Origin of the sequence: Octadecabacter sp. R77987 (assembly GCF_042466115.1) — a bacterium.
Taxonomy (GTDB): Bacteria; Pseudomonadota; Alphaproteobacteria; order Rhodobacterales; family Rhodobacteraceae; genus SW4.
Map to the genome: position 1 here is coordinate 282371 of NZ_JAXHBQ010000001.1, position 56463 is coordinate 338833.

A 56463-nucleotide genomic window follows, 5' to 3' on the forward strand; every position below is an offset into this window, starting at 1 on the left:
AGCGCAAGATCACAGGCTGGCACAGGTCGCTCTGGCGCTTAAGGCGCAGGCGGCGGATGTGCCCGATCGCGTCAAGGCATTGCTGGATGAACGCAAGGCACTGGCGAACGAGGTGGCGCAACTGCGCCGCGAACTGGCCATGGGCGGCGGGGCCGGCGAAAGTGCTGCGCAGGTCGAAATCAACGGCATCTGCTTTATGGGTCAGGTGATGACGGGCGTGTCGGGCAAGGATTTGCCCGCGCTTGTTGACCAGTTCAAGGACAAGGTCGGGTCCGGCGTGGTTGTGTTGATCGCCGATACAGGCGGGCGTGCGGCCGTGGCGGCCGGTGTCACCGGTGATCTTACGGACCGGATTTCGGCGGTTGATATCCTGCGCGCCGTGACCCCCGAACTGGGTGGCAAGGGCGGCGGCGGGCGGCCCGATATGGCCCAAGGGGGCGGTGCCTCGGTTGAAAACGCAGATGCGGCCCTCGCCGCGGCCAAGCAAGTATTGGAGACCCTATGAGCGCGCTTTGGATTGCCCATGTCACCGTGACGGACCCTGACGCCTATGGCAAATACGCCGAACTGGCCGGTCCGGCGATTGCGGCCCATGGCGGTGCCTTCATCGCCCGTGGTGGCCGTTTCGTGCAGCTGGAAGGCAAGGAACGGGCGCGCAATGTTGTCGCGCGCTTTCCCAGCCTTGAGGCGGCCGAGGCCTGCTATCACTCGCCGGAATACCAAGCGGCGCTGGAACATGCGCGCGATGCCTCCGAGCGCGAGTTGATGATCGTCGAAGTCACAGACTGAAAAAGCCCGCGAAAATCGGGGGCTTGATCGGCATTCTTAAACCATCACATTAAGCGCTACGCGACTGGCGCTTGCGCTCGTGCGGATCAAGGTAGCGCTTGCGCAGACGGATCGCGTTGGGCGTCACTTCGACCAGTTCATCGTCGTCGATATAGGCAATCGCCTGTTCCAGCGTCAGGGTGATCGGCGTGGTCAGGCGCACGGCCTCGTCGGTGCCCGAGGCCCGCACGTTGGTCAGCTTCTTGCCCTTCAAGGGGTTCACCTCCAGGTCGTTATCACGGCTGTGTTCGCCGATGATCATGCCCTGATACACGGCTTCCTGCGCGCCGATAAAGAACTTGCCACGATCTTCGAGGTTCCAGATCGCATAGGCGACCGAGGTGCCGTTTTCCATGGAAATCAGCACGCCCGCACGGCGACCGGGAATCGCGCCCTTGTGCGGTGCCCAGTCGTGAAAGACGCGGTTCATCACGCCTGTGCCGCGCGTATCGGTCAGGAATTCGCCGTGATAACCGATCAACCCGCGCGAGGGAACATTGGCGATGATCCGCGTCTTGCCGCCGTTCTGTTTCATCTCGGTCAGGTCGCCCTTGCGCACGCCGGTCAGTTTTTCGATCACCGCGCCAGAGTATTCATCATCTACGTCAATGGTGACTTCCTCGACCGGTTCATGGCGCACGCCGTCAATGTCGCGAAACAGCACCTGCGGGCGCGAGATTGACAGCTCGAACCCTTCGCGGCGCATGTTTTCGATCAGCACGCCCATTTGGAGTTCGCCGCGTCCGGCAACCTCGAAGGCTTCACCGCCCGGCGTGTCGGAAATCTTGATCGCGACGTTGGATTCAGCCTCTTTCATCAGGCGGTCACGAATGACGCGCGACTGCACCTTTTTGCCATCGCGGCCCGCCAGCGGGCTGTCGTTGATGCCGAATGTGACGGTTATTGTGGGTGGATCAATCGGTTGGGCGGGCAGGGCCTCGCTCACGGATGTGGCGACGATGGAATCCGCCACGGTCGCCTTGGTCATGCCGGCCAGCGTGACGATGTCGCCCGCTTCGGCCAGATCAATCGGCTGTTGGCCCAGACCGCGGAACGCCGAAAATCTTGGTGACGCGAAAATTTTCGATCAGCTTGCCATCGCGGGCCAGCGCCTTGACGCTTTCGCCTGCTTTCAAGGTGCCGCTTTCCACGCGGCCCGTCAGGATGCGGCCAATAAACGGATCGCTGCCCAGCGTGGTCGCCAGCATACGGAAAGGTTCGTCGCGTGCGGCAATCTGTTTGGGGGCAGGCACATGTTTCACGATCAGATCGAACAGCGCGGTCAGGTTTTCACGCGGGCCATCCAGTTCGGCGTCACACCAGCCCGACCGGCCGGATGCATAAAGATGCGGGAAATCAAGCTGGTCGTCGTCGGCTTCAAGCGAGGCAAACAGATCAAACACTTCGTCCAACGCGCGATCTGGTTCGGCGTCGGGCTTGTCGACCTTGTTCAGAACAACAATCGGGCGCAGCCCCAGCGCAAGCGCCTTGGAGGTCACGAATTTCGTCTGCGGCATCGGCCCCTCGGCGGCATCGACCAGCAGCACAACACCGTCGACCATCGACAGGATGCGCTCAACCTCGCCACCGAAATCGGCGTGGCCGGGCGTGTCGACGATATTGATGCGCATGCCTTTCCATTCCACGGATGTGGCCTTGGCCAGGATCGTGATGCCGCGCTCGCGTTCCAGATCGTTGCTGTCCATGGCCCGTTCGGTGGTGGCCTGATTGTCGCGGTAGGTGCCCGATTGCTTCAGCAGCTCGTCCACAAGGGTGGTCTTGCCGTGGTCAACGTGGGCAATGATTGCGATGTTGCGAATTTCCATAACGTCCGTCCTGTCTGGGGTTGCGCGCGCGATACCGTGCAACCGCAGCGAACGCCAGCCCTAATGCGTGGCGGTGGTGGAAAAGACCTGAATGACGACAATTCCGCCGATGATCATCGCCAGCCCGATGACGGCGGGCAGATCAAGGCGCTGTTGGAACACAAGCCAGCCGATGATTGCGATCAGCACGATCCCAAGGCCCGACCACATCGCATACATGATCCCCACGGGCATGTAGCGCAGGGTGAGCGAGAGCAGATAGAACGACACCGCATAGGCAACCACAACCAGCACCGAGGGCCAAAGCCGCGTGAACTGCGCGCTGGCTTGCAACGCGGAAGTGCCGATGGTTTCGGCCAGAACGGCCATGAAAAGGTAGAGGTAATGCATGGGCTATCCTGTAAACTCGCCCATCGGGCAAAGTGCGCGCAGTTTCTCCATCAATTGCGTTGATTTTCCGGGTGCGCAGCGTAGGCGATAGGTGCCATGTTCGGTTTCCAGATCGACTGTTTTGAACACAAACATCATCCGCCCGAACCCGAAGGTGCGCACGCTATCCAGCGCGATCACCACGGGCGCGCTGTCTTTCTGAAAGGCGGCGTTCATCCGGTTGGTGGTGAATGTCAGCGCGCCTTGCGTCAGCGAAAACCGCCCGCCAACCCAGTTGCCCACCAGTGCGACGGCAGCGGTGGCCAGCGGGCGGGCGTTTCTGACGTTGCCAAGGTCCATGCGCATATTGGCAAGGCCTTCGAGGACCACAACATCTGACATTTCGCCTCCTTAGGTCGCCACATACCAGTCGCGGCGGTGGTTGAACGTGATGATCAAATTGACCACAAGCGCGCCCAGCATGGAATAGAAAACCGCGCCCGCAGGGATCACGAAAAACGCCGCCGCGAAAATGCAGGCGTCAAACAGCAGCTGCGTGAAACCGGCGCGAAACCCGGTCTTTTCCTGTAGATAGAGGGCCAGAATGCCAACGCCGCCAAGGCTCGACCCGTGCCGGAACAACGCCAGCAGCCCCGCGCCGGTCACAGCGCCGAACAGGACCGCCCCGAAAATCGGGTTGAGACTGTCAAACGTCATAAGTTGCGGAAAATAAAGCGACATCAGCGACAGCATGGCCACTGAAATGAACGTCTTGATCGTGAACCGCAGCCCGATCCGGCGAAACCCCAGCCAGTAAAACGGCAGGTTCACGACAAAAAACACCAGCCCGAAACTGTAACCCGTGACATAGGACAAAAGCAGCGCCAGCCCCGCCGTCTGCCCCGTGACCAGCCCCAGATGGGTCAGGATCACAAGGCCCGTGGCGGCCATGCCGGTGCCGAACACCAGCCCCTGCACGTCTTCGATCAGGGTGTGGCGGCGGGGGCGGTCTTTGGGCGGGATTTGCGTCATGGGGCAGGGGTATTGCGCGGGTGGTGGCGTGTCAAACTCTAGCGTTCCAGCGCCCCTTTACCCGCGATGATCTTGTCGCGGAACCTGGCGATACGGGTCACGCGGGTCGCGGATTGTTTGGCGCCGTTCAGGTTGATCACATAGCTGCGCTGCCGCCCCGGTGTGAGGGCCTCAAACGCCTCGGCCAGTTCGGGGTCGTCGTCCAGCGCGGCGATCAGTTCATCGGGCAGAACAATGTCGATCTGCGTCTTTTCCGCCTTGATGCCGGCCTTGGCATAGCCCATGGCCTCGCTAAGGTAGTCACGAATAACATCTTCCATTTCAGCAGGTTGTGCGTTGCTGTTAAAGCTGATCATATCGGCGGTCTGGGTGTTCGCACCCTTTTTCTGCAAGATGCCTTCGGGGTCTTTCATCAGGCCGGCGTTGAAGAATGACAGGCGGTAATCATCGCGAAAGGCCCCGATGATCACCAGATTGCGCCCAGCATGCATATACACGGGATGGCCCCATTTGGCGGTTTTCATTAGCCCCAAATCGGCGCAGATCGCGCGCAGACGGGTCAGCCCCGCGTTCCAGCGCATCGTCGAACAGTCAGGCGTGTCAAACCTGTCGCACCGGCCACAGCCCTTGGCAAAATAGACATCCGGGTCGGTGATCATCGCGCGGGCCATCTAGGGCACCTTGGTCATTTCGTTGATCTGGACATGGGCCACCATGCCTTCGCTTGCAGCGCCATGGGCGGTGATATGGGGTGATTTCATATGCGCTTGCCACAACTCGCGGGTTTCCCAAAGCTCGTAGAACACAAAGAAACCGGGCGTTTCGTTGTCGGTATGCAAGTCGTATTGAATGCAGCCGTCTTCGGCCAGGGTGGGCGCGATCAGGGAATGTAACGCGTCGCGCAGGCTGTCCTCGTGGCCGGGGGTGGCGGTGATCTGGGCAAGAATGGTCAGGGTCATGGGTGCGCTCCTTTTTGTGGACAGTATTGCCGTGCAGGGGCTCGCAAGCAAATGCAAAAAAGGGCCGCCCCATTGGACGGCCCCCCTTAGGCAAACCGGATCAAAACCCGGATTACGCATTTTATAACAATGCTTTACATGGCTTTATTCATGTTCTCGTCGACTTTTTCAAGGAATCCTTCGGTGGTCAGCCATTTCTGGTTGGGGCCAACCAGCAGGGCCAGATCCTTGGTCATGTCGCCGCTTTCCACGGTGTCCACGACAACCTTTTCCAGTGTCTCGGCGAACTTCAGCAGTTGCGCGTTGTCGTCCAGTTTCGCGCGGTGCTTGAGCCCGCCGGTCCAGGCATAGATCGACGCGATGGAGTTGGTGCTGGTCGCCTCGCCCTTCTGGTGCTGGCGGTAGTGGCGGGTGACGGTGCCGTGCGCCGCTTCGGCCTCGACGGTCTGGCCATCCGGCGTCATCAGCACCGATGTCATGAGGCCCAGCGAGCCAAAGCCCTGCGCCACGGTATCGGACTGCACATCGCCGTCATAGTTCTTGCAGGCCCAGACATAGCCGCCGTTCCACTTCATCGCGCAGGCGACCATATCGTCGATCAGGCGGTGTTCGTAGGTGATGCCGGCCTTTTCGAACTTGTCTTTGAATTCAGTGTCATAGATGTGCTGGAACAGTTCAAGGAAACGCCCGTCATACTGTTTCAGGATCGTGTTCTTGGTGGACAAATACACCGGCCAGCCCTTGTCCAGACCATAGTTCATTGACGCGCGGGCAAAGTCGATGATCGACTTGTCGAGGTTATACATCGCCATGACAACGCCGGAATCCGGTGCGTCGAACACTTCGCGTTCGATCTCGGTGCCATCCTCGCCAACGAACTTGATGGTCAGCTTGCCCTTGCCGGGGAATTTAAAATCGGTGGCGCGGTATTGATCACCAAAGGCGTGACGGCCGACAACGATGGGCTTGGTCCAGCCGGGCACAAGGCGTGGCACGTTGGAACAGATGATCGGCTGGCGGAAAATCACGCCGCCCAGAATGTTGCGGATCGTGCCGTTGGGGCTGCGCCACATTTCCTTCAGGCCGAATTCCTCGACGCGAGCCTCGTCGGGGGTGATCGTCGCACATTTGACGCCAACACCATATTTCTGGATCGCATGGGCGGCGTCCACGGTGATCTGGTCGTTGGTATCGTCGCGCGCCTGAATGCCAAGGTCATAGTATTTCAGGTCAATATCAAGGTAGGGCAGGATCAGCTTTTTCTTGATAAAGTCCCAGATGATGCGGGTCATCTCGTCGCCGTCAAGTTCGACGACAGGGTTTGCTACCTTGATCTTGGTCATGGGGGTGTCCCTTTGGCTGGATTGCGTTTGGTGGCGGCATAGCGCATTCCGGCGTCGGGGGAAAGGGCTGTATGCAATGGTATACGGTTTTGTCGCAGGCTAGCGGTTTTCCGCAAACCACGTATCAATCCGGGTCTTGATCGCCGCCCAGATCGCGGGGGCACCGCGCTGCACCTTGGTGCCGACACGGGTTTCGACCTGATCGCGGGTCACGTCATAGTCGATCCAGCTGCGCCCGCCGCTTTCCAGATTGGCAATCAACGGCTGCACACGATCCAGCGACTTGGCAAAGACGGCATCATCGGTTTGCGCGGCCTCGAATTCTTCCCAAAGCGCGCGCAACTCGCGCCCCTGATCATCGGGCAGCATCCCGAACAGCCGGTCCGCGGCGGCCTGTTCCACGGCTGCCATTTCGACCGGGTCATGATTGCCATGGATCGGGTTGTCGCCCGCATCAATTTCCACAAGGTCGTGGATCAGCAACATTTTGATGACGCGGTCGATGTTCACGGGCGTCACGGCGTGTTCGGCCATCACCAGTGCATAAAGCGCGATATGCCAGCTATGTTCGCCAGAATTTTCAAAGCGCGCGTCATGGCACAGGGTCGTGGCGCGCAGCACCGATTTCAGTTTGTCGGCCTCGGTCAGAAAGGCCAGCTGGCGTGCGATCCTGTCCGTCATTTGGCCATTGTCGCGCGCGGAGGGCGGTCAACGCCCGCCGCCAGCATCGCGTCAAAAAACGCAGGGTCCGGAAAGCCATCCCAGGGAAACAACCCGTGGCAGGCATTCAGGAATGCCTCGATGATGGGCGCATCAATCGGTGTTACGTCATGTCGCAGGGCGATCTGATCGGGGTCAGCCGCCACGGGCGGCAGTTGTTCAAACCCGATGACGGGCCAGATGTCTGTGCCGATCACGCCCGCGTCGATGAACTGCCGGCTGATGATGTCGCGCTGGCTGACGGGCACGGTGGCGGCCGACCGGGTCACATGGCGGGCGGTCAACAGACAAAATGCGGCGCCCGCTGGCCAATAGGGGGTGTCACGGCGATCGTCAGGGGCAATGATCACCTGCCCAAGGCCGAATGCACCGTCCAGCAACGGCACCAGAAAAATATCGGCCTGTTGGCAGGCGGTCACGTGTCGTCGGGCGGGGTCAATTTGCCCGCTGTCGCCCTTTTCGCCGCCTGTGCACGGCGTTCCAGCAAAGCGCGCGCGCGTGCCTCGGCGCGGCGCACCCGCACGGCCGTCAGATAGGCCTCTTGCAGGGTCTGCGAGGACGACCCAAGGATCTCGCCGATCTCGTCGACAACCTTTTCCTCGCCTGAACGTTCCTGATCAGCCAGCGCCAGCTGGGCCAGTTCGTCAGCAGTGTCTTCCAACTGTCCCATGGATCAGCGCGTGTTCTCGGTCAGGCGGCGTTTCACATAGCCCGACACGGTGTCGATCATGGTGTCCATATGCGGATCCTCAAAGAAATGCCCCGCGCCCTCGATTTCGTCATGGGTGACGGTAATGCCTTTTTGTTCGTGCAGTTTGTTCACAAGGCTGACGGTGTCCTGGGGCGGGGCCACGCGATCAGCCGTGCCGTTGATCACCAGACCCGACGAAGGGCAGGGTGCAAGAAAGCTGAAGTCATACATGTTCGCGGGGGGGCTGACGCTGATAAAGCCGGTGATTTCGGGGCGGCGCATCAGCAGTTGCATCCCGATCCACGCACCAAAGCTAAAGCCCGCGACCCAGCAGTGTTTGGAGTTGTTGTTCATGGATTGCAGGTAATCGAGCGCTGACGCGGCATCGGACAGTTCGCCGATCCCCTGATCATATTCGCCCTGCGATCTGCCGACACCGCGAAAGTTGAACCGCAGCACCGTGAACCCCATGTTATAAAACGCGTAATGCAGGTTATAGACCACGCGGTTGTTCATCGTCCCGCCAAATTGCGGGTGCGGATGCAGCACGATGGCAATCGGTGCGTCACGTTCTTTCTGGGGGTGGTAACGGCCTTCAAGCCGGCCTTCGGGGCCGGGGAAAATCACTTCGGGCATAGGCATCCCTGCTTTGGTGTTGAAGGCGCGCGACGCATTCTTGACGAAAACAATCAGGCACCTTAGAAAGGTTCTAAATGCCGCTTGCACACCCATAGGGGTGCACTCCGGCCTGACCGAGTTAATGGCGCGGCTGTCGCGCGTCAATGCAATAGCGCCCCGATACGGGCGCGATCAGGGGTAAATCGCCATGAAACTGAGCACAAAGGGACGCTATGCGATGGTCGCGCTGGCCGATCTGGCGTTGCAACCGGATGGCGCCTTGGTGTCGCTGGGGGAAATCTCGGCGCGGCAGGATATTTCCTTGCCCTATCTGGAGCAGCTGTTCGTGAAATTGCGCCGTGCCGGGCTGGTCGAAAGCGTGCGCGGGCCGGGGGGTGGCTATCGCCTTGCATTGCCGCCCGCCGATATTCGCGTGGTCGATATTCTGGCCGCCGTGGATGAAACTGTCAGCGCCATGCACAAGGGCGCAGGTGCATCGGGCGGTGCATCGGGCAGTCGCGCGCAATCCCTGTCCAACCGGCTGTGGGAGGGACTGAGCGCCAATGTTTACGTATTCCTGCACCAGACCCGCCTGTCGGATGTGGTGAAAAACGATCTGGCCCCATGCCCTGCCGTGCCCAACCTGTTCGAGGTGGTGGACGAGTGAAACCGCGCATCTACCTTGATCACAACGCGACCACGCCGCTGCGCCCCTGCGCACGCGATGCGATGATCGCGGCGTTTGATTGCATCGGCAATCCGTCGTCCGTGCATGCCGAGGGGCGCGCGGCCAAAGGTATCGTTGAACGTGCCCGCGCGCAGGTGGCGGCGGCTGTCGGTGCATCGGGTGCGGATGTGGTGTTCACATCCGGCGCGACCGAGGCTGCGGCTTTGGCGCTGGCGGGTCGTGGGTTGCACGGGGGCGACATCGAACATGACGCGGTGCTGGGCTGGATCAACGCCGACCTGCCCGTTGATGCGCAGGGGCAGGTGGCCGTAACCGACCCCGCGCACACGGCGCTGCAACTGGCCAATTCGGAAACCGGCGTCATTCAGGACCTGCCGCAAGGCATCGCCGTCAGCGATGTGACGCAGGCCATCGGGCGCATCCCCTTTGCCTATAGCTGGTCGGGCGCGGGCATGATATTCCTGTCGGCCCACAAACTTGGCGGCCCCAAAGGGATCGGCGCGCTGGTCTTTGCCCAAGGCACGGACATCACCGCGCAAATCAAGGGCGGCGGGCAGGAAATGGGCCGTCGTTCGGGCACGGAGAACGTGGCCGCAATCGCCGGTTTCGGCGCAGCCGCAGAGGCCGCCGGCAAAGAATTGGCCGATGGCGTGTGGGATCGGGTTGCCAAACTTAGAAATATTCTAGAAGAGGCTCTTGCTGCCAGCGCAAAGGATACTATTTTTGTCGGGAATGGGATGCAACGCCTGCCCAACACCAGTTGTTTCATCACGCCGGGCTGGAAAGGCGAAACGCAGGTCATGGCAATGGACCTTGCCGGATACGCGATCAGCGCCGGGTCGGCCTGTTCCAGCGGCAAGGTGCGCGCCAGCCGCGTGTTGCGCGCGATGGGATACGGCGACGATCTGGCCGCGAGCGCTGTGCGCGTCTCGTTGGGGCCGGACACGACTGAAGAACAGGTCTTGCGGTTCGCGCAGGACTGGAACGACACGTTAAAGCGGCACCGCGCGCGCGCTGCCTGAAAGGGGTTAGAACATGACCGCACTGGACAAAGTGGACGTCAAGGAAGGCGTTGATCAGGATACAGTCGAGGCCGTGCAGGCCCTTTCGGGCACCTACAAGCACGGCTGGGATACGGATATCGAAATGGATTACGCCCCCAAGGGGCTGACCCATGACATCGTGCGCCTGATCTCGAAAAACAACGACGAACCGGAATGGATGCTGGAATGGCGACTGGCCGCTTATGAACGCTGGTTGCAGATGAAAGAACCGAACTGGGCGATGGTCGATTACCCCGATATCGACTTTCAGGACCAGTATTACTATGCCCGCCCCAAATCCATGGTCGAAAAACCCAAGTCATTGGATGATGTGGACCCCAAGCTGCTGGCAACATACGAAAAACTGGGTATCCCGCTAAAGGAACAGATGATCCTGGCCGGTGTCGAAGGGGCCGAGGATGTGCCCGCCGAGGGGCGCAAGGTGGCCGTGGATGCGGTGTTTGATTCCGTGTCAGTCGGCACCACCTTTCAGGCCGAATTGAAAAAGGCCGGCGTGATCTTCTGTTCGATCAGCGAGGCGATCAAGGAACACCCTGAACTGGTGCGCAAATACCTTGGGTCCGTGGTGCCGGTGTCGGACAATTTCTATGCCACGCTCAACAGTGCGGTGTTTTCCGACGGGTCGTTCGTTTACATCCCGCCGGGCACCAAATGCCCGATGGAACTGTCCACCTATTTCCGCATCAACGCCGAAAATACCGGCCAGTTCGAGCGCACGCTGATCATCTGCGACAAGGGCGCTTATGTGTCCTACCTTGAGGGCTGCACAGCCCCCAAGCGTGACATTGCGCAACTGCACGCCGCCGTGGTCGAGATCGTGATCATGGAGGACGCCGAGGTGAAATATTCCACCGTGCAAAACTGGTATCCCGGTGATGAAAACGGCAAGGGCGGCATCTATAACTTTGTCACCAAACGCGCCGATTGCCGTGGCGACCGCGCCAAGGTGATGTGGACCCAAGTGGAAACCGGCAGCGCTGTGACGTGGAAATACCCGTCCTGCATCCTGCGTGGTGATGATTCACAAGGCGAGTTCTATTCCATCGCCATCGCCAACAACTATCAGCAGGCCGACACCGGCACGAAAATGGTCCATCTGGGCAAGCGCACCAAATCGCGGATTGTGTCCAAGGGGATTTCGGCGGGGCGCGCGCAGAACACCTATCGCGGGCTGGTGTCCATGCACCCGCGCGCCAAGGATTCGCGCAACTACACCCAATGCGACAGCCTGCTGATCGGCGATAAATGCGGCGCGCACACAGTGCCCTATATCGAGGTGAAGAATAACAGTAGCCGCGTTGAACACGAGGCGACGACCAGCAAGATCGACGACGACCAGATGTTCTATTGCCGCTCGCGCGGGATGGACGAGGAAGAAGCCGTCGCGCTGATCGTTAACGGTTTCGCCAAGGAAGTGCTGCAAGCCCTGCCAATGGAATTCGCGATGGAAGCGCAGGCACTGGTTGCGATTTCGCTCGAAGGATCAGTGGGTTAAAGGCCGCAGTTGATGTCTGACGTGATCACGCGCCCCCATCTGACCCTGCCCGAGGCCGAGGCCGACTGGCTGCGCGCGGCCTATACGGACGCGTCGGTGATCCTTGAATACGGGTCGGGTGGGTCCACGGTGATGGGCGCGGAAATGATTGGTAAAACGATCTTTTCCGTGGAAAGCGACAAGGGCTGGCTGGACGGGATGCAGGCGTGGTTTGATGCCAATCCCCCCGCAAGCCCCGTGCATCTGCACCACGCCGATGTGGGGCCGACGGGCAAATGGGGCATGCCGCTGCATGAAAAGCGCTGGCGCAAATGGCACCGCTATCCGCTCGGCATTTGGGAAAGCGAGGGTTTCATCGCCCCCGACGTGGTGCTGATCGACGGGCGGTTTCGCGCAGGGTGCTATCTGGCGACCCTGTTCAGCACCGCCAAACCCGTGACGGTCTATTTTGACGACTACCTTGAACGTGATCCCTATCACGCGATCGAACGCTACGGAAAACCAACCGAAATTCGCGGGCGCATGGCCCGTTTCGATATTGAACCCATGGCCATTCCGCCTGCCGATCTGGGCTGGATCATGGCCACGATGACCAAGAAACAATGACGGCGCAACTTGCGCAACGAGGAGAGTATTATGCTTGAGATCAAAGGCTTGAAGGTCAAACTTGAAGAAGAGGACAAGCAGATCCTCAAAGGTGTGGACCTGACGCTTGAGGCCGGCAAGGTGCATGCGATCATGGGGCCGAACGGGTCTGGCAAATCGACGCTGTCGTATGTGCTTTCGGGCAAGGACGGCTACGAAGTGACGGGCGGCAGCGCCACGCTTGACGGCGCCGACCTTCTGGACATGGACCCCGAAGACCGCGCCGCCGCCGGCCTGTTTCTAGCCTTCCAATACCCCGTCGAAATTCCCGGTGTGGGCAATATGACATTCCTGCGCACTGCCGTGAACGCACAGCGCAAGGCACGCGGACAGGATGAAATGTCGGCCGGTGAGTTTCTGAAGGTCGTGCGCGAAAAGGCCAAGACCCTGAAAATTGACGCGGAGATGCTGAAGCGCCCCGTGAATGTCGGCTTTTCGGGTGGCGAAAAGAAACGCAACGAAATCCTGCAAATGGCGATGCTGGAACCGAAAATGTGCGTGCTGGATGAAACGGACTCCGGTCTGGACGTGGATGCCATGAAACTGGTGTCCGAAGGTGTGAACGCCCTGCGCGACGCGGGCCGCTCGTTCCTTGTTATCACGCATTATCAACGGCTTCTGGACCACATCAAACCTGATGTCGTGCATATCATGGCCGATGGCCGGATCGTGAAATCGGGCGGGCCGGAACTGGCACTTGAAGTCGAAACCAACGGTTACGGCGACATTCTGTCGGAGGTGGCCTGATGGCACTTCCCCAGATGAAAACAGACATCACCGAGGCGCGTTTGGCCGCACACGCACTGCCCGATGGGGCGGCATGGGCAACTGATTTGCGCCGCGCGGCCATCGCCCGTGTCACGGCGATGGGCCTGCCATCCAAACGCGATGAATACTGGAAATACACCGATCCAACCAGCCTCACGGCGGTCGATGCGGTGCCTGCGAAAACGGTTCAGTTGATCGACGAGCCGCCATTGTTTGGCGAGATCGACCGCGTCGAGATCGTCTTTGTCGATGGCGTGTTTGATGCCGACCTGTCAGGCGATCTGTCGCTTGCCGGTGTCGAAATCGACCGTCTTGCCGATGCCACGGCGCGCGATATCCACTGGGTCAAAGACCTGTATGGCACGCTGGAAACCGCCGGTCAGACCCCTGTGCACCGCCCGCTTGCCGCGCTCAACACGGCCTTTGCCACGGACGGTGTGGTGATCCGCGCAACCGCCCAAGCGGCCAAACCCGTGTGCCTGACATATATCCACCGCGCAGAAGCGTCGGATGCGATCCTGCACCACGTCATCAAGGTCGAAAAAGGCGCGTCCCTGACCCTGCTCGAGGTTGGTCCGGCGGCCGCGCGTTTCAACAAGGTGATGGAAGTCGACATCGCCGATGGCGGCGAATTTCACCATGTCCGCAGTCAGGGGCGTGTGCACGACCGCCGCGCCGTGACCCATTCATTTGCCCGTTTGGGGCAGGACAGCGTGTTGAAATCGTTCACGTTAACCGCGAATGGCGCGCTGACCCGCAATGACTTTGTGATCGAAATCAATGGTGATGACACGGTGGCCCATGTGGCCGGCGCCGCCCTTGGGGACGGTGCGGACTTTCACCACGACGACACCGTTTTCATCACCCACGGCGCGCTGAACGGCGAAAGCCGGCAGGTGTTCAAAAAGGTGCTGCGCAACGGTGCAACGGGCGTGTTTCAGGGCAAGATTCTGGTCAAGGAAGGCGCGCAAAAGACCGATGGCTACCAGATCAGTCAGGCGCTTTTGCTGGATGATGACAGCCAGTTTCTGGCCAAGCCGGAACTGGAAATCTACGCCGATGATGTGGCCTGCTCGCACGGGTCCACCACCGGCGCGATTGATGAGGACGCGTTGTTCTACCTGCGCTCGCGCGGGGTGCCCCATGGCAAGGCAACCGACATGCTGGTGCTGTCGTTTCTGGCCGAGGCGCTGGAGGAAATCGAGGATGCAGCACTGGCCGATGAAATCCTGACCCGGCTTACGGGCTGGCTGGCGCGCCGGAACCACTGATGCCCGTCACGACCGATATCATGCGCACCTATCGCGGGCCGCGCCGCGTGGTGCGTGACCTGTTGGCGATGGGCCCGCGCGAGGATCGCGCGATCATGTGGCTGATGTTTGGCTGCCTGATCGTGTTCCTGTCGCGTTTACCCGCGCTGCAAAGGGCCGCCGTCATGGGGCAGGGCGATTTCACCCAGGATGCGGCCTATGCCTTTCTGGGGTTGATGATGATCGCGCCCTTGCTGTTTTACGGGTTGGCCGCGCTGGGGCAGGGCATCGCGCGTCTGCTTGGCGGCCGCCCCACGGGGTTTGGCGCGCGGCTTGCGCTGTTCTGGGCCTGGCTTGCGGCGACACCTGTGATCCTGCTTTACGGGTTGCTTGTCGGCCTGAACGGTGCCGCGGAGAAAGGCACGCAGTTGGTCGGGTTGATCTGGGTTGTCGTGTTTGTGCTGTTCTGGGTGCAGGGCCTGCGCGAGGCGAGTGCGCCCCATGACGCCTGACAGCTTTTTCCAACTGGTCCGGGAGACAATCCTGAACCCTGCCGCCGCCGCGCACCAGGTTATGGCGGTCACGATCTCGCGCGAGAATCTTTGGCTGGCCGTGCTGTTGGCCACGGTTTTGTCCGCGATCGTCGGCGGCATTTCGCAAGCGATCGTTCCGGTCGAACCGATGGTCGTTGAAACCGTTGAAGGACCGGTAAGCCTGAATCTGTCGCCCTCGTCACCGATGATGCAGGGCGTTTTCGTCGGCGCATCCCTCGTCTTGATGGTTTTTGCGCTTTATTTCACAGGGCTTGCCTTGGGTGGACATGGCACATTTCCCGCCACATTGGCGCTGATGGCCTGGCTGCAGGTCGTGATGGTCGTTTTGCAAGTGGCAACGCTGGTGGTGATGCTTGCAGTGCCGGTGCTGGGCGCATTTCTGGTGATGGTATCCTTTGTGGTTTTCCTGCGCGGCATGTGTGTTTTCGTCAAGGAACTGCATGGTTTCGCAGGTTTGGGCCGCGCGGTCCTGACGGTGGTGCTGGCCTTTCTTGGCGTGGCGTTCGGGTTGGCGATCATCCTTCTTATAATTGGCATCGGCGCAGGCGGAGCAGATATAAATGTTTGATATCAACAAAGTGCGGGCTGATTTTCCGATCTTGTCACGGCAGGTCAACGACAAGCCGCTTGTCTATCTTGACAACGGGGCCTCGGCGCAAAAACCGCAGGTGGTGATTGATGCTGTCACCCGTGGCTACGCCGAAGAATACGCCAATGTGCACCGCGGTCTGCACTATCTGTCCAACCTTGCGACCGAAAAATACGAAGGCACCCGCGCCATCATCGCCCGTTTCCTGAACGCGCCAAACGAGGATGACATCATTCTCAATTCCGGCACCACCGAAGGCATCAACATGGTGGCCTATGGCTGGGCCATGCCAAGGATGCAGGCAGGCGACGAAATCGTGCTGTCGGTGATGGAACATCACGCCAATATCGTGCCATGGCATTTTCTGCGCGAACGTCAGGGTGTCGTGATCAAATGGGTTGATACGGACGCCGATGGCAACCTTGATCCGCAGGCCGTGATTGATGCGATCACCCCGCGCACCAAACTGGTCGCGGTGACACATGTGTCCAACGTGTTGGGCACCGTGGTTGACGTAAAGGCAATCACCAAGGGCGCCCATGCGCAGGGCGTTCCGGTCTTGGTTGATGGGTCGCAAGCGGCCGTGCACATGCCGGTGGATGTGGCCGACATCGGCTGTGATTTTTACGCGATTACGGGGCATAAACTCTATGGCCCGTCCGGGTCGGGCGCGATCTATGTGCACCCCGACCGGATGGCGGAAATGCAGCCCTTTATGGGGGGCGGTGACATGATCCGCGAGGTGTCCAAGGACAGCGTGACCTATAATGACCCGCCCATGCGGTTCGAGGCGGGCACGCCGGGCATCGTGCAGACCATCGGTTTTGGTGTGGCGCTGGAGTATATGATGGAGATCGGCATGGCCGGGATTGCCGCCCACGAGGCCTCGATCTGCGATTATGCGCGCACCCGTCTGGCAGGGCTTAACTGGCTGAACGTGCAGGGAAATCCTGCCCACAAGGCAGCGATTTTCAGCTTTACCCTTGATGGTGCGGCCCATGCCCACGACATTTCCACGGTGTTGGACAAACGCGGCGTGGCCGTGCGCGCTGGCACCCATTGCGCCATGCCCTTGATGGAACATATGGGGCTGGGGGCGACGTGTCGCGCATCGTTCGGGATGTATAACACCACCGGCGAAGTGGACGTGCTGATCGACGCGCTGGAACTGTGCCACGATCTGTTTGCATAACTTGCCCTTGCGAGGGCGCGGCCTTTCGATTATCCGCACCCCCAGGCACCCATAGCTCAGCTGGATAGAGCGCTGCCCTCCGAAGGCAGAGGCCAGAGGTTCGAAATCCTCTTGGGTGCACCACTTTTCCGCGCACGCAACAAGTCACGCAATCGGCCCGTCGCTGCCCTATTCTCGCCCTGCGCGACTGGCACTCTGCACCCGTATTGATCGGAGTGCTTATGTTCAGCCGAGTGCAAAAAACCTATCTCCTGACGCTTGGCGTCGTTATGCTGCTGTCGGCGATCTTTTTGATCCCGGGTGCCGGTTTGATCTTTATCATCGTGACGATCGGGCTGGGGCTGATCATCCTGATCCCGCTGCCTTATGTGTTGTTCGCGCTGCTGGCGGCGCTGCCTGCGGTGGTGCTGTGGCGTTTCGCCATTCTGCGCTTGCCTATGCTGGCTTTAGGGGCGGCGGCGCTTGTGCTTTATTTGGGCTTGCCGATCCGTCATGCAGACGAGGCCTTTGCTGCCGATCTAGCCGCGCAGGGTGATTTCCTGCCCGCAAGTGCGGCCTTCGACACACCCGTAGGTGTTGAAATCCGCCGCCGCGAGGACACGGCACATCTTGGTCCTGCGGGGCCGATGGCCGCCTATTACCAGCGTCAAGTCTGCGGTGAACTGTGCGAGCGGTTGTTGACCGGCGGTGACGTGGCCTGGGTGCGCGTTGTCCTGAAGAATGACGAATATCAAGGCGACCGGATCGCGGTGCATGCCCTGTTCGTGGCCGCAACCCCGACCGAATGTCAGGCCGTGACAGCCGATTTCGCACCGGGTCAGGATTGTGTGCTGATTGCACCGGATCACGGGCGCGCGGCCGATCTGACGGTCGATATCACCGATGACCTGCGCCAGTATCGTGGTGATGCGGGCGCAATTTATCAACCCTCAGGATCGCGCCGTATCACAGGCTACCTCGGGGGTGACACATCCGCCCCGCGCGCGTTCCAGCAGACGCAACTGTTTCACCAACGCCCGACCCCGCTGCACAGCTTTGATTATGTCTCGCAAGACCGAAGCAGCGACGAAAGCGGGATCATGATCATGCGCAATCGCACGGGTAGCGCGCCTGTCGATCCGGTTGCATTGGTCGCAACGATTGGTCTGCGGTTCGGGCCGGTGCGTGCCTTTCCCATTCGCGTTGTGACCCGCGACACAAACCCCTTCGCCTCCCGTCCGGCAGGCGCGCAGGATGCAGCCTATGCCGCAACACTGGTCGCGGCGGGCCCCGAAGGGCAGGACCAGTTTTCCCGCAGCTTTGCGATGATCCTGAACAACTGGCACGACAAACTGCGCCAGCAGGACAGTATCAGCTCCAGCGAACGGGCGATCTTTTGTGATACGTTGGCATCAGAGGCTCTCGCGCGGCCGTTCTGGGCTGATCAAGTCATTCGCAAACACGATGTGACCTGCCCCTCTACCGCAGCACCTGCGCCTCGCGCACTGTGATCCCCATGCGCGCGCTTGATCCGTAACCGGCAGGGTTGGCGGCCAGTTCGGGGAACAGCGCCAGCACCTCGGCGCGGGTCGCCTGTTCCATTGCGGATAGCGCCTGTTCACCGGGTTGAAAACTTTCCGATGGGATGCCTTCAGCCATGACGATCTGGTGGGTGTCAAACATCAGGTGGATATAGGTCACGGTGTCGGCGGGGGCAGGGCGGATCGTTGCGTCATTGACCAGCCCCTTGGCGGGGGCCAGAACCTCGCCTGTGCCGCAATGCAGTTCAACCCGCCAGCCATCCAGCAGCATCCGGTGTTGCGGTGATACGGTCAGGTCGCGGCTGTTGCCAAGCGCACCTGCCGCGATGCAGATCGGCGCAAAGGGGCCATGGGCGGGCACAGTCACGCGCCCGATCCAGCGCACCGGTTGCAGCCCTGCGTCCAGTGTCCAGACGGGATCGCCCACCGACAGCGTTTCGATTGCGCGCATCCCACCAGCCGCGATGATCCGCGTGCCGGGGGTGAAACAAGTAACCATTTCGATATTGCGAAACGCGGTGGTTTCGCCGGTTTCACTGCCATCCTCGTTCAGATAGATGATGGTGCCTTTGCCGCCGTCGGGGCCATCGGCGCCCCAATCCACGCGGAACCGCCCGCCGGTGATGTTCAGCGTATCATGCCCCGCACCGCCGTTTATTTTGTCGACGTTTGCACCGGCCTGCACATTGATCGTGTCGTCACCGCCGCCCAGGCGCACCGCATCGCCAACGGTCGTGCCCGCCGCGATGTTAACCGTATCATCCCCGCCGCCGGTGCGAATGTCGTCGCCCACGGTTGCACGCCCATCAAGTGTGACCGTGTCAGCGCCCGCGCCGGTGATGATGTCCTCGCCGACACTTGCCATATCGGACAGCGTCACGATGTCATCGCCACCATCCGTGCGCACGTCGCCACCCACACGGGCCGTGCCCGACAGCGTCACCTGATCGTCGCCGTCAGCTGTGCGGATGTCGTCATGAATATCGCCGCTGCTGGCGGTGACGGTATCGCTGCCCTGACCGGTGATCACATCGCCATGCACCTGCGTGCCGCCCGACAGGTTGATCGTATCGTCGCCCTGATGGCTGCGAATGCTGGCGTTGATATCCTGCGCGACCAGATCCATCTGGTCATCGCCCCATGTGCCTTCGGGGGCTTGCGCCGCGTTCAGATCACGGGGCGCAGCGACAAAGGGATCGTCCTGCACCATGTCCACGTCGGTCGTGCGTTCAATGATATCGGCCAATCCGCCCGCCATGACCTGGGCAATAATCTCGGCCCCCAGGGCGGGATCAAGCTGCCCGAATGTTTCGTCAGCCGCGCGGGTGCGGATGAACTGTTCGGCAACGATATAGCTGAAAAGCGGGCCAAGCTGGGTGCCCTCGATTGCATCTTCGGCCAGCCCGCCAACCCAAAGCGGCACATCGTGGACGCTGTCAAACACATCGGCAAACTGTGCCTGCAAGTCCGTATCAGCGGTGATCACGCTGAAATCACTTGGGTCCAGCGTGTCAGGGTCGATATCACCCAAAAGCGCCGCGCGGGTATCCACATAGCTTTGCAACCCGTGATCCTGCCCGCGCAGCAGGTTTAACGCCACAAGGGAAAAGCCGCTGACGCCAGTGGGTGTTTCAAGGAAAAAGTTCAGATCATCAACGACTTGGGTGTCAAGTTCCTGCGCCGTGTTGCCCAGCATCCCGCGGATCAGCGCGTCAATGCCGCCATCCTCGACGACCTCGTGATTGAAAAACGCCGCCATCAGGTCGGGCGATCCGCCTGTCGCTTGCGTGCCGTCATCATCCAGCCGGTCCAGCACTGACGAAATCATCGTATGGCCAAAGCGGAAGGCGGCGGTCGAAAACTCGACGCTGATCTGCCCGTTGGCATCGGGGTCAAACTCATAGTCGTCGGGAACAGCATCGCCAACCAGATGCGGCAACCACTGGTCATAGGTTACCTTCTGGATTTCGAATTCGACGATACTGCGGGCACCCTCGAACAGCTGGCCATCGTCCCAGTCGGGGTGGGTCTGCGCCAGTTGATCGGCCCAGTAGTTGTGCTCGCGCGCCATCATGGTTTGCAGCGACAAAAGGTTGGGGTTTTCGTTGGCGCGCAGATCGCCCGCCAGATAAACCGGATTGTCCGAGGTAACATCGCCGGCCATCGCCGTGTCGGGCGTGGCCTTGGGAAGCAAGCCGTTGTCAGAGGAATTATCGAACGACAGCTTGAGCTTGCCACCCTCGAAACTGCGCACATCGTCCATCCGGTCCGCCGAGGAGCCGTAAATCTGGCTGCCGTCCAGCTGCCATGTGATCGCGTTGAAAGGCACGCGCGGATCATCGGTGCCGCCGTCAAAAGCCGAGCGCGGCACGGGCGCGACCAGCCCGTCGGCAGTCATCATTTCGTCGTGGCTTTCTGGGGTGAGTGTCAGATCATGGTCAATGAACTGGCCCCAGATCGTGAACATGTTCGACAAACCGGCCGCATTGGCCATATCGCCGTCCTGATCGAACAGAAGCTGCGAAATCGCGACCGGATCCAGATCGCCGGCAAGCGTGCCGATACCGTCGCCGTAATTGGCCTCGGTCAGACGAATTTGCACTTCCGCGTCAGTTAGAACCGGCATACCCAAAACCCAACGATCACACCCCTGTGATAGGAATGCGCCCGCACCTGTGAAAGGTCAAATTCTTTTCAAAAATAGGGGGTTACTGAACACGAAACCCGCACAGTTGGCTGCGCGGGTTCAGATTGTTCACGGTGTTGGGATAGTTAGCTGCCCCAGCTGCGCACCTGACCACAGTCCATATGCACAAAGTTGGACCCGGAATAGCGGCCCACACCACCAGCACGGCACGAGGCGGCGGCGCGGGCGATTTGGCCAACAGACCGGCTGGACAGGCGCAGATCGGCGGCCTGACCCTGCAGGTGCAGTGAATTGCGCGCAACGCCGGATGACTGCGACCGCAGCATCGCGTTGGTTTGCGGCGACCGGTAGCCGGAAATCAGCATGTAGGGTTCGTTTGTGTCCACCAGATTGTGGGATGCGGCCATGATGTCGATCGTGCGGGTGTCGATATTGTGGCGCTGGCCATTGCGCCAGTCGCGCATGAAGATGTTAATTTCCTCGACGGCTTCGCGGATGTATTGCCCTTCGATCCAATAGATCGTGTCGATGCGTTCGCCGGTGCGGCCCGAATACATGCGCAAACGGCGCACATCGCCGCCACCGCGCAAGAACCCAGCTGCATTGGAATATGTCGGTGCGGCCACAAGGGTGGTTGCCGCAAATGCGCCCAAAAGTGCGCGCCGGGTCATGCCCGTAGAGCGTTCATTCATCATCGTAGCGCCTGTCCCGTCGCTTGCCTCGGGCCCATATATTAACGGACCATTGTGTCATCTCATCCCCAGATGCCTGATCTCTATGCCACAAGTCGAATCGCAGACCAAGCTCGTTTTAGGACTTGCGTATTAAGGAAGGGGAAATCGGCGAAATTTTGCGCAAAATGTGCGGATTTGCAGATTTGTGGCCAAAATGCACATGCGCAGCCGCAACACCCCCGCGGGCATTGGCGACCTGTCGTAATTGTGAATAGACTAGGACCCATTGCTGCCTGACACCTTGATGTGTGTCAAAAACCAAAAAACCGGGGGACCTTTAACCATGATGACGCCTGTCGCTCGCGCGCCAATGTTTCGCGTATTTACCCTTATTGCACTGGCCTTTGCGCTGGTCCTGCCTGCCAAGGAGGTCACTGCCCAGGTGACGGCCTTCCGTCAGGCGGTTGCAGAATCGGCGGCCCGCGACGAGGTGCTGGCCGAGTTCTACCGCGCGCGCGACTTCCAAGGCATCTGGACAGGGTCGACCGGACGTGACCGCACACGCCGCAACGCACTGATGGCCGCGTTCAGCGAAGCGGGCGATCACGGGCTGCCCACCGGGCGCTACAACCCCGACACGATCATGGCGCAACTGCGTGCCGCCACGACCCCCGCCGATCAGGGCCGGATGGAAGTGGAGCTAAGCCGCCTGTTCCTGCAATACGCCCGCGACATCCAGACAGGTGTGCTGGTGCCCGGCCGCGTTGTTTCACACATCGAACGCGAGGTGCCTTACCGCTCGCGCCTTGGCACGCTGACAGCCTTTGAACAATCCTCGCCCGCCGCATTCCTGCGCGCGCTGGCCCCTTCGGCCCCCGAATACACCCGCCTGATGCGCGAAAAGCTGCGCCTTGAACGGCTGATGGCACAGGGCGGCTATGGCCCGACTGTTTCGGCGGGATCGCTGGCGCCCGGTGCGTCCGGTCAATCGGTCGTAAACCTGCGTAACCGCCTGATCCTGATGGGTTTCATGGCGCGCAGCGCGACCCAGACATATGACGCCAGCATTCAGGCCGGTGTGCAGCGGTTCCAACAGGCCCACGGCCTTGTGGCCGACGGCGTGGCCGGTGCTGGCACCATGCGCGAACTCAACGTGCCGCTGGGCAACCGTCTGCAACAGGTGATCGTCGCGATGGAGCGGGAACGCTGGATCAACCGCCCGCGCGGCACCCGCCACGTCTGGGTGAACCTGACAGATTTCACCGCCCGTATCGTTGATAATGATCGCGTGACCTTTGAAACCCGTTCCGTCATCGGCGCCACGCAGGGCGACCGTCAAAGCCCGGAATTTTCCGATGTCATGGAATTCATGGTGATCAATCCCAGCTGGTATGTGCCCCGTTCCATCGTCGTGGGTGAATACCTGCCGATGTTGCAGCGCAATTCCGGCGCGGTCAGCCACATCGAAATCACCGATCGCAATGGCCGCCGGATCAATCGGGGTGCTGTGAACTTCTCGCGGTTCAATGCGTCCAACTTCCCCTATTCCATGCGTCAGCCTCCCAGCCGTGGCAACGCCCTGGGCCAGGTCAAGTTCATGTTCCCGAACCAGTATAACATCTATCTGCACGATACCCCCTCGCAAAGCCTGTTCGCGCGCGAAGTGCGTGCCTTCAGCCACGGGTGTATCCGCCTGAACGATCCCTTTGATTTCGCCTATGCCCTGCTGGCCAAGCAAACGGCAAACCCCGAGGAGTTCTTTCAGTCGCGCTTGCGCACAGGTGCGGAAACCCGTGTTGATTTGACCGATCCGGTGCCGGTGCATATCGTTTACCGCACTGCCTTTACCAATGTGACGGGCGAACTGAACTTCCGCCGCGATGTCTATAGCCGCGACAGCCGTATCTGGAACGCCCTGGCCGCCGAAGGCGTTGCCGTGCGCGCGATTGGGGGCTAAGCCTTCCCAAGCGGAGGGTGCGCCATGAGCTATACAATTGAACAAATCGCAGCGTCGCTGGGGGCCCAAGCCTTTGGCGACGTTTCCATTTCCATCACGGGTGCGGCCGAACCTGCGATGGCGGGGCCGGATGATCTGGCGCTGGCGCTGTCGCCCGCATTTGTTGCCGATCTGGCAACGGGTCATGCCCGCGCCGCCGTGATCCTGCCCGATACCGACTGGCAGGCGGCGGGGCTGCAGGCCGCGATCATCGCGCCGCGCGGACGGCTTGCGATGGCGGGATTGACGCAAATGATCGACGCGCAGCCCGCGTTTTCGGCGGTGGGCGATATTCACCCCAGTTCCGTCACGGACGGCGCATGGATCGGCGCACATTGCAGCATCGGCCCCTTTACCCATATTGCCGCAGGCGCGCGGATCGAGGCCGGTGCGCGGATCGGCAGCCATGTCAGCATCGGTGCAGGCACGTTGATCGGCGATAATGCAACCATCCATTCGGGCGCACGGATCGGACCGCGCGTGACCATCGGGCAGGGTGTGGTGATCCAGTCGGGCGCGGTGATTGGTGCTGATGGGTTTTCCTTTGTCACTGAGGGCGTGTCCGGGCCGGAACAGGCCAAGGCCACGGGCGGGTGCAAAAAGCTGACGCCGCCTGAAAAAGGCGAATGGCACAAGATCCATTCGCTTGGTGGCGTTGAAATTGGCGACGATGTGGAAATCGGCGCCAACAGCACGATTGACGCAGGCACCATTCGCGCCACCCGCATCGGGCGCGGCACGAAAATCGACAACCTTGTGCATATCGGTCACAACGTCACGGTGGGCGAGGATTGCCTGCTTTGTGGCCAGACCGGCATCGCCGGATCGGTCGTGATCGGCAATCGCGTTGTGCTGGCGGGGCAAACCGGCGTTGGCGATCATCACACCATTGGCGATGATGTGGTGACGGGCGCGGGCACGATGATCCTGTCCAATGTGCCTGCTGGCAAGGTCTTGCTGGGGTATCCGGCCCAACGCATGGATCAAAGCATTGCCAGTTACAAGGCGCTGCGCCGCCTGACGCGCAAACCACAAACCGACAAATAGCTGTTTCATTGAACGGGCAGAGTGACTACATCACCTGCAACTTGTTTTTGGGGTGTCTGGATGACCATTGCAGAAAATGTGACGCGCATTCTGGCCGCGCAGGCCTTGATCGAACCAAGTGACGTGAAACCCGATCATACGCTTGACGATTTGGGGATCGACAGCCTTGGGCTGGTCGAAAGCATTTTCGCGATTGAAGAAGCCTTTGATATCAACGTCCCCTTCAACGCCAATGACCCAAGCGACAGCGCGTTCGATATCTCGTCCGTGGCTGCGATCATTGCGGCCGTGGAAACCCTTGTGAAGGATCAATCCTAGGCAATGGCGCAGCGGGTTGTCATCACCGGTGCCGGCACGATCAATGCGCTGGGGCATGACGTGGCCAGCACGATGGCCGCCATGGCCGAAGGGCGCTGTGGCATCGGCCCGCTCGATATTCGTGATGTGGACAGGCTGGCCGTGAAAATTGGCGGGCAGGTGCGTGACTACCATGAAGATGCGCATTTCAATCGCCAGCAGATCGCCCTTTATGACCGGTTTACCCAGTTCACCCTGCTGGCCACGCAGCAGGCGCTGGGGCAGGCGGGGCTGACCTTTACGGGGCAGTTGGCCGATCGCTCGGGCGTGATCCTTGGCAATTCCGGCGGCGGGCTGAACACGCAGGATGAAAACTATCGTGCCGTTTACGAAGAAGGCAAAAACCGCGTGCACCCCTTCATCGTGCCCAAACTGATGAACAATGCCGCCGTCAGCCATGTGGCGATGCAATACAACCTGCGCGGCCCGTCGTTCACGGTGTCAACCGCCTGCGCCTCAAGCAATCATGCGATGGGGCAGGCGTTTCAGATGATCCGCTCGGGCATGGCCACGGCGATGATCACCGGCGGGTCCGAAGCGATGCTGTGCTTTGGCGGGGTCAAGGCATGGGAAGGCCTGCGCGTGATGTCCAAGGATGCTTGCCGCCCGTTTTGCGCCACCCGCAACGGCATGGTGCAGGGCGAAGGCGCGGGCGTGTTCGTGTTCGAGGACCGCGATCATGCCATTGCACGCGGTGCCGAGATTTTGGCCGAGGTCGTCGGCTTTGCCATGACCTCGGACGCCGCCGACATCGTGATGCCCAGCAAACAGGGCGCGGCACGCGCGATTGCGGGGGCGTTGCGCGATGGCGGCCTGAATCGCGACGAGGTCGGCTATATCAATGCCCATGGCACCGGCACGGCGGCCAATGACAAGACCGAAAGCGCGGCGGTGGCGGATGTGTTCGGCCCGCATGCGGATAAGCTGATGATATCAAGCACGAAATCCATGCACGGTCACCTGATCGGCGGCACGGGGGCGGTGGAATTGCTGGCCTGTATCATGGCGCTGCGCGACGGGGTGATCGCGCCGACAATCGGCTACATGGAACCCGACCCCGAATGCGCGCTGGACGTTGTTCCAAACGTCGCGCGGGACGCATCTGTAGAAGTGGTGCTGTCCAACGCCTTTGCTTTTGGCGGGCTGAACGCGGTGCTTGCCCTGCGCGCGGCTTGAAACGCAAAACGCCGCCCCGAAAGGCGGCGTTCCGGTGTGATCTGGCGGGGTCGCCTATTCAGGGATACCGTTTGTCGCGGCGTCCATCGCAGCCGTAAAGCCCGTCAGCGAAACTGTCAGTTCGACGCGCTGATCGGGGGCCACCGCAGGCACAATCGTCAGTTTCGCGGCATTGCCTGCCTTGAACTGGGTGATGTCGGCGGCGGTAAAGCCGATCCGCGAAATGCAGCCAGACGACAGCATCGGCGACGCGGGGCGTTCCGAACAATAGGTGAAGGGATACATGCGCGCCTGACCGCCATCAATCGACATGCGCAGGTTGGCTGTCAGCAGGGTTTCCATTGGCGCAACGATCGTGGCACCGGCGGCTGCTTCGCCACCATCGGGCAGGGGAATAAGGCCGATTTCCGCAACCGAATTGCCGTCCTGATCCATCAGCAATTGATACAGTGTGCACAGATCGGCGCCGTCGGGGTTGTTCACGCAGCGCAGCGACCAGTCGCCAAACACCGCCGCCACAAAGGGCTGTCCCGGCTCAAGGTCCTCGGCGGGGATCGGTGTGCCCATGTCAAACGCTTCTGGATCGGCAGGGGCCTCCTCGGCGGGGGCGTCGGTTGCCGGTTCTTCGGTTGCAGGCGCGTCTTCGGTTGTTTCCTGCGCGGCAAGGGGGGCACCCAGTGCCAACAGCAGGGCCAATGAAAGGGGCATCAATGTATTACGCATAATCTGGTCCACTCGGTTGTTGTCGGGGTCAGTTAACATGGGTGTTACGGCGTGTCAGTGGGAAATGCAGCACTGGCAAGCGATTGCCGATCACAAATCCTTGCACCATGAAACGAGAAAAAGGGCCGCAGATGCGCACCCTTTTTCCAATCTCCCTATCGGACTTGGCCGACTTATTACCGTGACGCTACGCAAAGCGAAACGCACCGTCAACCGGAAATTTTCGGGGAATTTGCCTGCTAAACCGCTTGGTTTAGTGAAAAAAACCGCGCCCGAAGGCGCGGCAAGTCTGACAGGGAGGTTGTCAGCCCGTTTCCCGGAGGACATTGGGACGCGGGCATGTTTAGACTGGCATGGAATGGTTAAGAATGTATTTTGCCGCGAGACGTTTCACGCAGGTTTACGCAACAAAGGACGGGATCAGGGATGAGTGACGGAATTTTCATTGGCGGCGGCGGGGCCGGTTACGCCGAGGCGCAGAACCTGTTGCTGGGCTATGCCAACCGCCACGGGTTGATTGCGGGGGCCACCGGCACCGGCAAGACCGTCACGCTGCAAATCCTTGCCGAAGGGTTTTCGGCGGCGGGTGTGCCGGTGTTCCTGTCGGACGTCAAAGGCGACTTGTCAGGTCTTGCCAATTCCGGCAGCGCCGATTTCAAGTTGCACGAACCCTTCATGAAACGCGCCGCGACTATCGGTCTTGATCTGCAATACGACAGCTTTCCGGTCACATTCTGGGATTTGCTGGGCGAACAGGGCCACCCGATCCGCGCCACCGTGTCGGAAATGGGGCCGCTGCTGCTGTCGCGCCTGCTGGAACTGACCGAGGCGCAGGAAGGTGTGCTCAACGTCGCCTTCCGCGTGGCCGACGAAGAAGGGCTGCCGTTGCTGGATCTTGAGGATCTACAGGCGCTGCTTGTCTGGGTCGGGCAGAACGCCAAGGACCTGTCGCTGCGCTACGGTAATGTCGCCGCGTCATCCGTGGGGGCGATCCAGCGCGCGTTGCTGGTGCTGGAAAACCAGAATGGCGCGCAGTTGTTCGGCGAACCCGCGCTGGAATTGGCCGATATGATGCGCGTTGGCGCGGACGGGCGGGGCAGTGTCAATATCCTCGCCGCTGACCGGCTGATGGGCAGCCCGCGCCTTTATGCGACGTTCCTGTTGTGGCTGCTGTCGGAACTGTTCGAGGAACTGCCAGAAGTGGGCAACCCCGACAAACCCAAGCTGGTGTTCTTTTTCGACGAAGCGCACCTGCTGTTTGACGATGCCCCCAAGGCGCTGGTGGACAAGGTCGAACAGGTCGCGCGCCTGATCCGGTCAAAAGGCGTGGGCGTGTTTTTCATCACCCAGAACCCCGCCGATGTGCCCGAAGATGTGCTGGGCCAGCTGGGCAACCGCGTGCAACACGCCCTGCGCGCCTTTACGGCCAACGATCAAAAGGCGCTGCGTCAGGCCGCCGACACCTACCGCCCCAACCCCGCATTCGATACCGCCGACACGATCCGCGATGTCGGCACCGGCGAGGCAATTACGTCAATGCTGGAAAACAAGGGCGTGCCGGGGATCGTGCAACGCACGCTGATCCGCCCGCCGTCCTCGCAACTGGGGCCGATCACTGTGGCCGAACGCGCCGCGATCATGGCTGCATCGCCCATGGCGGGCAAATACGATGAACGGCTGGATCGCGAAAGCGCTGCTGAAATGCTGATGAAGAAATCACAGGCCGCCGCCGAAGAAGCCGAAGCCGCCGAGAAAAAAGAGGCCGAGGACGAAGCGCGCGAGTTTCAAAACGCCCGCCGCTACGACGGCGGTGGGGGCAGGACAACCACTAAGACAAGCGGCAAATCCCGTCCATGGTCGAGCCGCCACCGCGCTGATGACAGCATTGCCGAAAGCCTGACAAAAGTCGTCGTGTCCGAGTTGAAAGGCACTACCGGCAAACGCATCATCCGCGGCATTTTCGGCGGGTTGTTCAAAGGCCGCTGATCGAACACGCGGGCAAAACCGCGCTTTGGGCGCTGGCAGCACAGCAGTTTCTGGCGCTTGCGATGTCGGCGAGGTTATTCGCGGTCACTTTTGCGTAGCCCGAACAGGTGACAGCACGCCCACAGGGCTTTGCCGTGGGCAAGGTCGAGACGCTTGCGACCAATTTCCTTGACGGGGCCCAAGTGCAGGCGGGCGCGCTTGACGCTGCGCGCGAATAAGTCATGCCGCAACTTGTGGCCGTGCGCCACCTGTCCAGCTCTCTGTTCCTGCGCGCCTGATAGCGAACGCTATCGGATCACTTGGCGCTTAAAGCGGGCGAATGCGCAGGGACACCAGCCGGTTTTCCTCTTTTTCGACGACTTCAAACCGGAAGCCGTGAAAGCTGAAAACCTGCCCCGTGGTCGGGATCATCTGCGCTTCGTGGATCACCAGACCGGCGATTGTATTGGCCTCGTCGTCAGGCAGGGTCCAGTCGGTCGCGCGGTTCAGATCGCGGATCGTCATGCCGCCATCAACGACATAACTGCCATCATCGCCTTTGGTGATGGTCTGTTCCTCGTCGGTGTCAAATTCATCGGTGATCTCGCCGACGATTTCTTCCAGAATGTCCTCAAGCGTGATCAGCCCTTGCAGGGTGCCATATTCATCGACCACCAGCGCAAAATGCGTGGAGCGGCGCAGGAACTGGCGCATCTGGTCGTCCAGCGTCGTGGTTTCGGGCACGAAATAGGCCGGCATCGCCACGGTCAGAATGTCAAAGCTTTCCATCTCGTGCGGTTCGATCCGCCCGTCACCCAGCATCTTGTGCATCGCGCGCAACAGGTCTTTGGCATGCAGGATACCGACGATGTTTTCAGGCTCGTCACGATAGAGGGGCAGGCGCGAATGCGGGCTTTCCAACGACAGGCGCAGGATATCGGACACGGGCAAGGCCGCATCAATCATCGCGATGCTGGACCGGTGCAGCATGATTTCCTCGACCGTGCGGGCCGACAGATCAAGCGCGCCCAAAATCCGGTCGCGGTCCTCTTTTTCGACCACGCCTTCGGAATGGCCAAGATGCAGCGCGCCGGCGATTTCCTCGCGCACGGCCAGAATGTTGCTGTCGGGGTCGGTTTGCACGCCAAACACCCGCAAGACACCGCGCACCAGAACCCGCACCGCCGCCACAACGGGCGCGAACAGCATCACGATCACGCTGATCGGACGGGCCACGCGGGACGCGGCCAGTTCGGGATTGGTGATCGCATATGTCTTGGGCAGAACTTCGGCAAAGATCAGCACCAGCAGGGTCATGACCAAGGTCGCCAGTGCCACGCCGCTTTCGCCAAACAGCCGCGTGAACAGGGCCGTGGCCAGCGACGTGGCCAGAATGTTCACAAGGTTGTTGCCCAGCAGGACCGATCCGATCAGCCTTTCGCTGTCGTCCGTGATATGCAGCGCGCGTTCGGCCCCCTTGTTTCCCTTGCCCGCAGCCGAACGCAGCTTGCCGCGCGACGCCGCCGTCAGTGCGGTTTCCGAGCCGGAAAAGAACCCCGACATCACCAGAAGAACAAAGATCGCACCGGCGGTGATCCAGAAAGCAGCGTCAAATAACATGGGAGGTCCTAAACATGATGGTCATGTTATGGGGGCAGGGCGCGCGCGCTTCAAGATGCGTCGTCATCCTTTGCCAGCGGGTGATGCGTGAGAACCAGATCGCGCAGCCGTTCGTCCAGCACATGGGTATAGATTTCCGTGGTCGCCACATCGGCGTGGCCCAGCATGGTCTGGATCGCGCGCAAATCCGCGCCGCCCGCCAAAAGATGCGTGGCAAAGGCATGGCGCAGGGTATGGGGCGTGACCTTGGCCGGGGACACACCACCGCGCAGGGCGAGTTCCTTGATCAGCGTATAGAACCGGTGGCGGGTCAGGTGGCCCGCCTTGCCCCGTGACGGAAAGAGGAATCGCGCGGGCGGGATGCCTTTGGATTTGGCCAGGTCCTGCGCGGCGTCCCATGCGGTAAGCCAATCGGCCATCGCCACACGCGCGGGCGGGGACAGCGGCACCATCCGTTCCTTGCCGCCCTTGCCGCGCACCAGCAGCATCGCCGGATTGCCACGTGCGGCGCTGACGGGCAGGGATACCAGTTCGGTGACACGCATCCCCGTGGCATAAAGCAGTTCCATCAGGCAGGTGTTGCGCGCCGTATCCGCACCGCTGTCACGCGCGGCGGCAATCAGCCGGTCAACTTCGGCAATCTCAAGTGTTTTGGGCAGGCGTTTGTCGCGCCCCGGCCCCTTGATCTGGATCGCAGGGTTATCGCCGCGCCAGCCTTCCTCGAACCCGAAACGAAACAGCTGTTTGATAGCCGACAGGCGCCGCGCGCGGGTGGATTTGGCCAGCCCCTGGGCCTCGCAATCAATCAGATAGCCCTCGACGTGGTCCTGGGTGGCACTTGAAAAGTGCAACTTGCGATGGCCCAGCCATCCGGCAAAATCCTGCAAGTCGCGCGCATATGCAAGCTGGGTGTTGCTGGCCGCGTCCAGTTCCGCGGCCTGCGCTTCAAGAAAGGTTTGCACCCAGCGGGCCATATCGGCGGGCGCTGTCATGACTGGCGCGTCAGGATCAGGTATTCCAGCGACAGACGGCGGGCGAAATCCTCAAGCCCCACAGCGCGCATGAACGCAAGTGCATCACGCACATCTGTGGGCGAGGATACAGCCCCTTCGTTAAAGGCGGCCATCGCGCGCAACACAGCCTCGCCCAACTGGCCGTTCTGCGCCATCTCCATCAGGTCGGGGTCAGGCGTGGCGCTGGTAAAGGCGGCCAGAACAGCCGCCTGTTTCGGACCGGCCGCGCGCACATCGGACAGATCACCGCGCGCAACGCCGTGTAGGAAGATATCGCGCTGGCCGGACAGCGTCGCCGCAAGGGCCACGGATTCGTATGCGGGCGACAAAAAGCCGATTTCGGTGGCAAGGGTGGCACTGTCCCCCGTCAGGCCGATTGCCGACAGGCGCGGCTGGAATTCAGTGGCAAAGGCCGTTTCGATCTGCGCCTCAAGCATCGCATCCCAGGCGGCGGGCAGGGCCGTAGCCGCAGCATCCACGTCACCGCTTTCCAAAGCGCGATCAAGGCGTTGCACGGCAGACACCCGCTCCCAAACACCACCGGACGCGGCAGGACGGCGCGCCATATAGGTGCCAAAAAGCTGGTTGGCATCAATCGCGCCGTTGCGGGCAAGGCGTTCGGCGGCTTCAAGCTGGGCCTTCCAGCCCGTGGTGGACCGCAGATCGGCATGGGCAAAGGCGCGGGGCAATCCGGCCACGGTCATGGGCTCGCCGATGGCTTCGCGCATGCGGAACACCAGCGGCGTGGGGCGCGTGGGCGCGGTCAGCGGCGGTTCGCCTTCAAACAGTTGCGGATCAAGAAAGCGGGACAGCAACATGTCCTCCTCGTCCGAAATATCGCCAAGGGCGCGACCGGTATTGAGGGTCAGCGCCGCCGCCGACCAGTCCCCGTTGCGGGCAAGGCAAAAGATACGCGCCGCCGCAGTTGGCGCCACATCGGGGCGGCTGCGCATCATGGTGCAGGCCGCATCCTCGGTCCCTGTCAGCAGGGATACATCAAACCAGCGGCGAAACAGGGCCGGGCTGTCAGGATCGGCGGCCCGCAGCAGCGCCTGCGCGGGATCAAGCGCGCCCATGTCCAGCAGTTTGTCCACGCGGGCGATGAACAGGCGTCCATCGGGGCCGGCCCCCAAGGGCGCGTCGGCTTCGGCCAACAGCAGATTGCGCAGCAGCGCCTGCATCGCCGGCAGGCTGTCAACGCGCTGTGCCTGCACAAGGGTCACAACAGTGTCCTCGGAACTGCCGCGCCACAGATCGGCGGGAAACCCTGTCACATCCGGGGGCAACAGGCCCACACGATCGGGCGAAGGGCTGTCCAGACGGGAGACGGACACTTCGGGCGTCAGGGCGGATTCGGCCACGGGCGGTTCATCGGGATCGACAACGGGGGACGGGCTTTGGGATGACGTCACGATGGGGGCCGTCACACTGTCAGACAACCAGTCAATCGCCGAAAGCGGGCCGTCGTCTTGCGCGAATGCGGGGCTTGCTGCCGCCAAAATCAACATACCTGCCGCACATAATCGCATACCTAATCCACACCTAGCGTGACCGGCTTGGTCACCACTTCACTTGGGGCCGCAAAATCGGCCGGAAAAAACACAGGGCCGATATAAGCATAAGCGACCAGCGCGACCGCGGCCAGAACCACAAGAAACAGCAAAAGTTTGATCAAACGCCACATCTTTGGTCCATCCTTATGCCTTTGCCCCAAATGGCGGCCTGATTTGCCACCTTGATCGGGTTTATATATGGCCTTTTGCGCAAGATCACGCCATTCAGTTGTGAAATATTTCATTAGGCGGCACTGCGCCGATAAAATGAACACGTGCGAGGGAACGAAATGGCAGGCAGGCCATGACCACGGGAACGCCACATTACGACCTGCGCCGCACGGTCGTGCTGGTCGGGCTGATGGGCTGTGGGAAATCGGCCATCGGGCGGGCGCTGGCGGCGCGTCTGGGGGCGCCGTTTCTTGATTCCGACGCGGAACTGGAAACCGCCGCCAATGCCAGCATCGCCGAGATTTTCGCCCGTGACGGCGAAGCGTTCTTTCGCGACCGCGAGGCCGAAGTGATCGCGCGCCTGCTGCGCGGCGCGCCGTGCATCCTGTCAACGGGCGGCGGGGCATTTTTGGCGCAGCGCAATCGCACAGCCATTTCCAAGCAGGGCATATCGGTCTGGCTGAATGCCGATCTGGATGTGCTGTGGGACCGTGTGCGCCACAAAAATACTCGCCCGCTGCTGCGCACGCCCGATCCGCGCGCCACGCTTGCGGGGCTTTTCGAGGCGCGCAAACCGATTTACGAACTGGCCGACCTGCATGTGCGCTCGGAACGCAGCTATTCCATCGCCGAGATGACCGACCGCGTGATTGACGCGCTCGTCACGCGGCCCGATATCTTGAAGGTGTCCCATGACCCAACGCCGTGAAACCGTTCGCGTGGACCTGCCGGGGCGTGAATATGACATCCTGATCGGCCCCGGATTGCTGGCACAGGCCGGAGACCTGATCGCACCCTTGCTGACGCGCAAACGGGTGGTGATCGTCACGGACGAACACGTGGCCGCCGCGCAAATGCGCAGCTTACGGGATGGCCTGCGCGCGGGCGGGATCGCATCCGAGGCGCTGATCCTGCCGCCGGGCGAAGCAACCAAAGGCTGGGACCAGTTCAGCCGCACGGTCGAATGGCTGATCGCGCAAAAGGTCGAACGTGGTGATGTGGTTATCGCCTTTGGCGGCGGGGTGATCGGCGATCTGGCCGGCTTTGCCGCTGCCGTTGTGCGGCGCGGCGTGCGTTTTGTGCAAATCCCCACATCCTTGCTGGCACAGGTGGACAGTTCGGTAGGCGGCAAGACCGGCATCAACTCACCGCTTGGCAAGAACCTGATCGGCGCGTTTCACCAGCCCAGTCTGGTGCTGGCTGACACGGCCACCCTTGGCACGCTGACGGCGCGCGATTTCCTGTCGGGCTACGGCGAGGTGGTGAAATACGGGCTTCTGGGCGATGCCGCGTTTTTCGACTGGCTTGAAGCGCAGGGGCCCGCACTGGCCGCGGGCGACATGGTCGCGCGGGTGCAGGCGGTCAAACGGTCCTGCGAAATGAAGGCCGAAATCGTCCAGCGTGACGAAACCGAACAGGGCGACCGCGCGTTGTTGAACCTTGGGCATACGTTTTGTCACGCGCTCGAGGCCGCAACGGGCTATGGTGACCGCCTGCTGCACGGCGAAGGCGTGGCGATCGGCTGCGCGCTGGCGTTCGAACTGTCGGCGCGCATGGGCCTTTGCAGCCAGGAAGATCCCAGTCGCATTCGTGCCCATCTGCGCGCGATGGGCATGAAGGTTGATCTGGCCGATATCGACGGTGATCTGCCCGATGCGGAAGCCCTGCTTGACCTGATGGGTCAGGATAAAAAGGTTGTGGATGGCAAACTGCGCTTCATCCTCGCGCGCGGGATCGGCGATGCTTTTGTCACCGCGGATGTGCCAAGCGATAAGGTGTTGGGCGTGCTGCGCGATGCGTTGAATTTGCGGGGGTAAGGTGGGTCAAGACCCACGTTACATAAGAAAAGGGCCGGATTTCTCCAGCCCCTGAACTGTTTGCGGTTGCGAGTTTTAGAACGGAATTTCGTCGTCCATGTCGCCGCCGCCGGAGGGGCCGCTGTCATAGCCGCCGCCCGAGGACGAACCGCCGCCGCCGTAGCTACCGCCACCACCGCCCGATTGGTCAGCCATATAACCGCCACCACCGCCGCCTTCGCTGCGCCCGTCCAGCATGGTCAGCGTGCCGTCATAGCCTTGCAAGACCACCTCGGTGCTATAGCGGTCAGACCCGTCCTGTGCCTGATACTTGCGGGTTTGCAACTTGCCTTCGATGTAAACCTTGGAGCCCTTTTTCAGATACTGCTCGGCGATCCGCACAAGGCCGTCCTGGAAAATCGCCACGGAATGCCATTCGGTTTTCTCGCGCCGTTCGCCGGTGTTCTTGTCCTTCCAGTTTTCCGAGGTGGCGATACGCAGGTTGCAGACCTTGCCACCGTTCTGGAATGTGCGCACTTCGGGGTCGCGGCCCAGATTGCCGATAAGAATGACTTTGTTGACTGATCCGGCCATGTGCGTGTCTCCCAAACGAATCCGATAATTCCTGTGCAAGTTACAACACTCCAGAATGGTGAATGAAAGGATAATCACCCCGATTGCGGGCGCAAAATCATCTATCGCTGGATATTATCCACAAGGTGGATTAACTTTCACGCAACATGTTGGGGGACAGAAATGTTCAAGATGATCGGTGTCGGGGTGGGTGCTGCCCTTGTGCTTTCGACTGCGGTCTCGGCGGATTCGCTGTCGACGCGGTCGCGCACGGCGTTGTTTTCTTCGCAGCTTGAAGTTCTCGACGGACGTGCGGCGGCGCAATATGCGGGGTCCGTGCGCCTGCAGCCGCCCACCGTGGAAATCCCGTCAGCCGCCGGAACAGGCCCGCAATACAACGGGCGCTATGCCGGTCCCTACCTTGATATGGCGCGCAGTGCCGCGCGGCGCAATCGCGTGCCCGAAGACCTGTTTTTGCGCCTTGTGCATCAGGAAAGCCGCTGGAACCCGCGCGCGCGCAGCCATGCGGGTGCTTTGGGACTGGCGCAACTGATGCCCGCAACGGCGCGCGTGCTGGGCGTTGACCCGCACGATCCTTACCAAAACCTTGACGGCGGGGCGCGCTACCTGCGCCAGCAATACGAGGAGTTCGGCTCGTGGCGTCTGGCCCTTGCGGCCTATAACGCCGGCCCCGGTGCCGTGCAGCGCCACGGCGGCGTGCCGCCCTTCCGCGAGACGCGCAATTACGTGCGCATCATCTGGGGCAGCTGATGAAGGGTGTCTGGCCCTATGTCTTGCTGGGCGTTTCGCTGTTTGTCGCGCTGATTGTCGGGATCGTGTTTCTGGTGATCCGCCTGACCCAACCTTACGTTGATGTGGTCAAGGACCAAGGTGTGGCACTGGCCAACGGCGACGGTGCGGCAGCCTATGGCATGCTGGCGCTGGCGACCCGTGACCAGATCAGCGAGGCCGAATTCGTGACCATGATGCAGGATCTGGGCCTGTGGGAGGACGGCGGCGCCTACTATTTCAACACGCGCAACGTTGAAAACGGGGTGGCGCGGTTGACCGGCACCTATACACGCGCCGATGGTGGCGTGATCCCCGCGACCTTTGTGATCGTCAAGGAACAGGACGAAATGCGGATCATTTCGTTCCAGTTCGGAAGCTAATTTTCCGTTCAATATCAGGGCCGTGTGCGGCGAACCTCATGTATCAAATGAGGTAGCGCCGCCCATGTTCATTCGGCCGCGATCTTGATCACCGGTTCCATATTGGCCAGTTCTTCGTCGCTCAGGTGGCACTTGATCTGATGGCCTTGGGCCAGTGTGCGCACCTCTGGCACATCTGTCTCGCAGCGGTTGCCGGGCACTTTGCCTTTCCAGCCGCAACGGGTCTGGAACGGGCAACCGGATGGCGGATTCATGGCCGATGGAATGTCACCCTCAAGCACGATGTGCTTTTTCTGCACTTTGGTGTCGGCGATGGGAACGGCCGACAGCAGGGCCTCGGTATAGGGGTGATAGGGCGGGCTGAACACCTGATCGGTGCTGCCCAGTTCCACAACATGGCCCAGATACATCACCATCACGCGGTCCGACAGGTAGCGCACGATTGACAGGTCATGGCTGATGAACAGCAGCGTGGTTTTTTCCTCGCGCTGGATTTCCATCAACAGATCAGTCACGGCGGCCTGCACGGACACGTCCAAGGCCGACACAGGTTCATCCGCCACCACAATCCGCGCACCGCCCGCAAAGGCGCGCGCAATCCCGACACGCTGTTTCTGCCCACCCGACAGCTGGCGCGGCATCCGGTCGGCAAAGGCGCGGGGCAGTTTGACCAGATCAAGCAGGTTCAGCATCCGGTCGCGGCGTTCACCGTCATTGGCGCCAATGCCAAAGATTTCAAGCGCCCGCATGATCTGGCGGCCCACCGTCATCGACGGGTTCAGCGTATCAAACGGGTTCTGGAACACCATCTGCACATCGGCAACAGTGTTCGTGCGGCGTTGTTCAATCGGGGTGTCCTGAATTTCCTGACCGTCCAGCAGGATCTTGCCCTCGGTCGCGGTTTCCAGCCCCATCAGCACCTTGGCAAATGTCGACTTGCCGCAGCCGGATTCCCCCACAATGGCGAGCGTTTCGCTTTCATGGGCCTCGAACGACAGGGTTTCATTGGCCTTGACGACTTTCTTGTTGGCCCCGCCAAACAGCGCGCTGGCCGAGACCTCGTAGTATTTCTTGAGGTTGTCCATCGACAGGACCACTTTGCCGATTGCGCCTTTTTCCTTGGCTTTCGCCACGGTGATGGGCGCGTTCCAGTCAATTTCCTCGTGGCGCAAACACCGCGACTGATGGCGGTCATTTCCATGGATTTGCGTCATGAAAATCTGGCCCTGATCACAGCGGCCTTCCTGAAAATAGTCGCAGCGCGGCCCGAAATTGCAGCCCTGCGGGCGTTCATGGGGCAGGGGGAAGTTGCCGGGAATGGCAACCAGCGGGCGCGCGTTCTTGTCGGCACCGGGCAGCGGGATCGAGCGGAACAGCGCCTGCGTATAGGGGTGCTGCATTTCGTCGAACACGTCTTCGATGCTGCCCCGTTCCACCGCTTCGCCGGAATACATCACGCAAATGCGGTCGCAGGTTTCCAGCACAAGACCAAGGTTGTGACTGATGAACAGCATCGACGTGCCGTATTTCTTGCCCAGATCCTTGACCAGTTCTACCACGGCGGCCTCGACGGTCACGTCAAGCGCCGTGGTGGGTTCGTCCAGGATCAGCAGGGACGGTTTGGACATCAGCGCCATCGCGATGACGATCCGCTGCTGCTGCCCACCCGAAAGCTGGTGCGGAAAGGAGTTCAGGATGCGCGCGGGGTCAGGCAGTTTCACATCCGTGACCACCTCCAACGCGCGGTCATAGGCCTCTTTTTCGCCGATCCCTTCGTGGATCATCGGCACTTCCATCAACTGCTTGCCGATCCGCATCGCAGGGTTCAACGAGGCCATGGGTTCCTGATAGATCATCGCGATCTGGCTGCCGCGAATGTCGCGCAGTTCCTCGGTTGTCATCTCGTTCAGATTGCGTCCCTTGAACTTGATCGACCCGCCAACAATGCGCCCGTTCACGCCCAGATCCTGCATCACCCCCAGCGCCACGGTGGATTTGCCGCAGCCCGATTCACCCACAAGGCCCAAAGCCTCGCCCGGTTGAATGGTCGCGGAAAAATCCATCACGGCGGGAATTTCCCGCAGCCGCGTAAAAAAGCTGATCGAGAGCTTGTCGATCTCGAGGATCGGTCCGTCATAATCCCAAGTTGTCATGGCTTAATCCTTCAGGCTTTCTTCGCGGAGGCCATCGGCCAACAGGTTCAGACCCAGCACCAGCGACAGCAGGGCAATCGCAGGGGGCATGGCAGGGTGGACATAGATCAGCAGCAGCTTGCGCCCTTCGTTGATCGTGCTGCCCCAGTCAGGGCTTTCGGGCGGCAGACCAAGGCCAAAGAAGCCCAGCGTGCCCAGCAGGATCGTGGTATAGCCGATGCGCAGACAGAAATCGACGATCAGCGGACCACGGGCATTGGGCAGGATTTCCCACAGCATGATATACCACGGCCCTTCACCACGGGTTTGCGCGGCGGCCACATAGTCGCGGGTTTTGATATCCAGCGCGAGGCCGCGCACGATACGAAACACCGTCGGGCTGTTCACGAACACAACCGACACGAAGACCACCAGAATGCCGCCCGGAATGTCGATCAGATCAAGCGCGGCAGGCCAGATATTGAGCGGCGAACCGGACTGGCTGATCACGCTTAGATAAATCCACACCAGCGGGATCAGGACCACGGCCAGATACACCATGTTCTTGCCGGGTTGCGTGCGGAAGCGCGAATGGATCAACACACCGAAAAAGATCAGCGGGAACAGGAACAGGAAGGCACCCATGAAGTTGGGCAGCCCTGTTGCGACAATTTCCGGCGTGACCAGAAGGTAGAACAGCAAGATCACGGGGAAGGCGAGGATCAGGTTGGCAAGGAAGCTCAGGATCGTGTCGAGCTTGCCGCCGTAGTATCCGGCGGGCAGGCCCAGCGTGATCCCCACCATGAAGGCAAAGATCGTTGCCAGCGGTGCGATCATGATCACGATCACCGACCCCTGCACCACGCGGCTGAAGATGTCGCGCGCAAGGTTGTCACCGCCCAGCAGGTAGTGCGGATAAAGCCCCTCGGCCGAGACTTCGGGCACCGGCGTGCCGGGCACCTTGTTCTTGATGCCGGAAATCTGGGCCAGTGGATCGTGCGTGGCGATCATGTCAAACATGCCGACGAAAATCGCCGTGAACACCCAGAACATCACCAGCGCAAAACCGATCATCCCGATCATGCTGTCAAACAGTTTGCCGTAAAGGCCAAGGCGGCGCTTGAACGTGATCGAAAGTGCAAAGGTCGCCACCAGCGCAATCCAGACGGGGATGAACCGTTTGGACATCGCGCCAAGGATGCCGCCATCGCCGTAGGGCATCAACAGCCCGCCGATGATATAGGCCAGCGCCACGACGACCAGCGCCAGAAACAGCCATTTGACGGCGTTTTCCACCATGCCAAGGGCACCGCCGCGTTTCATCAGCGTGCCGTCGGTGTTGGATTGCAATTTCACCTCGGCGGCGAAAAAGCCCATGACGACTTGCGCCACAACAGCCACCGCAAAGGCGACAAACAGCGCCTGCGCAATCGGGTTGAGGATGGTTCCAAGAGAGCCTGTCCAGCTAAGCATTTCCATATCCTGCCCCTTTACGAAATTCTGATGCGTGGATTAAGGAACACGTAACCGATGTCGGAAATCAGTTGCGTCACCAGAACCACGATCACTGAGACGACAGAAACGCCCAGCAAAAGTTCGATGTCATTGTTGCTTGCGGCTTGCACCAGCGTCCAGCCAAAGCCCTTGTAGTTGAACAGGGTCTCGACGATGACAACGCCGTTCAGCAGCCACGGGAACTGCAGCATGATCACGGTAAACGGCGCGATCAGCGCGTTGCGCAGCGCGTGTTTCATCACGATATTCGGGAAGCTGACGCCCTTGAGGCGGGCCGTGCGAATGAACTGCGCATTCATCACTTCGGTCATCGAGGCCCGCGTCATCCGCGCGATATAGCCCATGCCATAAAGCGCGATGGTCAGCACCGGCAGAAAGAAATTCTCGAAGTTGGCATCGTCCATCGCCGATGTCGCCGTGCCCTTGAACCACTGCATTCCGAAGGTCGCCGTGGCAAAGACCGAGATGAACACAACACCCGATACATATTCCGGCGTCGCCGTGGACACGATTGAAACCGTGGACAGGGACCGGTCAAGCCGCGACCCTTCGCGCATACCGGCCAAAACGCCGATGATCAGCGCGCCCGGCACCATCAGCATCATGACCCAGAACATCAACTTGCCCGTCAGGCCCAGGCGTGTGCCGATGATACTGCCCACTTCGTCCTTGAATACCGTTGATTGGCCCCATTGCCCTTGCAGGATGCCGCAAAAGCGCGCGGTGTCCTCGGTCGGGGTGCGCCCCTCGGCGCAGCGCGCACGGGTTTCCCCGTCACGCCCTTCGATCACGTAACCGGGCAGGATTCCCAGCCACTGGCCGTATTTGACAGGGATGGGCTGTGCGTAACCGCGACTTTCCAGCCACGACACCACGGCCTCGTCGGACATCCGCGCGTTGCCTTGCGTTTTGGCGAGTTTTTCCAGGTTCGGACCCAGATTGGTCAGCCAGAACACAATGAAGGTCAGGCATAGCGCCGTGAGGATCATCACCCCAAGGCGTCGTAGTATGAACAGTCCCATAAAAGCCCCTGTCGTCGGTTGGCTATGCCGCGCGGTTCATGCCGCACGATCTGATTTGTGGCTTGTGTCGAAAAAGGCCGCCCGAGGGTTCGGGCGGCCTTGATCTGATTTAGGCTGCCATGCCGATCTTGTAGATCTGCGGCAGATAGGCGATGTGCATATCCCAGCCGACAAAACCCGGCTTGGCGTGGCGATAAAGCGAACGCCAGTAAGGCTGGATCGTCACGCCTTCGTCGATCATGATCGCCTGCAGCTTGGCCATCACCTCAGAGCGGGCATCCGCATCGGGGATCGCGTTGGCCTCGTCCAGCAGGGCATCGAATTCGGCGTTGGAGAACGCGGCTTCGTTCCAGGCTTCGCCCGAACGATAGGCCAGACCCAGAATCTGCGTGCCCAGCGGGCGGTGGTTCCAGTTGGTCGAGGAGAAGGGATACTTCGTCCAGTCGTTCCAGAACGTGCTGCCGGGGATGATCGTGCGCTTGACGTTGAAACCGGCGTCGCGCAGCTGCGCGGCAACGGCATCGGTCGTGTTCTTGCGCCAGTCATCGTCGATCGACGAGATTTCCATCTCGAAGTCCTGCATGCCGGCCTCGGTCAGAAGGGCAAGTGCGCCTTCGGGATCATAGGCCATCGCAGGCACATCGGCCCATTCGGGGTGCATCGGGCCAACGTGGGCGTTGCGTGCAACGATCCCGCGGTTGGCATAGCCCAGCTCAAGGCAGACCTCGTTGTTGACAGCCATGGCAATCGCCTGACGCACACGCTTGTCCGAATAGGGCTTCATGCCGTCAACTTCGGCTTCCTGGTTGGGGCGGATCGCGATGGTCGCACCGGATGCAACTTCGGAACGTTCCCAGCCGATCCCTTCGACCACATCAACGAAATCGCCGACCGTTTCATAGAACATGTCAACTTCGTCAGCCGCAGCCGCTGCGATCCACGCAGAGGGGTCGGTGCCGTAGTCGATGTATTCGATCCGGTCCAGATAGGCGCCCTTGCCAGCCGCATAACCCCACCACTCGTGACCTTCATTGCGCACGAGGACGGCCTTGACGCCAACTTCGTTGCTTTCGATCGTGTAGGGGCCGGTGCCAACGGGGGTGCGCGACGGATCTTCGCGATCAATCGAAGCGTGATAGACAGCCGCCGGATAATCGGACATGCCCGCAATCAGGGTGATGTCGGACTTGGGCAGGTTCAACTGCACGGTATTGGCGTCGACGACCACAATAGCACCGTCAATGGCGACACCGCTGTCTGCATCAATCAACGCAGCAAAGCGACCGGCCATCGAGTTGCCTTCGGCGTTGCTGTCACACCAGTCGGTGATTACGCGCGCCACATCGTCGGCAGTGAAATCGTCGCCGTTGTTCCACTTGACGCCTTCGCGCACGTTCAGTGTGTATTGGGTCGCATCGTCGTTGATGTCCCAACCGGCCAGCAGCATCGGCTCAAACGACCCGTCGCTGTTGTATTCCACGAGGTATTCCAGCCAACCGGCGGTGACGAATGCCATCTGTGTCCAGTCAAAGGCGCGCGGGTCTTTCAGGGCGCGCACTTCCATCTGCATGCGCATCGTGCCGCCTTGCTGTGCGTGGGCGGCGGCCTGAACTGGCGCGGACAGGCCCAGCATGCCATAGGCCGCTGCCGATGTGACACCCAGTGCAGTGGTGCGTGCCAGAAATTCGCGGCGGCTGAGTTTGCCGGCCTTGGCATCGCGCACGTAGATTTCCGCAGCAGGATGCACGGGTTTGCCGTTAAGGGTTAGGTGCGTCATTCGTTTCTCCCTGTGACACATTTATTTTGTTCGTGAGTTTTGGGGCGGTCGCAAACTCCGCATGTTGTCAACTTCGGTTGCAGCAAATCATCCCCTTCGTCAGACGTGCATTGCGCACGTTTTTCGCGGTCCGGTCAATGCACACATTCGGCATTTGACGTCACGTTTGCGACGTTCGCATATAACAAAAGCGACATCAACACATTGGTGCGCGTGATGCTGCGCTGCGGCTTTCTGTGCCGCGCTGCGGCGTCATAGCACTTGATTCAAAGGGTTATCTGCGACGACATCGGACCCTTGCGCCGGAATTCAGAGGGGGTCATACCCGCCTGCGCCTGAAAGCTGCGGGTGAAATACGCCGCCGAGGTAAAGCCAAGGTCAGCCGCGATCTGGCGCACCGGTGCCCTGGACTGGCGCAGCATCATGCGGGCCTCGAACAGGATGCGGTCATTCAGGATTGCCAGCGCCGATTTTCCGCAGCTTGCATTGCAACAGCGCGTCAGGTGGGTGGGCGTGACGCCCAGCGCGGCGGCGTATTTTGCCACCCCGTAGTGGCGGCGAAAATCCCGCTCGATCAGATCGGTATAGGCCGCAACCAGCCGCGCGGCGGCAGTCGTGTGGCGCGTGTCCGTCGTTTCCATCACCGCGATCTGGCGTTCAAAGAACACCGATAGCAGCCCCGCATGATAATGCGCCGCGCGGGAATGGCCGGGGCGGGTGCTTTTGAGTTCACGCTCCAGATTGTCAAACAGCACCGCCAGTTCCTTTTGCTGGACCACATCGCGCAGACGCAGATGCATGTGATCCTCGGGCCATTCGCTGGCCATGGCTGGCGGAATCGTTACCATCTGCCCGAACACCGTCGGGCCAACCTCGAAACCATACATGGTGTGGGCGGGCACAAAGATCAGATTGTTCGGGCCATAGCCGCTGGTCAATCCGGCCACGGTGATGCGGCCCTGACCCTTGTTGATGAAAATCAGCCGCGGGCTGGCGTGGCTGCGCATGGCCTCGGTGCGCCAGCGCCCGTGATGGGCATTCTGCGCGACAGGGGCAAGGGCAAGAGTCGTATCGGACATGATCGGCCTTAGGTTGGAATTTTGAAACTCTGGACCGGTTTTTGCGGGGAATCAAGCGTTGAAATATCGCAAAACGTATAGGGTCAGCGGGTCACATCTGCGCTGGCAAGGAAATCTGTTGCCAGTCCTGCATCCGCGAGCGCAGCCATGTGCGCTGTCGTTTAGCATAGCGGCGACTGGCGATCACGGCAAGTTCGCAGGCCCTCTCTAGCGGAATTTCGCCACGGATATGCGCGATCAGTTCCGCCGCGCCAATCGCCTTGGCCGAAGGATGATCGGGGTTCCATCGGGGTTCCATCGCGGCCGCCTCGTCCAGCGCGCCGTCACGGATCATCAGATCAAAGCGGCGCGCGATGCGGTCGTTCAGCCAGTCGGGATCAGGCATCATCGCCAGCGCCGTGACCTGCGACAGCGGCAACAGCGGCGGTGGCGTCTTATCCTGCCAGTCTGCAATACTGCGTCCCGTGGCCTGCTGCACTTCCCATGCGCGCTGCACGCGGGCGCGGTTGTTCTGGTCAATCCGGCCAAGGGTAACGGGGTCAAGCGCGGCCAGCATGTCATCCAGCCCCACCGTATTTGCCAAATCCCGCACAGGCGGCGGTGTGGCGGGAATATCGGCCAGCCCTTGGGTCAGGGCGGCAAAATTAAGACCCGTGCCGCCGACAATAATCGGACGCGCACCGCCCTGCACCAAGGGCGTCACATCGCGCAGCCAATGGCCCACGGAATAGGGCGCATCAAAGGGCACATGGCCATAAAGGGCGTGGGGTGCGCGGGCTTCGTCGTCCACGCCGGGGCGCGCCGTCAGCACGCGCCAGCCATCAAACACCTGCAAGGCATCGGCATTGACGATCACCCCGCCGCCGGCCTCGGCAATCTGCAAGGCAAGCGCCGATTTTCCGCTGGCCGTTGGGCCATAGATCAGCACGGGGGCATCGTTTGGAATGCTGCGCAGGTCGATCATCAGGGGCCTTTGCCAAGAAACTTGCGGCCCGTTGCGCATTTCCGCCAACGAGCCATTGAACAGGACCACGGTTTGCGACATTTTGGCCCTTGCCGCAACAAACCAAAGGACCGCCCGATGCCAGACGCCGAAAAAGTCACTTTTGAACGGGTCATGCTCAAGATTTCGGGCGAAGCATTGATGGGCGATCAGGGGTTCGGGCTGCATCCTCCCACCGTTGAACGCATCGCCCGCGAGGTCAAAACCGTTCACGACATGGGCGTTGAAATCTGCATGGTGATCGGCGGTGGCAACATCTTTCGCGGCCTTCAGGGGTCCGCGCAGGGGATGGAGCGCACCACCGCCGACTATATGGGGATGCTGGCGACCGTGATGAACGCGCTGGCGATGCAAAGCGCGCTGGAAGGGCAGGGCATCCACACCCGCGTCATTTCCGCGATCCGCATGGACGAAGTGGCCGAGCCCTATATCCGCCGCCGCGCCGTGCGCCACCTTGAGAAAAAGCGTGTTTGCATCTTTGCCGCCGGCACCGGCAACCCCTATTTCACCACCGACACCGCCGCGACCCTGCGCGCCAACGAAATGGCCTGCGAGGCGATTTTCAAAGGCACCAAAGTCGATGGCGTCTATGACAAAGACCCCGCCAAACACAGCGATGCGAAACGCTATGACACGATCACCTATGACGAGGTGCTGGCGCAGCATCTGGGTGTGATGGACGCCAGCGCCATCGCATTGGCGCGCGAAAACAAACTGCCGATCGTGGTTTTCAGCTTGGACGAACCGGGCGGGTTCAAGGGTATTCTGGACGGGTCGGGGACGTTCACGACCGTGAAGGACTAGTGGCCCGCGGCGGCCCCTGCGGGGCAGGTATTTTTGGCGAGATGAAACCGGGTGCGTGCCGTTTCCCGCAATAGTGCGCGCAAATTTCCGCAAGAACTGCACGCCTGTTCTATACAAATCCCCCGCCAAGCGGCTATAGCAGGGCAACACAGGCAAAAAGAGCGATACTCATGTCCGACGACTTTATCCTTGATACCGATGATCTGACCCGCCGCATGGATGGTGCAATCGCCAATCTGCGCACCGAATTTGCCAGCTTGCGCACAGGGCGCGCGTCGTCTTCGATGCTGGAGCCGGTGATGGTGGACGCCTACGGGGCGATGACGCCGATCAATCAGGTTGGCACCGTCAACGTCCCCGAACCGCGCATGGTCACGATTAACGTCTGGGACAAGGGCCTTGTGGGCAAGGTGGAAAAGGCGATCCGCGAATCCGGGCTGGGGATCAATCCGCAGCTGAACGGCACGATCATCATGTTGCCGATCCCGGAACTGAACGAGGAACGCCGCCGCGAATTGACCAAAGTCGCGGGCAGCTACGCCGAACATGCCCGCGTGTCCGTGCGCAACGTGCGCCGCGACGGGATGGACCAGATCAAGAAGGCCAAGGGTGATGGTCTGTCCGAGGACGACCAGAAGTTCTGGGAATCCGAAGTGCAGGACCTGACCGACACCTACATCAAGCAGATCGACGACAACCTTGAGACAAAGCAAGCCGAGATCATGCAAGTCTAAGCCAGAACGGGCAGGGGCATGGCCCTGATCGCGTAACTAGGAGGCCACGTTCACATGGCCAAGGACACGAACCAGACCGGCCCGCGCCATGTCGCCATTATCATGGACGGCAACGGTCGCTGGGCAACCCAACGCGGACGGCCAAGATTGTTTGGTCATCACGCGGGCGCGAAACGTGTGCGTGACATCGTTGAAAGCTGCCCCGATCTGGGTGTCAAATACCTGACGATCTTTGCCTTTTCGACGGAAAACTGGAAACGCACCCAGACCGAAGTCGCCGGCCTGATGAAACTGTTCCGCCGCTATATCGAGCGCGAGGCGCAGGCCCTGCTAAAAAACGGCGTGCGTGTGCGGTTCATTGGCGACCGTGTGCGCCTTGATGACAAGCTGGTCGCGCTGATGGACGAGTTGGAACTGCTGACCGCAGGCAATGACCGTGTGCATTTGACAGTGGCCATCAACTATGGCGGGCGCGATGAAGTAACCCGTGCTGCCAAACGCCTTGCCTATGACATCGAGCAGGGCAAGCTGACCCACAAGGATGTGGATGCCGAAACACTGGCGAAATATCTGGATACCCATGTGCTGCCCGACCCTGATCTGGTCATTCGCACCAGCGGCGAGGCGCGCGTCAGCAATTTTCTGCTGTGGCAGACGGCCTATAGCGAATACGAATTTGTCGACACCCTTTGGCCCGATTTCACACCGGCGGAATTTGCCAAGGTTCTGGCAGGATTTGGCGCGCGGGATCGTCGTTTTGGCGGGGTAAAGGCCTGATATGACAGATAAACCTGCAATCGACCCCAAATGGGGCGATCTGACGGTGCGTCTTGCATCGGGCGCAGCGATGGCCGTGATCGGGGTTGGTGCGATCATCGCGGGCGGTATCTGGTTCCAGATGCTGGCGGTCTTTGTCACGGCTGTGATGGTTTGGGAACTGTGGCAGATGATCCGCCCCCAGGCGGCGACATCGGGCATGCTGCTGGCCGCGGCCGTGGCCAGTATCCTGTCCGCGCAGGTCTTTGCGACCACGGCGAGCTATGAATTTCTGGTGCTGTTCCTGATCGTGCCGATCATCGGCGCGCTGGCCTTGCCCCATGAACGGCTGACCTTCTTTATCTTTGCCCTTGCGATCCAGATTGCAGGCTGGGGGCTGGTGCATTTCCGGATTGATTATGGGTTCACATGGCTGCTGTGGCTGGTGCTGGTTGTGATTGTCACCGATATTTTCGGCTATTTCGCTGGGCGGATGCTGGGCGGGCCGAAATTCTGGCCCAAGGTCAGCCCGAAAAAGACCTGGAGCGGCACCGTCGCGGGCTGGATCGCCGCTGCTGTCGTGGGCCTGATATTCATGCAGATGACCAATGCCACCTGGCATATCGTGCCGATTTCCATGGTCCTGTCGTTCGCGGGCCAGATGGGCGATATCGGCGAAAGCGCGTTGAAACGGCGGATGAAGGTCAAGGACAGTTCAACCCTGATTCCGGGGCACGGCGGGTTGTTTGACCGCTTTGATGCGCTACTGGGGGCGTCCTTGTTCATGCTGGCGCTGGCTGACCTGTTCAACGTGCCCGGGGTCGCCTTTTGACGCGACGGATCAGCATTCTGGGCGCGACCGGGTCCATCGGGCAAAGCACGATTGACCTGATCAGGCGCGACGCGGACGCCTATGATGTGGTGGCCCTGACAGGTGGGCGCAATGTGGCACAATTAGCGAGTGATGCCATTGCGTTACGCGCCGAAGTTGCAGTGGTTTCTGACGAGTCCCAACTGGATGCATTGCGCGATGCTTTGGCGGGCAGTGGCGTTGTGGCGGCCAGCGGCGCGTCCGCCTTGCAAGAGGCGGCAAGCCGACCCGCCGACTGGATCATGTCGGCCATCGTCGGGGCGGCGGGCCTTGCGCCGGGCTGGGCCGCGCTGGAACAGGGCAGCACCCTTGCGCTGGCCAATAAGGAATCGCTCGTGACCGCCGGCCCGATCCTGATGCAACATGCCGCCGATCACGGCGCGCGCATTCTGCCCGTGGATAGCGAGCATTCGGCGGTGTTTCAGGCCTTGGTCGGCGAGGACATCGCAGCCGTCGAACGCATTATCATTACCGCCAGCGGCGGCGCTTTTCGTGACCGTCCGATTGCAACATTGAACAATGTGACAGTCGCACAGGCGTCAAGCCACCCAAACTGGGACATGGGCCAGCGGATCACCATTGATAGCGCATCCATGTTTAACAAAGCCTTGGAACTGATTGAAACCAAGGAATTTTTCGGCGTCCTCCCCGGCCAGATCGAAACCATCGTGCATCCCGAAAGCCTGATCCACGCGCTTGTGGGGTTCAACGACGGTGCGCTGATGGCCCACGTTGGCCCGCCCGATATGCGCCATGCCATCGGCTATGCGTTGCACTGGCCGGATCGCCGCGACCTGCCCGTTGCCCGCCTTGATCTTGCGCAGATCGGCCAGCTGAATTTCCGCGCGCCGGATCACGCGCGTTATCCTGCGCTGGCGCTTGCGGCGCGGGTGATGGAGGAAGGGGGCCTCACAGGCGCGGCCTTCAACGCCGCCAAGGAACGCGCGCTGGACGGGTTTATCGGCGGCGAGATCGGTTTTATGGACATGGCCCGCGTGGTTGCCGCCACGTTGGACAAAATGTCGGCCCACGACGGGCTGCAAAATGCCACGATGACACTAGATACCGTGCTGGACACGGACAGGCTGGCGCGGGTACGCGCGGGCGAAGCGATAAAAATGACAGGACACTAAGACTTTGGACATCACCCAGATCCTCCCGCAGTTCGGCAGTGCGGCCTTTACGATTGTCGCCTTTATCGTGGCGCTGTCGATCATCGTCGCGATCCACGAATACGGGCATTACATCGTCGGGCGCTGGTCGGGCATCCATGCCGAAGTGTTCAGCCTTGGTTTTGGGCCGGTGGTTTATTCCCGCGTTGATAGACACGGCACCCGTTGGCAAATCGCGGCCCTGCCGTTTGGCGGATACGTCAAGTTTCTGGGCGATGCGAATGCCGCATCGGTCGGGGCCGCCGAAGGGGCCGAACCGGGCCGCAACACCATGTTGGGTGCGCCGCTTTGGGCGCGTGCGGCCACGGTGGCGGCTGGGCCTGTGTTCAACTTTGTCCTGTCGATCCTGATCTTTGGCGCGGTGATGATGGTCGATGGCCGCGCATCCGACCCGCTGACGCTGGACGAGGCCCGTGTGCTGCCACCCGCCTATGTGATGGACCTTGAGCAGGGCGACGCGATCCTGTCGATCGCAGGGTTTGAAACGCCGGAACTTGCCGATTTCGAAGGCTATATCGCCAGCCTGCCAATTGAACCCACCCTGGATTATCGCGTGCTGCGCGACGGGGCGGAACTGACCGTGCAGGGGCCATATCCCTATCCGGCAATGGTGTTGGCCCTGAACCCGCAATCGGCTGCCTATGACATTGAAATGAAGGTCGGGGATGTGATCACCGCGATTGACGGCAATCCGATCTTTGCCTTTGAACAGTTGAAACAGGCCGTGGCCGCATCAGACGGGCGCCCCTTGCTGGCAACTGTCTGGCGCGATGGTGAGGTGATTGATTTCACGCTGGCACCGCGCAGCGTTGACCTGCCATCACCCGAAGGCGGCTTTGAAACCCGTTATCTGATCGGCGTCACCGGCGGGCTGTTCTTTGAGGCGCAAACCGAAAATGTCGGTCTTTGGGCTGCAACCAAATCCGCCAGTGCGCAGGTCTGGTTCATCATCAAATCGTCCCTGTCTGGCCTGTGGCACATGATCACCGGCGCGATTTCGTCGTGCAACCTGTCCGGTCCCATCGGCATTGCCCAGACCAGCGGCGCAATGGCCAGTCAGGGCGCCAGCAGCTTCATCTGGTTTGTGGCCGTGCTTTCTACTGCCGTGGGCCTGTTGAACCTGTTCCCGATCCCCGTGCTGGACGGCGGCCACCTTGTGTTTCATGCCTACGAGGCCGTGACCGGCAAGATGCCAAGTGATCGCGCCCTGCGCGTGCTGATGGCCATCGGTCTGTCGATGATCCTGTCCCTGATGGTCTTTGCCATCGCAAATGATCTGTTCCTGTGCCCCTAAGGTTTCGTGAACCCGCCCAGAATTTGCCACATTTGGCGGGCAAAGTGGCGGGTAACGAGCATCAGTAAAGGGGTTTGCCATGCAGACCATAGCATCAGGTTATCGCGGATTGTCGCTGTTGATTGATATCAACTGGGACCGTTTGCTCTATCTTGCGACCATTATCGGTGCACTTTGGGCCGGGGCCTTTTTCGGCTCGATGTATTTCCCCGGCTAAACAGCCACTGACATCCCTGATCTGACCGGACGTGCACCCGCAAGGTTGCGCGTTCTTGCGTTTTGACAAGTCCCGCTAATCCCGTTACTTCAAAGGGACTTGGGATGTCGGAACAGGCGGACAAAATGAGCAGTGCAATTACAGCCAAAATGGCGTCAAGCCATGGCAAAATTCAAAAGATTATTTTCCTTTCAATTCTGATGCTTGGCATGGCATTTGCCATGATCGCACAGGCCCAGACCTTTCGTTTCAATACCGTCAGCGTCGAGGGAAACCAGCGGATCGAGACCGCAACGATCCTGACCTTCGCAGGAATCACCCGCGGAGAAGCCGTATCGGCAGGGGCCGTCAACGATGCCGCGCAGCGTATTCGCGCCACCGGATTGTTTGAAAGCGTCGATCTGGTGCCTTCGGGCAGCACGCTGATTATCCGCGTCACCGAATACCCCACTGTCAGTCGCATCAACTTTGAAGGGAACGCCCGCCTGTCCGACGAAGAGCTGGGCGCCGTGGTCGGCAGCCGCGAACGCCGCGTCTATAGCCCAAGCCAGGCCGAACAGGATGTCGCCGCCATCACGCAGGCCTATGCCGCGCAGGGCCGTGTCAATGCCACCGTCACGCCGCGCATCATCCGCCGCACCGACAACCGTGTCGATCTGGTGTTCGAAGTATTCGAGGGCGGATTGACCGAAGTGGAACGCATCGGTTTTGTCGGCAACCGCGCCTATTCCGATCGTCGCCTGCGCGGCGTGCTGGAAACCAAACAGGCCGGCATTTTCCGCGCCATCATCTCGCGCGATACATTCGTGGCGGACCGCGTGGAATTTGACCAGCAGGTGCTGACTGATTTCTATCGCTCGCGCGGCTATGTGGATTTTCAGGTGCAGAACGTCGATGTGTCACTGACCCGCGAACGCGATGCCTATCTGGTGACTTACAACATCCAGGAGGGGCAGCGTTTCCGCTTTGGCAATGTGTCGGTCATTTCCGAAATCGACGAAGCGGATTCTTTTGAATTTGAAGACGCCTTGCGCCTGCGCAGCGGCTCTTACTATTCGCCCGTGGCCATCGAAACCGATATCGCCCGTCTTGAACGGCTGGCGATCCGGCAGGGGATCAACTTTATGCGGGTCGAACCGCGGATCACCCGCAATGACCGCGACCTGACGCTGGACGTTGAATTCTATCTGGTGCGCGGCGAGCGGATTTTTGTGGAACGCATCGACATCGAGGGCAACAACACCACGCTAGACCGCGTTGTGCGTGGCCAGTTCGACGTGGTCGAAGGCGATCCGTTCAACCCGCGCGAAATCCGCCAGTCCGCCGAACGTATTCGTGCGCTGGGTTACTTTGTGAATGCCGATGTGGATGCCCGCGAGGGATCGTCGCCCGATCAGGTGGTGATTGATGTGGATGTCGAAGAAGGCCCCACAGGATCGCTGTCCTTTGGCGGCAACTTTTCAACCGACAACGGGCTGTCCCTGCTGGCCAGCTTCAAACAGCGCAATTTCCTTGGGCGTGGGCAGTCGCTGTCGTTTGAACTTGCAGCGGGCGAAGACAACCAGAACCTCAGCTTCAACTTTGTCGAGCCGAGCTTTCTGGCCCGCGACCTGAGCTTTGGGCTGTCGCTGGATTACCGCACGACCGATAACGCCAACGCGCTGTATGATACGGAAACCTTTGATTTCCGTCCCTCCTTTGCCTTTCCGGTCAGTGAAAACGGGCGTTTGTCGGTGTTTTACCGCTATGACTATACCGACATCACCGATGCGGATGCGGCCAGCAGCACGATCATTCAGGCGGATGCGGCACTTGGCGGGATCGGCACCAGTTCGCTGGGCTATTCCTATAGCTGGGACACGCGCCGCGCGGGCCTGAACCCTGATGCCGGTGTGTTGCTGCGCTTTGGGCAGGAATTCGGGTTTGGCGACAGCCAGTTCATCAAGACAAGCGCCGAAATCACCGGCCAGACCCTTGTCTGGAACGGGGATGTGACCCTGACAGCGACGCTGGAAGGCGGCGCGCTGGTCTATCAGGATGGTCAAAGCCGGATCACGGATCGCTATTTCCTTGGCAGCCGCACGATGCGCGGGTTTGATCCGGGCGGGATCGGGCCGCGTGATTCCGTCAGCGGTGACGCACTGGGTGGCGAATACTATGCCGTGGCCCGCCTCGAGGCGCGTTTCCCGCTGGGTCTGCCCGAAGAATACGGGATTACCGGCGGTGCGTTTATCGACTACGGGTCGGTCTGGGATGTGGGTGGTTCGATTTCGACCCCCGGTGCAACGGTGGACTACAACGATTTCACCCCGCGCACGATTGCCGGCTTGTCGATCTTCTGGGACACGCCGATCGGGCCGCTGCGGTTCAACTTTACCGAACCCCTGGACGTGCAGCCAACCGATGAAACCAAGTCGTTCGACCTGACGATCTCGACACAATTCTGATGCTGCGCGCGGCGCTTTTCGCCCTGGCGATGATCGCCGCGTCACTGCCCCTCTCAGCGCAGGACAGCCCCGCGCCCGTGGGCATTGTGACGGTCGATATCGAACGGCTGTTCGCCGCAACCCAATTGGGCCAGCGGATATCCGAGGATTTTCGCATCGCAAGCGAGGAACTGGCGGCCGAAAACCGCACCATTGCCGCTGCCCTCACCGAAGAAGAAAGCAGCCTGACCGAACGCCGCCCCACCATGGATCCGGCCGCTTTCCGCGCCGAAGCCGAAGCTTTTGACGAAAAGGTGCAAGGCATACGCGCGGCCCAGGATGCCAAGGAACGCGCACTTGAAGAATCCCTGACGCTGGGGCGCGAAGATTTCTTTGTGTCGATCCGCCCGATCCTTGGGCAGTTGATGGTCGAAAGCGGGGCAGGTGCCATTCTGGACCGCCGCAGCGTTGTCCTGTCCGTCGGGCGTATCGACATCACCGACGCCGCCATCGCGGCGATTGATGCAACCGTTGGCGATGGTACGGACACAGGTGTCGCCACTGACGGCGAGGACGGCGCGAATTAAGCCGTGCTTGCCCCCTTTGGGTGCAGTTGCTACTCAGGTTCAAACATACCAAAGGATCACCCATGAGCGATGACACCCCCGCACCCGTAACCGAGGCTGACATCCAGCTGATCCAGGCGATCCTGCCGCACCGCTATCCGTTTTTGCTGGTGGACCGCGTCAAGGATATCAACGGCACCGCTTCGGCAACGGGCCTCAAGAACGTCACCATGAACGAGCCGCATTTTCAGGGCCATTTCCCCGGCAATCCGATCATGCCCGGCGTCACCATCATCGAGGCGATGGCGCAAACCGCCGCCGTCATGGTCGGCACGACGATGGGGTTGGTGAACGGCGATCTGCTGGTCTATTTCATGGCAATTGACGGTTGCAAGTTCCGCCGCAAGGTCGTGCCTGGTGACGTGCTGCAAATGAAGATCGAAACAACCCGCGGCAAACCCGGCGGCAAGGTCTGGAAGTTCAAGGGCGTCGCATCGGTCGAGGGCGAAATGGCGGCCGAGGCCGAATTTACCGCGATGATGGATATGCAGGGCTGATCATGTCCATTCACCCCTCAGCCGTGATCGAGGACGGCGCAACCATTGCCAAAGGCTGCAAGATTGGCCCGTTCTGCCATGTCGGACCCGAAGTGGTCTTGGCCGAAGGTGTGGAATTGCGCAGCCACGTGGTTGTCACCGGTGACACGCATATCGGTGCCGATACGGTTGTGTTTTCCTTTTCCGTGATTGGGGAAATTCCGCAGGATCTGAAATTTGACGGCGAAAAAACCTCGCTGCGCATCGGCGCGCGCAACCGCATCCGCGAACACGTGACCATGAACACTGGCACGGCTGGTGGCGGCGGAATGACCCGTGTGGGCGATGACGGATTGTTCATGGCGGGCTGTCACATTGCCCATGATGCACAGGTCGGAAACCGCGTGATCGTGGTCAATTCCTCGGCCATTGCGGGCCATGTGGTGCTTGAGGATGACGTGATCGTCGGTGGGTTGTCGGGCGTGCACCAGCATGTGCGCATCGGCAAGGGGGCCATCATCGGCGCCTGCACCATGGTCACAAATGATGTGGTGCCCCACGGGCTTGTTCAGGGGCCGCGCGGGGTGCTTGATGGTCTCAATCTGGTGGGGCTGAAACGCAAGGGCGTGGACCGCGCCGATATTACCGCGCTGCGGGCCGCATTCCAGACGTTGAAGGACGGCGAGGGGTCATTCATGGACCGCGCACGCCGTCTGGCCGATGAAAGCGACAGCGCCTATGTGCAGGAAATGGTGGCCTTTATCCTGGGTGACAGCGACCGCAATTTCCTGACGCCAAGCTGATGCTGGCCCTGATCGCGGGCGAGGGCGGCTTGCCACCTGCCATGGTCGCGGCCCTGCGCGCGCAGGGTCAACCCGATCCGGTGATTTGCCAGATGGCGGGTTTTGCCCCCGATCTGCCCGATGATCTGCGCCGCAAGCATTTCCGGCTTGAAACCCTTGGCACGCTGCTGGCTGATCTGCGCGCCATGGGTGTGACTGACATTTGCATGGCAGGCCGCGTGCGCCGCCCCGACATTGACAAAGGCGCGATTAATGCAGCCACCGCGCCGCTGATTGCGCGCCTTGCCGATGCCATGGCGCTTGGCGACGATGGCACCCTACGCGCGATTATCGCGGTGCTGGAAGACGCCGGTTTCACCGTGCGCGCCGCCCATGACATCGCCCCCGATCTGCTGCCGCGCACTGGCGTGCAGGGTCGCGTGCAACCGAAAGACCGCCACATCGGGGATGCTACCCGTGGCGAGGCAATGGTCGCCGTGATGGGCCGTGCGGACAGCGGACAAGCCTGCGTTGTGCGGGGCGGCGAAGTACTGGCGACCGAAGGCCCTGATGGCACCGATGCGATGATTGCCGCGCTTTGCGTCCCTTCTGTGCAAACCGCCTATGACGGCGACCCGTTCACATGGGTGTTCGAAGGCGTGATGGACCTGATCCGCGGTGATGCACCCGCCCCCGCGCAAGGTGCGATCCTGTTCAAAGCCCCCAAACCCGGTCAGGACCGCCGCGTTGATCTGCCCACCATCGGCCCGCGCACCTTTATGCTGGCGGCAGAGGCCGGATTTGACGCGGTGGTGATCGAGGCAGGCGGCGTGATCGTGTTGGACCAGCCGCAATGCGTGGCGATTGCCGATGCCATGGGCATCGCGTTCTGGGTGCGCGAAAGGGGGGCATCATGAAGGTGTTCCTCATCGCCGGTGAACCCTCGGGTGACAAGCTGGGGGCTGCGCTGATGGCAGGGCTGAAACGCTTGCGCCCTGATGTGATGTTTCAGGGTGTCGGCGGGCCGTTGATGCAAGCCCAAGGGCTGGTCAGCCAGTTTCCGATGGATGAACTGTCCGTCATGGGGCTGGCCGAAGTGCTGCCGAAATACCGCCACCTGAAACGTCGCATCCGCGAGGTGGC

At 60.7% G+C, this 56463-nt stretch carries 59 protein-coding genes, 1 tRNA gene and 1 pseudogene (2 of these 61 only partly in view); 36 read left to right on the forward strand and 25 right to left on the reverse strand.

Features of this window, described 5'->3' with window-relative positions; translation table 11 throughout:
- Positions 1–505, forward strand: partial view of an alanine--tRNA ligase gene (gene alaS / locus SJY21_RS01415; protein ID WP_377505126.1) — the 3' portion only. It extends 2147 nt beyond the left edge of the window; 505 of the gene's 2652 nt are visible here — the last part of the coding sequence; the start codon falls outside the window, past its left edge; it ends in the stop codon at positions 503–505.
- Positions 502–789, forward strand: a complete 288-nt coding sequence (locus tag SJY21_RS01420) for a DUF1330 domain-containing protein (protein WP_377505129.1) — start codon at positions 502–504, stop codon at positions 787–789. The genes alaS and SJY21_RS01420 overlap by 4 nt, the downstream gene beginning before the upstream one ends.
- Before the next feature lie 49 nt (positions 790–838).
- Here the strand turns inward: SJY21_RS01420 and typA are convergent.
- The 11 genes and pseudogenes from typA to SJY21_RS01475 form a co-directional block, all read right to left on the reverse strand.
- Positions 839–2654: pseudogene (gene typA, locus SJY21_RS01425) on the reverse strand (translational GTPase TypA).
- Between the two features lie 60 nt (positions 2655–2714).
- Complete coding sequence (locus SJY21_RS01430) at positions 2715–3044, reverse strand: DMT family transporter (protein ID WP_377505132.1); 330 nt, start codon at positions 3042–3044, stop codon at positions 2715–2717.
- Between the two features lie 3 nt (positions 3045–3047).
- A complete protein-coding gene (locus tag SJY21_RS01435) occupies positions 3048–3425 on the reverse strand; it encodes a hypothetical protein (protein WP_377505135.1) in 378 nt (125 codons plus the stop codon).
- Between the two features lie 9 nt (positions 3426–3434).
- Positions 3435–4055 (reverse strand): YitT family protein, encoded by a 621-nt coding sequence (locus tag SJY21_RS01440; RefSeq protein WP_377505137.1) that lies wholly within the window; start codon positions 4053–4055, stop codon positions 3435–3437.
- Positions 4056–4093: 38 nt separating this feature from the next.
- The gene (locus SJY21_RS01445; protein ID WP_377505139.1) at positions 4094–4726 is read right to left on the reverse strand and encodes a YdeI family protein; all 633 of its coding nucleotides are present in this window, start codon (positions 4724–4726) and stop codon (positions 4094–4096) included.
- Complete coding sequence (locus tag SJY21_RS01450) at positions 4727–5014, reverse strand: putative quinol monooxygenase (protein WP_377505141.1); 288 nt, start codon at positions 5012–5014, stop codon at positions 4727–4729.
- 134 nt (positions 5015–5148) lie between these two features.
- Positions 5149–6357 (reverse strand): NADP-dependent isocitrate dehydrogenase, encoded by a 1209-nt coding sequence (locus SJY21_RS01455; protein WP_377505143.1) that lies wholly within the window; start codon positions 6355–6357, stop codon positions 5149–5151.
- A gap of 99 nt (positions 6358–6456) precedes the next feature.
- Positions 6457–7038: an HD domain-containing protein gene (locus SJY21_RS01460; RefSeq protein WP_377505146.1), complete on the reverse strand. Its 582-nt coding sequence runs from the start codon at positions 7036–7038 to the stop codon at positions 6457–6459.
- The gene (locus SJY21_RS01465) at positions 7035–7496 is read right to left on the reverse strand and encodes a hypothetical protein (protein WP_377505149.1); all 462 of its coding nucleotides are present in this window, start codon (positions 7494–7496) and stop codon (positions 7035–7037) included. Before SJY21_RS01465 ends, SJY21_RS01460 begins: the two co-directional genes overlap by 4 nt.
- Positions 7493–7747 (reverse strand): hypothetical protein, encoded by a 255-nt coding sequence (locus SJY21_RS01470; protein ID WP_377505151.1) that lies wholly within the window; start codon positions 7745–7747, stop codon positions 7493–7495. Before SJY21_RS01470 ends, SJY21_RS01465 begins: the two co-directional genes overlap by 4 nt.
- Positions 7748–7750: 3 nt before the next feature.
- Positions 7751–8404 carry an alpha/beta hydrolase gene (locus SJY21_RS01475; protein ID WP_377505154.1) on the reverse strand — a complete coding sequence of 218 codons (654 nt, stop codon included), beginning with the start codon at positions 8402–8404 and terminating at the stop codon, positions 7751–7753.
- 190 nt (positions 8405–8594) lie between these two features.
- Here SJY21_RS01475 and SJY21_RS01480 point away from each other — a divergent pair, with 190 nt between their 5' ends.
- From SJY21_RS01480 to SJY21_RS01530, 11 genes are all read left to right on the forward strand, one after another.
- Positions 8595–9053 carry an Rrf2 family transcriptional regulator gene (locus tag SJY21_RS01480; RefSeq protein WP_377505157.1) on the forward strand — a complete coding sequence of 153 codons (459 nt, stop codon included), beginning with the start codon at positions 8595–8597 and terminating at the stop codon, positions 9051–9053.
- Complete coding sequence (locus tag SJY21_RS01485) at positions 9050–10096, forward strand: cysteine desulfurase family protein (RefSeq protein ID WP_377505160.1); 1047 nt, start codon at positions 9050–9052, stop codon at positions 10094–10096. Before SJY21_RS01480 ends, SJY21_RS01485 begins: the two co-directional genes overlap by 4 nt.
- A gap of 13 nt (positions 10097–10109) precedes the next feature.
- The gene (sufB, locus tag SJY21_RS01490; RefSeq protein WP_377505163.1) at positions 10110–11633 is read left to right on the forward strand and encodes a Fe-S cluster assembly protein SufB; all 1524 of its coding nucleotides are present in this window, start codon (positions 10110–10112) and stop codon (positions 11631–11633) included.
- Between the two features lie 12 nt (positions 11634–11645).
- Positions 11646–12239: a hypothetical protein gene (locus SJY21_RS01495; protein WP_377505166.1), complete on the forward strand. Its 594-nt coding sequence runs from the start codon at positions 11646–11648 to the stop codon at positions 12237–12239.
- Positions 12240–12269: 30 nt separating this feature from the next.
- The gene (gene sufC / locus SJY21_RS01500; RefSeq protein WP_377505168.1) at positions 12270–13025 is read left to right on the forward strand and encodes a Fe-S cluster assembly ATPase SufC; all 756 of its coding nucleotides are present in this window, start codon (positions 12270–12272) and stop codon (positions 13023–13025) included.
- Positions 13025–14317: a SufD family Fe-S cluster assembly protein gene (locus tag SJY21_RS01505; protein WP_377505171.1), complete on the forward strand. Its 1293-nt coding sequence runs from the start codon at positions 13025–13027 to the stop codon at positions 14315–14317. Before sufC ends, SJY21_RS01505 begins: the two co-directional genes overlap by 1 nt.
- Positions 14317–14808, forward strand: a complete 492-nt coding sequence (locus tag SJY21_RS01510) for a hypothetical protein (protein ID WP_377505174.1) — start codon at positions 14317–14319, stop codon at positions 14806–14808. The genes SJY21_RS01505 and SJY21_RS01510 overlap by 1 nt, the downstream gene beginning before the upstream one ends.
- Positions 14798–15418, forward strand: a complete 621-nt coding sequence (locus SJY21_RS01515) for a YIP1 family protein (protein ID WP_377505177.1) — start codon at positions 14798–14800, stop codon at positions 15416–15418. The genes SJY21_RS01510 and SJY21_RS01515 overlap by 11 nt, the downstream gene beginning before the upstream one ends.
- Positions 15411–16631, forward strand: a complete 1221-nt coding sequence (locus SJY21_RS01520) for a cysteine desulfurase (RefSeq protein ID WP_377505180.1) — start codon at positions 15411–15413, stop codon at positions 16629–16631. Before SJY21_RS01515 ends, SJY21_RS01520 begins: the two co-directional genes overlap by 8 nt.
- A 45-nt stretch (positions 16632–16676) precedes the next feature.
- Positions 16677–16754, forward strand: a tRNA-Arg gene (locus SJY21_RS01525).
- Between the two features lie 98 nt (positions 16755–16852).
- Positions 16853–18121 (forward strand): hypothetical protein, encoded by a 1269-nt coding sequence (locus SJY21_RS01530; protein WP_377505183.1) that lies wholly within the window; start codon positions 16853–16855, stop codon positions 18119–18121.
- On the opposite strand, the gene SJY21_RS01535 is transcribed toward SJY21_RS01530, so the two are convergent.
- Positions 18090–20777: a peroxidase family protein gene (locus SJY21_RS01535; RefSeq protein WP_377505186.1), complete on the reverse strand. Its 2688-nt coding sequence runs from the start codon at positions 20775–20777 to the stop codon at positions 18090–18092. The genes SJY21_RS01530 and SJY21_RS01535 overlap by 32 nt on opposite strands.
- A gap of 146 nt (positions 20778–20923) precedes the next feature.
- Positions 20924–21493 (reverse strand): YcbK family protein, encoded by a 570-nt coding sequence (locus SJY21_RS01540; RefSeq protein ID WP_377505189.1) that lies wholly within the window; start codon positions 21491–21493, stop codon positions 20924–20926.
- Positions 21494–21842: 349 nt separating this feature from the next.
- Here SJY21_RS01540 and SJY21_RS01545 point away from each other — a divergent pair, with 349 nt between their 5' ends.
- Genes SJY21_RS01545 through SJY21_RS01560 form a run of 4 tightly spaced genes read left to right on the forward strand, consistent with a single transcriptional unit; the run spans position 21843 to position 26048 of the window.
- The gene (locus SJY21_RS01545) at positions 21843–23429 is read left to right on the forward strand and encodes a murein L,D-transpeptidase (protein WP_377505192.1); all 1587 of its coding nucleotides are present in this window, start codon (positions 21843–21845) and stop codon (positions 23427–23429) included.
- Positions 23430–23453: 24 nt separating this feature from the next.
- Positions 23454–24515, forward strand: coding sequence for a UDP-3-O-(3-hydroxymyristoyl)glucosamine N-acyltransferase (locus tag SJY21_RS01550; protein ID WP_377505195.1), 1062 nt, complete (start codon positions 23454–23456; stop codon positions 24513–24515).
- 60 nt (positions 24516–24575) lie between these two features.
- Complete coding sequence (locus SJY21_RS01555; RefSeq protein ID WP_377505198.1) at positions 24576–24833, forward strand: acyl carrier protein; 258 nt, start codon at positions 24576–24578, stop codon at positions 24831–24833.
- A 3-nt stretch (positions 24834–24836) separates the two neighbouring features.
- Positions 24837–26048: a beta-ketoacyl-[acyl-carrier-protein] synthase family protein gene (locus SJY21_RS01560; protein ID WP_377505201.1), complete on the forward strand. Its 1212-nt coding sequence runs from the start codon at positions 24837–24839 to the stop codon at positions 26046–26048.
- A 54-nt stretch (positions 26049–26102) separates the two neighbouring features.
- Here the strand turns inward: SJY21_RS01560 and SJY21_RS01565 are convergent, their stop codons facing one another.
- Complete coding sequence (locus tag SJY21_RS01565; RefSeq protein WP_377505204.1) at positions 26103–26771, reverse strand: invasion associated locus B family protein; 669 nt, start codon at positions 26769–26771, stop codon at positions 26103–26105.
- Between the two features lie 37 nt (positions 26772–26808).
- Here SJY21_RS01565 and SJY21_RS01570 point away from each other — a divergent pair, with 37 nt between their 5' ends.
- A complete protein-coding gene (locus tag SJY21_RS01570; protein ID WP_377505207.1) occupies positions 26809–27201 on the forward strand; it encodes a hypothetical protein in 393 nt (130 codons plus the stop codon).
- Positions 27198–28757, forward strand: coding sequence for a helicase HerA-like domain-containing protein (locus SJY21_RS01575; RefSeq protein WP_377505210.1), 1560 nt, complete (start codon positions 27198–27200; stop codon positions 28755–28757). The genes SJY21_RS01570 and SJY21_RS01575 overlap by 4 nt, the downstream gene beginning before the upstream one ends.
- Before the next feature lie 306 nt (positions 28758–29063).
- Here SJY21_RS01575 and SJY21_RS01580 read toward each other — a convergent pair whose 3' ends face one another.
- The 4 genes from SJY21_RS01580 to SJY21_RS01595 are packed head-to-tail and all read right to left on the reverse strand — an operon-like array spanning position 29064 to position 33053.
- Entirely contained in the window at positions 29064–30356 is a 1293-nt protein-coding gene (locus tag SJY21_RS01580; protein WP_377505213.1) for an HlyC/CorC family transporter, read from the reverse strand.
- Positions 30357–30406: 50 nt separating this feature from the next.
- Positions 30407–31348 carry a site-specific tyrosine recombinase XerD gene (locus SJY21_RS01585; protein ID WP_377505216.1) on the reverse strand — a complete coding sequence of 314 codons (942 nt, stop codon included), beginning with the start codon at positions 31346–31348 and terminating at the stop codon, positions 30407–30409.
- A complete protein-coding gene (locus tag SJY21_RS01590) occupies positions 31345–32877 on the reverse strand; it encodes a hypothetical protein (protein WP_377505219.1) in 1533 nt (510 codons plus the stop codon). The genes SJY21_RS01585 and SJY21_RS01590 overlap by 4 nt, the downstream gene beginning before the upstream one ends.
- Before the next feature lie 23 nt (positions 32878–32900).
- The gene (locus SJY21_RS01595; protein ID WP_377505222.1) at positions 32901–33053 is read right to left on the reverse strand and encodes a hypothetical protein; all 153 of its coding nucleotides are present in this window, start codon (positions 33051–33053) and stop codon (positions 32901–32903) included.
- A gap of 173 nt (positions 33054–33226) precedes the next feature.
- On the opposite strand from SJY21_RS01595, the gene SJY21_RS01600 reads away from it, so the two are divergent.
- On the forward strand, positions 33227–33802 hold the full coding sequence (locus SJY21_RS01600; protein WP_377505225.1) for a shikimate kinase: 576 nt from the start codon (positions 33227–33229) through the stop codon (positions 33800–33802).
- The gene (gene aroB, locus SJY21_RS01605) at positions 33786–34910 is read left to right on the forward strand and encodes a 3-dehydroquinate synthase (protein ID WP_377505228.1); all 1125 of its coding nucleotides are present in this window, start codon (positions 33786–33788) and stop codon (positions 34908–34910) included. The genes SJY21_RS01600 and aroB overlap by 17 nt, the downstream gene beginning before the upstream one ends.
- A 75-nt stretch (positions 34911–34985) precedes the next feature.
- Here the strand turns inward: aroB and ssb are convergent, their stop codons facing one another.
- Positions 34986–35483 (reverse strand): single-stranded DNA-binding protein, encoded by a 498-nt coding sequence (gene ssb / locus SJY21_RS01610; protein ID WP_377505231.1) that lies wholly within the window; start codon positions 35481–35483, stop codon positions 34986–34988.
- A gap of 162 nt (positions 35484–35645) precedes the next feature.
- Between ssb and SJY21_RS01615 the strand changes: the two genes are divergently transcribed.
- On the forward strand, positions 35646–36233 hold the full coding sequence (locus tag SJY21_RS01615) for a lytic transglycosylase domain-containing protein (RefSeq protein ID WP_377505234.1): 588 nt from the start codon (positions 35646–35648) through the stop codon (positions 36231–36233).
- Positions 36233–36634, forward strand: a complete 402-nt coding sequence (locus tag SJY21_RS01620; RefSeq protein ID WP_377505237.1) for a hypothetical protein — start codon at positions 36233–36235, stop codon at positions 36632–36634. Before SJY21_RS01615 ends, SJY21_RS01620 begins: the two co-directional genes overlap by 1 nt.
- A gap of 68 nt (positions 36635–36702) precedes the next feature.
- Here the strand turns inward: SJY21_RS01620 and SJY21_RS01625 are convergent, their stop codons facing one another.
- From SJY21_RS01625 to miaA, 6 genes are all read right to left on the reverse strand, one after another.
- Positions 36703–38787 carry a dipeptide ABC transporter ATP-binding protein gene (locus SJY21_RS01625; RefSeq protein WP_377505240.1) on the reverse strand — a complete coding sequence of 695 codons (2085 nt, stop codon included), beginning with the start codon at positions 38785–38787 and terminating at the stop codon, positions 36703–36705.
- A 3-nt stretch (positions 38788–38790) separates the two neighbouring features.
- Positions 38791–40245 carry an ABC transporter permease gene (locus SJY21_RS01630; RefSeq protein ID WP_377505243.1) on the reverse strand — a complete coding sequence of 485 codons (1455 nt, stop codon included), beginning with the start codon at positions 40243–40245 and terminating at the stop codon, positions 38791–38793.
- A gap of 11 nt (positions 40246–40256) precedes the next feature.
- Positions 40257–41303 (reverse strand): ABC transporter permease, encoded by a 1047-nt coding sequence (locus SJY21_RS01635; RefSeq protein ID WP_377505246.1) that lies wholly within the window; start codon positions 41301–41303, stop codon positions 40257–40259.
- A 109-nt stretch (positions 41304–41412) separates the two neighbouring features.
- Complete coding sequence (locus tag SJY21_RS01640) at positions 41413–43080, reverse strand: ABC transporter substrate-binding protein (protein ID WP_377505249.1); 1668 nt, start codon at positions 43078–43080, stop codon at positions 41413–41415.
- Between the two features lie 266 nt (positions 43081–43346).
- A complete protein-coding gene (locus SJY21_RS01645; RefSeq protein WP_377505252.1) occupies positions 43347–44159 on the reverse strand; it encodes an AraC family transcriptional regulator in 813 nt (270 codons plus the stop codon).
- A gap of 91 nt (positions 44160–44250) precedes the next feature.
- Entirely contained in the window at positions 44251–45123 is an 873-nt protein-coding gene (gene miaA / locus SJY21_RS01650; RefSeq protein WP_377505255.1) for a tRNA (adenosine(37)-N6)-dimethylallyltransferase MiaA, read from the reverse strand.
- A 117-nt stretch (positions 45124–45240) separates the two neighbouring features.
- On the opposite strand from miaA, the gene pyrH reads away from it, so the two are divergent.
- The 13 genes from pyrH to lpxB all read left to right on the forward strand — a co-directional run.
- On the forward strand, positions 45241–45966 hold the full coding sequence (gene pyrH, locus SJY21_RS01655) for a UMP kinase (protein ID WP_377505258.1): 726 nt from the start codon (positions 45241–45243) through the stop codon (positions 45964–45966).
- A gap of 170 nt (positions 45967–46136) precedes the next feature.
- Complete coding sequence (gene frr, locus SJY21_RS01660; protein ID WP_377505261.1) at positions 46137–46700, forward strand: ribosome recycling factor; 564 nt, start codon at positions 46137–46139, stop codon at positions 46698–46700.
- A gap of 54 nt (positions 46701–46754) precedes the next feature.
- The gene (uppS, locus tag SJY21_RS01665) at positions 46755–47477 is read left to right on the forward strand and encodes a polyprenyl diphosphate synthase (RefSeq protein ID WP_377505264.1); all 723 of its coding nucleotides are present in this window, start codon (positions 46755–46757) and stop codon (positions 47475–47477) included.
- A gap of 1 nt (position 47478) precedes the next feature.
- Positions 47479–48288 (forward strand): phosphatidate cytidylyltransferase, encoded by an 810-nt coding sequence (locus SJY21_RS01670; RefSeq protein WP_377505267.1) that lies wholly within the window; start codon positions 47479–47481, stop codon positions 48286–48288.
- Positions 48285–49460, forward strand: coding sequence for a 1-deoxy-D-xylulose-5-phosphate reductoisomerase (gene dxr, locus SJY21_RS01675; RefSeq protein ID WP_377505270.1), 1176 nt, complete (start codon positions 48285–48287; stop codon positions 49458–49460). The genes SJY21_RS01670 and dxr overlap by 4 nt, the downstream gene beginning before the upstream one ends.
- Positions 49461–49464: 4 nt before the next feature.
- Complete coding sequence (rseP, locus tag SJY21_RS01680; protein ID WP_377505273.1) at positions 49465–50793, forward strand: RIP metalloprotease RseP; 1329 nt, start codon at positions 49465–49467, stop codon at positions 50791–50793.
- 79 nt (positions 50794–50872) lie between these two features.
- Complete coding sequence (locus SJY21_RS01685) at positions 50873–51010, forward strand: hypothetical protein (RefSeq protein ID WP_172623833.1); 138 nt, start codon at positions 50873–50875, stop codon at positions 51008–51010.
- Positions 51011–51135: 125 nt separating this feature from the next.
- On the forward strand, positions 51136–53457 hold the full coding sequence (gene bamA / locus SJY21_RS01690) for an outer membrane protein assembly factor BamA (RefSeq protein WP_377505276.1): 2322 nt from the start codon (positions 51136–51138) through the stop codon (positions 53455–53457).
- The gene (locus tag SJY21_RS01695) at positions 53457–54023 is read left to right on the forward strand and encodes an OmpH family outer membrane protein (RefSeq protein WP_377505279.1); all 567 of its coding nucleotides are present in this window, start codon (positions 53457–53459) and stop codon (positions 54021–54023) included. The genes bamA and SJY21_RS01695 overlap by 1 nt, the downstream gene beginning before the upstream one ends.
- 62 nt (positions 54024–54085) lie before the next feature.
- The gene (gene fabZ, locus SJY21_RS01700) at positions 54086–54559 is read left to right on the forward strand and encodes a 3-hydroxyacyl-ACP dehydratase FabZ (protein ID WP_377505282.1); all 474 of its coding nucleotides are present in this window, start codon (positions 54086–54088) and stop codon (positions 54557–54559) included.
- Complete coding sequence (lpxA, locus tag SJY21_RS01705; protein ID WP_377513102.1) at positions 54559–55341, forward strand: acyl-ACP--UDP-N-acetylglucosamine O-acyltransferase; 783 nt, start codon at positions 54559–54561, stop codon at positions 55339–55341. Before fabZ ends, lpxA begins: the two co-directional genes overlap by 1 nt.
- Entirely contained in the window at positions 55341–56237 is an 897-nt protein-coding gene (locus SJY21_RS01710; RefSeq protein WP_377505285.1) for an LpxI family protein, read from the forward strand. The genes lpxA and SJY21_RS01710 overlap by 1 nt, the downstream gene beginning before the upstream one ends.
- On the forward strand, positions 56234–56463 hold the beginning of the coding sequence (gene lpxB / locus SJY21_RS01715; protein ID WP_377505288.1) for a lipid-A-disaccharide synthase. The gene runs 922 nt beyond the window's last position; the window shows 230 of its 1152 coding nt (coding positions 1–230); the start codon lies at positions 56234–56236; its stop codon lies off the right edge, out of view. The genes SJY21_RS01710 and lpxB overlap by 4 nt, the downstream gene beginning before the upstream one ends.

Bases quoted from the DNA above. Each gene is read 5' to 3' on its own strand.
- SJY21_RS01575 (WP_377505210.1), top strand. From the start codon at position 27,198: ATGAGTGACGGAATTTTCATTGGCGGCGGCGGGGCCGGTTACGCCGAG.
- sufB (WP_377505163.1), top strand. From the start codon at position 10,110: ATGACCGCACTGGACAAAGTGGACGTCAAGGAAGGCGTTGATCAGGAT.
- SJY21_RS01520 (WP_377505180.1), top strand. From the start codon at position 15,411: ATGTTTGATATCAACAAAGTGCGGGCTGATTTTCCGATCTTGTCACGG.
- SJY21_RS01555 (WP_377505198.1), top strand. From the start codon at position 24,576: ATGACCATTGCAGAAAATGTGACGCGCATTCTGGCCGCGCAGGCCTTG.
- SJY21_RS01550 (WP_377505195.1), top strand. From the start codon at position 23,454: ATGAGCTATACAATTGAACAAATCGCAGCGTCGCTGGGGGCCCAAGCC.
- SJY21_RS01510 (WP_377505174.1), top strand. From the start codon at position 14,317: ATGCCCGTCACGACCGATATCATGCGCACCTATCGCGGGCCGCGCCGC.
- SJY21_RS01570 (WP_377505207.1), top strand. From the start codon at position 26,809: ATGGGTGTTACGGCGTGTCAGTGGGAAATGCAGCACTGGCAAGCGATT.
- SJY21_RS01450 (WP_377505141.1), bottom strand. From the start codon at position 5,014: ATGACCCTGACCATTCTTGCCCAGATCACCGCCACCCCCGGCCACGAG.
- SJY21_RS01420 (WP_377505129.1), top strand. From the start codon at position 502: ATGAGCGCGCTTTGGATTGCCCATGTCACCGTGACGGACCCTGACGCC.
- SJY21_RS01480 (WP_377505157.1), top strand. From the start codon at position 8,595: ATGAAACTGAGCACAAAGGGACGCTATGCGATGGTCGCGCTGGCCGAT.
- SJY21_RS01615 (WP_377505234.1), top strand. From the start codon at position 35,646: ATGTTCAAGATGATCGGTGTCGGGGTGGGTGCTGCCCTTGTGCTTTCG.
- SJY21_RS01685 (WP_172623833.1), top strand. From the start codon at position 50,873: ATGCAGACCATAGCATCAGGTTATCGCGGATTGTCGCTGTTGATTGAT.
- SJY21_RS01585 (WP_377505216.1), bottom strand. From the start codon at position 31,348: ATGACAGCGCCCGCCGATATGGCCCGCTGGGTGCAAACCTTTCTTGAA.
- SJY21_RS01530 (WP_377505183.1), top strand. From the start codon at position 16,853: ATGTTCAGCCGAGTGCAAAAAACCTATCTCCTGACGCTTGGCGTCGTT.
- SJY21_RS01560 (WP_377505201.1), top strand. From the start codon at position 24,837: ATGGCGCAGCGGGTTGTCATCACCGGTGCCGGCACGATCAATGCGCTG.
- SJY21_RS01545 (WP_377505192.1), top strand. From the start codon at position 21,843: ATGTTTCGCGTATTTACCCTTATTGCACTGGCCTTTGCGCTGGTCCTG.
- SJY21_RS01540 (WP_377505189.1), bottom strand. From the start codon at position 21,493: ATGATGAATGAACGCTCTACGGGCATGACCCGGCGCGCACTTTTGGGC.
- SJY21_RS01635 (WP_377505246.1), bottom strand. From the start codon at position 41,303: ATGGGACTGTTCATACTACGACGCCTTGGGGTGATGATCCTCACGGCG.
- SJY21_RS01505 (WP_377505171.1), top strand. From the start codon at position 13,025: ATGGCACTTCCCCAGATGAAAACAGACATCACCGAGGCGCGTTTGGCC.
- uppS (WP_377505264.1), top strand. From the start codon at position 46,755: ATGGCCAAGGACACGAACCAGACCGGCCCGCGCCATGTCGCCATTATC.
- SJY21_RS01565 (WP_377505204.1), bottom strand. From the start codon at position 26,771: ATGCGTAATACATTGATGCCCCTTTCATTGGCCCTGCTGTTGGCACTG.
- SJY21_RS01440 (WP_377505137.1), bottom strand. From the start codon at position 4,055: ATGACGCAAATCCCGCCCAAAGACCGCCCCCGCCGCCACACCCTGATC.
- SJY21_RS01455 (WP_377505143.1), bottom strand. From the start codon at position 6,357: ATGACCAAGATCAAGGTAGCAAACCCTGTCGTCGAACTTGACGGCGAC.
- SJY21_RS01630 (WP_377505243.1), bottom strand. From the start codon at position 40,245: ATGGAAATGCTTAGCTGGACAGGCTCTCTTGGAACCATCCTCAACCCG.
- aroB (WP_377505228.1), top strand. From the start codon at position 33,786: ATGACCCAACGCCGTGAAACCGTTCGCGTGGACCTGCCGGGGCGTGAA.
- SJY21_RS01600 (WP_377505225.1), top strand. From the start codon at position 33,227: ATGACCACGGGAACGCCACATTACGACCTGCGCCGCACGGTCGTGCTG.
- SJY21_RS01535 (WP_377505186.1), bottom strand. From the start codon at position 20,777: ATGCCGGTTCTAACTGACGCGGAAGTGCAAATTCGTCTGACCGAGGCC.
- SJY21_RS01445 (WP_377505139.1), bottom strand. From the start codon at position 4,726: ATGGCCCGCGCGATGATCACCGACCCGGATGTCTATTTTGCCAAGGGC.
- ssb (WP_377505231.1), bottom strand. From the start codon at position 35,483: ATGGCCGGATCAGTCAACAAAGTCATTCTTATCGGCAATCTGGGCCGC.
- SJY21_RS01710 (WP_377505285.1), top strand. From the start codon at position 55,341: ATGCTGGCCCTGATCGCGGGCGAGGGCGGCTTGCCACCTGCCATGGTC.
- SJY21_RS01695 (WP_377505279.1), top strand. From the start codon at position 53,457: ATGCTGCGCGCGGCGCTTTTCGCCCTGGCGATGATCGCCGCGTCACTG.
- SJY21_RS01620 (WP_377505237.1), top strand. From the start codon at position 36,233: ATGAAGGGTGTCTGGCCCTATGTCTTGCTGGGCGTTTCGCTGTTTGTC.
- SJY21_RS01435 (WP_377505135.1), bottom strand. From the start codon at position 3,425: ATGTCAGATGTTGTGGTCCTCGAAGGCCTTGCCAATATGCGCATGGAC.
- bamA (WP_377505276.1), top strand. From the start codon at position 51,136: ATGAGCAGTGCAATTACAGCCAAAATGGCGTCAAGCCATGGCAAAATT.
- frr (WP_377505261.1), top strand. From the start codon at position 46,137: ATGTCCGACGACTTTATCCTTGATACCGATGATCTGACCCGCCGCATG.
- SJY21_RS01580 (WP_377505213.1), bottom strand. From the start codon at position 30,356: ATGTTATTTGACGCTGCTTTCTGGATCACCGCCGGTGCGATCTTTGTT.
- SJY21_RS01640 (WP_377505249.1), bottom strand. From the start codon at position 43,080: ATGACGCACCTAACCCTTAACGGCAAACCCGTGCATCCTGCTGCGGAA.
- SJY21_RS01590 (WP_377505219.1), bottom strand. From the start codon at position 32,877: ATGTTGATTTTGGCGGCAGCAAGCCCCGCATTCGCGCAAGACGACGGC.
- SJY21_RS01515 (WP_377505177.1), top strand. From the start codon at position 14,798: ATGACGCCTGACAGCTTTTTCCAACTGGTCCGGGAGACAATCCTGAAC.
- SJY21_RS01645 (WP_377505252.1), bottom strand. From the start codon at position 44,159: ATGTCCGATACGACTCTTGCCCTTGCCCCTGTCGCGCAGAATGCCCAT.
- miaA (WP_377505255.1), bottom strand. From the start codon at position 45,123: ATGATCGACCTGCGCAGCATTCCAAACGATGCCCCCGTGCTGATCTAT.
- SJY21_RS01625 (WP_377505240.1), bottom strand. From the start codon at position 38,787: ATGACAACTTGGGATTATGACGGACCGATCCTCGAGATCGACAAGCTC.
- SJY21_RS01495 (WP_377505166.1), top strand. From the start codon at position 11,646: ATGTCTGACGTGATCACGCGCCCCCATCTGACCCTGCCCGAGGCCGAG.
- SJY21_RS01430 (WP_377505132.1), bottom strand. From the start codon at position 3,044: ATGCATTACCTCTACCTTTTCATGGCCGTTCTGGCCGAAACCATCGGC.
- SJY21_RS01460 (WP_377505146.1), bottom strand. From the start codon at position 7,038: ATGACGGACAGGATCGCACGCCAGCTGGCCTTTCTGACCGAGGCCGAC.
- fabZ (WP_377505282.1), top strand. From the start codon at position 54,086: ATGAGCGATGACACCCCCGCACCCGTAACCGAGGCTGACATCCAGCTG.
- pyrH (WP_377505258.1), top strand. From the start codon at position 45,241: ATGCCAGACGCCGAAAAAGTCACTTTTGAACGGGTCATGCTCAAGATT.
- SJY21_RS01595 (WP_377505222.1), bottom strand. From the start codon at position 33,053: ATGTGGCGTTTGATCAAACTTTTGCTGTTTCTTGTGGTTCTGGCCGCG.
- SJY21_RS01470 (WP_377505151.1), bottom strand. From the start codon at position 7,747: ATGGGACAGTTGGAAGACACTGCTGACGAACTGGCCCAGCTGGCGCTG.
- SJY21_RS01475 (WP_377505154.1), bottom strand. From the start codon at position 8,404: ATGCCCGAAGTGATTTTCCCCGGCCCCGAAGGCCGGCTTGAAGGCCGT.
- sufC (WP_377505168.1), top strand. From the start codon at position 12,270: ATGCTTGAGATCAAAGGCTTGAAGGTCAAACTTGAAGAAGAGGACAAG.
- SJY21_RS01670 (WP_377505267.1), top strand. From the start codon at position 47,479: ATGACAGATAAACCTGCAATCGACCCCAAATGGGGCGATCTGACGGTG.